The sequence below is a fragment of the Alteromonas sp. 5NS40-0096 genome, assembly GCF_057544385.1.
The window spans coordinates 1-57,671 of sequence record NZ_BAAJLQ010000004.1; the positions used below are offsets into that span (position 1 = coordinate 1).

Genomic DNA, 57,671 nt, shown 5'->3' on the forward strand with positions numbered 1-57,671 from the left:
ATTTCGCTGAAAACCTTGCCACTATTGACTTATACAGTTAGTAGTGACTCGCTTTTAACTGGGAAGCTGTTGTGATTTCCTGTCGAAGCGGATGCGCATTTTAGGGATTTTATCCCCGCCGTCAACAAGTATTTTCAAAAAAGTGTCATATTTGTTTTAAGTGCTGTTTTTCTGTTCAAAACGGACTATTTCCGTACTGATTTGTTCTATATAGTGAAGACAACTTAGAAATTATAGGTACACACGATGTCTTTAAGACCTTATAAAGGGACTATGCCTAATATAGGTGAAGCTTGCTATATCGATGAAACGTCGGTGATCGTAGGCGACGTCAACGTTGGCGATAGTTCAAGTATCTGGCCTCTAGTCGCGGCCAGAGGCGACGTTAACTACATTACTATCGGTTCGAGAACCAATGTTCAAGATGGCACAGTGCTGCACGTTACAAGAAAGTCATCAGCAAATCCTGATGGCTACCCGCTAATTATCGGTGATGATGTTACCGTTGGTCATAAATGCATGTTGCATGGATGTTCGCTGGGTAATCGAATATTAGTAGGTATGGGCGCTATCATTATGGACGGAGCGGTCGTTCAAGATGATGTATTTATAGGAGCTGGTACGCTAGTCCCTCCCAACAAAGTATTGGAAAGCGGCTACCTGTATGTTGGTAACCCAATGCAGAAAAAGCGCCCACTAAATGAAAGTGAGATGGCTTTTCTTAAAATATCAGCCGACAACTACGTTAAATTGAAAGACGACTACCTGCAAGAATGATGCTCTTAGAGGGGTTACTACCCCTCTTTTTGGCCACTTATTCTATCTCTTAGCACTTTTGCAACTTTATCGGTAGGTGGATTTTGCCCCGTCCATATAGAAAAAGCCGCTGCAGCCTGCTCAACTAACATACCCAACCCATCGAGCTGAAGTTGGCTTCCGAGAGCTTTAGCTTTCTGCATAAATACCGTAGCACTAGCCCCATAAACCATATCATATGCCACGGCCCCCGACGAAAATACGGCATCAGGCATAGCAGGGACAGTATTGTTTAAACTCGCTGATGTTGAATTGATCACAACAGAGGGTGGGTTTGGCAGCGGAGCATCAACACTATCTAGCGCGGTTACCCTTTGGTCATTAGCTTCTTCTACCAGTGCAATCGCTTTATCTTTACTTCGGTTTAATACATATATATGTGCGACACCAGCGTTAAGTAAAGGATGAATGACACCTCTCGTTGCACCACCCGCCCCCAAAATAAGAACATAGCTGTTTTGTAATAGCACCTGATGCGCAAGTAAGTCATTAACTAAACCGATACCGTCAGTGTTGTAAGCTTTTAAGTTGCCTGATGGTTGTCGATGGAGGGTATTTGCAGCCCCAGCCAATTTGGCTGCAGCATCGTGCTCGTCCGCTAACGCAAATACTCGTTCTTTGAATGGGACGGTAAAGTTACCTCCCAGTGCCCCCTCTTTAAAAAAGAAGTCGTTTACTTCTGACTCAAATGCTTCCAATGATCCGCAACGCTTATCATATTCAATAACCTCGCCGCACGATTCAGCAAACATTTGATGAATAAGTGGTGATAGACTATGGGCAATAGGATTTCCAAATACGGCGAACTTTTTCATGGCAATCTCAGCATTGGTACAACAGTTAAAAGAAAAGATGAATAAAGGCAAACAGCCTGTCACTCCCTACGATATTATCGGAGGAGAAGAAGGTGTCGTAACTTTAGCGAATCGATTCTACGATATTATGGAGTCAGATCCACAAGCAGAAGCGTTATATGCTATTCATCCAAAGCCACTGGACAATATTAGGCGGGTTTTTGCGCTGTACTTAGCTATGTGGTTAGGCGGACCTAACGATTACGAACAAGAACGCGGACACCCGAGGTTAAGAGCCCGACATTTGCCGTTTAAAGTTACGCCAGCGCTAAAGGCACAATGGATGTATTGCATGAAAAAGGCGCTATATGAACAAGTTGATAATATCGCATTGGCTGACAACTTAAGCGAAGCCTTAAATCAGCTCGCTGAACATATGATCAATACGGAAGAATAAAAAAGGCCAGCATTAGCTGGCCAAAACAGGCAGTGCGAAAATGCGGTACTTAAAAGGTGTAACCGACAGAAATGGTATATACGTAAGGATCAATTTCAATATCAGCAACTTCACCAGCCGTACCATTCAAATTAAAAGACGCCTCTGTGTCGATATCAATCCAACGAACTGATGCGTTGATAGACCATTTTTCATCAAGAATATAGTCAAGACCGACTTGCGCGGTTAAACCGAAAGAATTATCCAAAGACAAATCGGCCAGCCCTGCACCATCGTTCGCAGCGGTAAATTCCTCGTCAAAGAAAATCGTGTAATTAATGCCTGCACCTACATAGGGCTGCAGCTTACTGTCAGGACTATTAAAATAGTAGTTTGCAGTCAGTGACGGCGGTAAGTGTGTGACTTCGCCTAATTGGTTGCCCGTACCAAGAGGGTCTACCACACCAAAGTTGACGTCATGTTTAAACGGCGTTGCGGCTAATAATTCGATATTAATATTGTCAGTAAGAAAATAGGCAATATTCAAACCCAGTTGAGTATTGTCATCGACCGTAACGTTAACGCCTAAATCTGAACCACCGACAAATATGTTGCTTGAAGATTCGTCTGGAGCAACAGTAGTAAGGCCCGCACGCACCAAGATGTCACCTTTGCTATGTGCCATGACATTGGGAGCTATTAGAAGTGCACCTACAGCTAACGCGGCTAATGATTTTTTCATGTGTTATCTCGCTCTATTCAAGTGTATGGGCACACTCTAATAGAGCAAAGCCGAGGTAGAGTTGATCTAGAACAAGTCTAAACAGGGCTAATCTGGACTAAAGATAACAAGTTGATCTGTGTCAAATGAAGCGGGCCTAGATCACCAATCTGTCGGTGTGAGCCAGGTTTGCAACTTCGCTTCAGGGCTATCTGGCAAGGGCTCATAGCTGTATTCCCAACGCGCAAGAGGGGGCATAGACATCAATATTGACTCAGTCCTTCCTCCCGTCTGTAAACCAAACAAGGTCCCTCTGTCATAAACCAAATTGAATTCGACATAACGACCACGACGGTAAAGCTGAAACTGACGCTCGCTCTCCGAAAACGCTGTTGTCTTGCGCTTTTCAACGATGGGAATATAGGCATCTAGGAAGCCATTCCCCACGGCTTGCATGTAATCAAAGCTTTTCTCAAACCCCCATTGATTGAGATCGTCAAAAAATAGGCCACCTACACCGCGAGTTTCATTTCGGTGTTTCAAAAAGAAATAGTTATCGCACCACGCCTTGTGTTCTTTATAGACAGATTCACCAAATGGCAAACAAAGCTTTTTAGCCGTATCGTGCCAATGTTGCACGTCCTCTTTGAAAGGATAAAAAGGTGTGAGATCAAAACCACCACCGAACCACCATATGGGCGTTTCTCCTTCTTTTTCCGCTATAAAAAATCTCACATTAGCATGAGATGTCGGGATATACGGATTATGAGGGTGGATAACTAAGGAAACCCCCATTGCCTGAAACTTACGACCTGCTAACTCTGGCCTATGTGCCGTTGCAGAAGCCGGCATCTGGTCGCCAAACACATGAGAGAAATTCACACCACCCTGTTCAATAACTGCACCGTTTTTGAGTACGCGGGAGCGACCCCCCCCTCCCTGTTCTCTGGTCCATTGATCTTCGTTAAACTGTCCTTTTCCATCAGCTAATTCCAGTGTTTGACAGATATTATCCTGTAAGCTCAATAAGAATGCTTTTACACGAGCAATCGCCTCTTCAGCATTCTCGATGGTATCTAATTGCAGGGACTGCATAATTATCCTCGAATTGTGGCGAGTGTTTCGCCATCTTTAATGGTACTCGGTTTTGACTCTTGACCTATTTCGCCGGCGATGTACTTCACCTTTTGTCCAAAGTACTGAGCCGCTTGCGCCGCAGTTAGTGCAGGTACGAGGCCAGTTGGATTTGCACTGGTCGATACAAGTGGTTTATCTATGACATTGCAGATGTCTCGTACCGTTGGGTGCGCTGTCACTCTCACTGCAATTGTATGATGCTCACCCGTTACCCATTCACTGGCATATTCGCCTTTTGGCAATAACCAGGTTATAGGCCCGGGCCAACTTGAAAATATTTCAGCCCGTCTATCCTGCCGTATAGCATCGTCATTAACGTATGGGAGGAGTTGCGAATACGATGACGCCACCAAAATTAAACCTTTATTTTGTGGGCGCTGTTTCAGATTCAATAATTTTTCAATTGCATCAGCATTGTCTGGGTCACAACCAATCCCCATTACAGCTTCTGTTGGGTAGACGATAAGTTCCCCCTCATTAATAGCTGTAGCGACACGTGAATTCGTCGCCTCTAACTGCTCTTCAATCAACGTTATTTACTCAGCTGTATAATCGCAATCGGATTGGGGACACTGACGCTTTCCTTTCTTATCCAATAAGATGCCCCACCCACATTTAGGGCAAGACTCGGCTACTGGTGGGGAATTTACCACATATCGGCATTGCGGATAATGATTGCAGGCAAAAAATCGCTTGCCATATTTATTCGTCCGCTCAATCAACTCTCCTTCATTACACTGGGGACAAGTGATTGCCGTTTCGTGCTGTTGCTTAATTTGTTCAATGTGGTGGCAATCTGGGAAGTTGGTGCAACCGATGAACATGCCATAGCGGCCTTTTTTGATAGCCAACGGGCTAGCGCACTCGGGACATGATGTGCCAGCAATCTCTTTTAACGTTGTAGTTTGGTGTTCGTGAAGAGGTTTGATGAAGTCACAACCAGGATAACCTGAACAGCCAATGAAAGGGCCAGCCTTACCATGCCGGATCTGTAAACTTTGGCCACACTTTGGACACGGGCCATAAGCATCTTCCAGCGCATGCTCATGTGCACTGAAAAGGGAGTGATCTATCTTCGACATTTTTGCCTACTGTTTTACGCTCTCAATTCGACTTAGGGATGCGTCTAATGTAAAACACCATCCGGCTCGTCGAACAACAGATCTTCCATCTGCGCGTAAGCGTTTTCTTTACCTGGTACATTGAATAATACCATAAGGACAACCCACTTGAGGTCTTCCAAGCAAAATTCCGAAGAGTCTATTTCCATCACTCTATCAATGACCATCTCACGAGTTGACGCATCTAACACGCCAATTTGCTCAAGAAAGAGCAAAAAACCTCGACAACTTACGTCTAGCCTCATTTGTTCTTCGTGAGTATAGATTCGAGTGACACCAGAAGAAATTCCTCTGCAAAAATACGGCTTATTGTCCGTCTCTTGCAATGCCGCCAGTTTTTCCAACCATGCTAAGGCTTTGTAAATTTCGTCGTGATGAAATCCAGCGCGTACCAATTCATCAGTAAGTTCATCTTGGTCAACACGAATTTCCGTTTCACTGTGTATGAAATTTTCAAACAGATACATGAGGATGTCGAACATTGTTATTTCCCCCGCAATTTGATGTACCCACCAGGGACGGCGGATACCAGACCACGCAACTCGTATTGTAATAATCCTGCCATCACTTCAGAAGCTGGCAAGCCGTTGCGTTCGGCGATGATGTCTAACGCAGTAACATCATAATCAACACTATCTAATAATGATTCACTTGCCAAGTTTTGAGCACCACTTTTTTGATTAAATTTTTGTCCAGAATCGAAACGATTTTGCACGTCATATGGCAATGCGCCAAGAACATCATTGATGTCAGTAATCAGTGCCGCACCCTGTTGAATCAAATGATGGCAGCCTTGATGTGAAGGATTCATAACGTGGCCAGGAACAGCCATTACCTCTTTTCCTAGATCTGCGGCCATATTGGCAGTAATCAAGGTTCCACTTTTGATTTTTGCCTCAATGACTATTGTTGCACATGTTAAGCCAGCGATAATTCTGTTGCGGCGTGGAAAGTGCTGAGCTTTGGGTGGTGTACCAGGCCAAAATTCACTCACAATACAGCCGCCATAATCGACTATATCGCGATACAACACGCTGTTGCGCTTAGGGTAAATCACATCATTGCCACAACCAATGACCCCTATCGTTTTACCGATTTTGTCAAAAGCGCCGCGATGAGCAGCCGCGTCAATACCCATCGCCAAACCACTGACTACACATAGGCCTAGCTTACTTAGCTGACCGGCAAGGTCTTGCGCAAACGTTAGTCCTGACTGACTGGCATGCCGGCTACCTACCATTGCGATCATGGGTTGAGTTAATACTTCAGCCTTACCTGTAACAAAAAGGGCAAGTGGCGGAGAGGATAATTGTCTCAGAGAAGATGGATACAAGGGATCACTATAGGTAACGACATCATTGTAGTTGCCCTGTTGGTACCACCTGACGATAGAATCAACAAGTCGGTTGCTGCTGCGGTGGATCGCGTCAGCAAATTTGTGATGAACACCTTGGCCTAGGTTTGACGTTCTCAATATCTGTGTTGGTGTCGCCGCCAACTTGTCCATTAACGCTAGCCAGTCTCGTGGCGTAATCGTGCTTAGGGTAGACAGTTTAATCCATGCGAGCTGTTGTTCTGAGAGATTTGCTTTCACCAATATCGCCCCGTGGCGAGCGATATTGGTTCAATGGAGAGTTAAGGATTGGCAACTATCGCACCGCGTTTTACCAATTCGCTTGACCGTGTAATGATGCCATAGCTCGCTTTATCAAAAGTTTTGAAGACCACAAGTTCGCCAATTTTCAGAGCGGGTTGCTCAACAGTGGAACCGTCGTTGAATACACTGCGAACGACGTTACCTTCTTCTTCATACTTAGGTGAATCACCATCAATAATCGTCGGGCCTTGGGCATAAATTCCCATCACTGTACCCGGCTTAATATCGCGTTTACCTAAATCGAGAATGACAATATCGTATTTTCCAACCAATCCCCTAGAATGCAGATTGTCTACGATAAAACCTCTTTGCTCATCTGCAGCAATCAACTGCATCTCTTTTGCTGAACTAAATTTACCCGAAAACAGACGATCTCCGCGCTTGGCTTCGAAATTAGAGTCCTTTACTTTGATTAGCCATTCATCTCCCGCTCGAGACTCCACCATATCAGCATCGGCTATATGATGAATTTGTACGCCTAACTTCTCGCCATCCATATCCTCGATAGTAGACTGCTTGCGGACAATACGATACTGATCTTTAGCACGGCCAAATTTACGACTGAGCACCAAATCATCAGTGACAAATCGAATATCACCGGATTGATTTCCGAGGATATGCGGCAAACGCTCGTATGCGTCTTCGCTTAATATTTCATTTTGGTCAACATAAGGAGCAATCGCATCCCATGGCAACATATTAATCGGTGAGGGTTTTGTCGTTCTTGAGCTCGATGGGGTCAAAACAATGTGGGCTTTGTCTCGCTGGACTTCGATAACGGGTTCGCCATCAACATAGCGAATGGTGAGCACGTCACCGGGGTAAATCAAATGTGGATTGTTAATTTGAACATTGTTCCGCCACAACTCCGGCCATAGCCAAGGCTGTTCCAAAAACATGTTCGCGATATCCCACAAGGTATCGTTTTTCTTTACGGTGTAAGTGCTTGGTGCATCATCCTTGAGATCCACGCCGAAAGCAAAAGACGATGCGGCAACCAAAAAGCCTGCTGTAGCAAGGCATGTTAGTTTACTTGTTAATTTCTTGAGGCTGCTGCGCATAGCCAAATCTCCGCCCGAGGTTTCACACTAATGGTTTTATTTAATTTAATCTCTCGATGCGATTATGCCAATTGAATAATTTAAACTGCACGCATCATTGGATATACGTTAGAATAGTAACTGAAAAAAGAGAGTAAAGACCGCCGTCTATCGGATCGTATGTTAATTTATACACAGTTTAAGAGATAAAGAGTCCCAATGGCTATTTTAGAAGTTTTAAGTTTTCCAGATGAACGCCTTCGCACTGTTGCTAAGCCTGTTGAAAATGTCGATGCAGAAATCAAACAACTCGTTGCAGATATGTTTGAAACAATGAAAGATGAAAATGGCATTGGACTAGCTGCTACGCAAGTTAATCGCCATGTGCAAGTTGTGGTAATGGACGTATCTGAGGAACAAAACGAACCTAGAGTATTCATCAACCCTAAAATCACGAAAAAAGACGGCGTCACAATCAGCGAAGAAGGCTGTCTTTCAGTTCCTGGAAACTACGCCAAAGTAGAACGTGCAGAAACCATTACCGTCGAAGCACTTGATGCCGAGGGTAATGCGTATTCTCTGGACGCAGATGGCTTACTAGCAATCTGTATTCAGCATGAGCTCGACCACCTCAAGGGTAAGCTGTTTATCGATTATTTGTCACCGCTAAAACGTCAGCGCATCAAAAAGAAACTTGAAAAAGAAGCCAAGATGCGTGCTCGCGCTTAGGAAGTAATACATTGTCTACACCACTACGTATCGTTTTTGCCGGTACACCGGATTTTGCAGCAAAACACTTACAGGCACTCATCGGCTCATCTCACGAAATTGTTGCGGCCTACACTCAACCTGATAGACCTGCTGGACGAGGTAAAAAACTTACACCAAGCCCGGTCAAAGTACTCGCTGAGGAACACGGAATCCCCGTTTATCAACCTGAGTCGTTTAAAGCACAAGAAGCCCAACTGGCTCTATCGGCTCTGAATGCGGATTTAATGGTAGTTGTTGCCTACGGTCTACTCTTGCCCAAAGCAGTATTAGAAGCACCGCGCAAAGGCTGTATTAATGTCCACGGCTCGATTCTACCTGCCTGGCGTGGCGCAGCCCCCATACAACGCGCAGTATGGGCCGGTGATGCAGAAACGGGTGTTACCATCATGCAAATGGACGAAGGCTTAGACACCGGCGATATGTTACATATTGCGAAGCTGGATATTACATCGACCGATACCAGTGCAAGCCTTTACGAAAAGCTAGCAGAATTAGGGCCTAAAGCATTGTTGGAAGTCGTCAACGACTTTGATCAATACCAGCCCGAATCGCAAAATGACGAGCTAGCGACGTATGCGAAGAAGCTTTCGAAAGCCGAAGCCTTGATTAACTGGCAAGATGACGCCGAGCAGATTGAGCGTAACATACGAGCCTTTAATCCATGGCCTGTCGCTTGGTTTAGTGTGGACCAGCAGAATATTAAGGTATGGCAAGCCAGTGTAGAGACGTCAGTAGACGTCAACGCAACACCGGGTACCATTATCGAAACGAATAAAACTGGTATCGTCGTTGCCACTGGTAAAGGCGCATTGCGATTAGAATCTTTGCAAATCCCCGGGAAAAAAGCATTGCCAGCGATGGATGTGATCAATGCTCGGCAACAGTGGTTCAGCAAGGGCGCAAGTCTGGTGAGTGAAACAGTCTAATGCAATCATTGCCCCTTCCCAAAAAGAGACAACTGCGCGCTGATGCCGCTTGGGTACTTTACCAAATACTGGAATTAGGCAGGTCTTCCCGCGACGTTTTACCGATAGTACAAGAAAGGCACACCACGCAAGACAGTGCTTGGCTGCAAGAAATGGTCATGGGTGTATTGCGTCAGCTACCCCTGCTACAGACATGGCTGCGAGACTTGTTAGATAAGCCGCTCAAAGGCAATAAAAAAGTCATCGAGCATTTACTGCTTGTTGGTATCTACCAATTGCGCTTCACTCGAGTGTCTGCTCACGCCGCCATTAACGAAACGGTAGAAGGCACAATTCCACTTGGTGGAGCAGGCCTAAAAGGCTTGGTAAATGGCTTACTGCGCAATGTACAACGCCAACCATTTGATCAAACAGACGTCTCTGGAATATTGGCCAGTGGCTTACCAAAATGGTTATACAAAAGAATCTTGGCGGCATACGAGAACTCAGCCTCTACAGTCATCGACCAAACCAATGCCGTTGCCCCTATTTGGTTGCGAGTCAATCGAACTAAAGTTACCTATCAACATTTTATCGAAGCGTTGGGTAAACAGGACATCGCTTTTGAGCAGTCCACCGCACACCCAGATGCGTTAATACTCAAAACGCGGCTTGATGTGACACAAATTCCGGGGTTTGCTCTGGGTTGGTTTGCGGTCCAAGATGGTGCGGCTCAGCTTGCGGCAGCCTACTTAAACCCTCAGCCTGAAGAAACTATTCTAGATTGCTGTGCGGCCCCTGGCGGTAAAACGGGCCACCTATTGGAATTGCAACCTGACCTGTCCTCTTGCCTAGCCGTAGACGCTGATTCGAAAAGATTATCTCGAGTAAATGAAAATATGCAGCGCTTGGGACACAACCCCATTGTGAAACAGGGTGATGCAACCAAACCCGATGAATGGTGGGATGGTACCCCATTCGATCGCATATTACTCGATGCGCCATGCTCGGCCACTGGCGTGATTCGTCGCCACCCAGATATCCGCTGGCTGCGAAAAAGCGCAGACATCGATACGTTAGCGAAATTGCAAAGTGACATACTCGATGCTTTGTGGAAGACATTAAAACCAGGTGGTACCTTGTTGTACGCTACGTGTTCTATCTTGCCGCAAGAAAACACTGAGCAAATTGCTGCATTTTTAAAACGTACTAGCGACGCGCAACTCGATGCGATCAGCGCAGTAGAAACCCCAGAAAAACCAGGTAGGCAAATTTTACCGGGTGAAGCACAAATGGATGGTTTCTATTATGCTAGGCTGATAAAGTCATGATATGACTGCTAGGTTAACGTGTTGAGTAAAGTCGCAAATCTATGAAAATAATAATCTTGGGTGCTGGCCAAGTTGGTGGCACATTGGCCGAAAACCTAGTCGGTGAAAAGAATGAAATAACGGTTATCGACGCTGATGCTGACAGATTAAGAGCCTTACAAGACAGGCTCGACTTACAAGTCGTAACGGGAGTCGGTTCGCATCCAGATGTGTTGAAAAAAGCGGGGGCCGATGACGCCGACATGCTCATCGCCGTTACCAATTCAGACGAAAGCAATATGCTAGCGTGCCAAGTCGCTTATAGCTTGTTTAAGACCCCAACTAAAATTGCTAGGGTTCGCTCAGAACAGTACATCATTTACCAAGAACAGCTCTACAAACAACAAGATATTCCCGTAGATCACATCATTGCTCCGGAACAACTGGTAACCCAAGCCATAAAACGTTTAATCGATTACCCTGGAGCCCTCCAAGTCGTCGAATTTGCAGATGGCAAGGCAAGCTTGGTAGCGGTTAAAGCATATTACGGTGGGTTACTCGTCGGCCATGCCCTCTCTGCCCTAAAAGAGCACATGCCAAATGTGGAAACTCGCGTAGCGGCCATTTATCGTCGCGGGCGCCCAATTCGCCCTCTGGGTACGACTGTTATCGAAGCAGATGACGAAGTTTTCTTTATCGCCGCAACAAAACATATACGCGCGGTCATGAGCGAGCTTCAAAAACTTGAGTCGAGCTACAAACGCATCATGATTGCGGGTGGCGGTCTGATTGGGGCAGGATTAGCAAAACAGCTCGAGCACAACCACAACGTAAAGCTGCTCGAATACAGTCAAGAGCGCGCACAGTACTTATCTGCGCACCTCGATAAAACCATCGTATTTTGTGGTGATGCTTCGGATTCGGAATTGCTATCAGAAGAAAGCGTTGAGCAAGTTGACGCTTTTATTGCGGTAACGAATGACGATGAAGCCAACATCATGTCAGCGATGCTTGCAAAACGCATGGGCGCGCAAAAAGCCATGGTACTGATTCAAAGGGGCGCTTATGTGGATCTCGTTCAAGGCGGAGAAATCGACATTGCGTTTTCTCCACAGCAAGCCACCATTTCAGCTTTACTGACCCATATTCGCAGGGGTGATATCGTTAATGTGCACTCACTTCGCAGAGGTGCGGCTGAGGCAATAGAAGCGATAGCTCATGGCGACAAAAGTACTTCTAAAGTCGTCGGTCGACAAATCAGCGAAATCAAACTGCCGCCAGGCACAACCATCGGTGCAATTGTAAGGGATGAACAAGTAATTATCGCTCACAGTGACACTGTGATTGAAGCAAACGACCACGTCATCATGTTCTTGGTAAACAAAAAATTCATAACTGACGTGGAGAAACTCTTCCAGCCTAGCGCATTTTTCTTCGGTTGAATCAACTACGCCAAAAGGTCGGCGAGAACAATACAAGTAAAGAAAATACTTCCAGACGGCCGAACAACATTGCCGTTACTAAGAGCCATTTGCCGGAATCACTGACGTCGGCATAAGTAGTAGCCACACTTCCCAATCCGGGCCCCAAATTATTGAGTGTCGCGGCTGTCGCAGTAAAGGCCGTAATATTGTCCAAACCCGTCGCTATCAATCCAATCATAATGATCACGAAAACGATGGCATAGGCGGAGAAAAAGCCCCATACCGCCTCGACAACTCGGTCTGGCATCGCTCTCTCTCCAAGCTTAACTGAATACACCGCTTTAGGATGTATCAGCCTGTCTATCTCGCGCTTACCTTGAAGAAAGAGTAGAAAAACTCGGATGACTTTTAAGCCCCCGCCAGTAGAGCCGGCACAACCACCAACAAAGCTAGAAAAAATCAGTAAGATTGGTAGAAAAGAGGGCCATGCAGAAAAATCAGTTGTGGCAAAACCCGCTGTAGTACTTATCGATACTGCTTGAATAACGGCTTGGTCCAGTGCTTGCTCAGCGGTTCCGTAATACCCAGAAAGAGACAATACTAGGAAGCAGATAATGATCAATGAAGCTTGGATAAAAAAGAAAGCTTTCATTTCTGGGTCCTGCCAATAACCACGTAAAGAGCGGCTGCTTGCTGCGGAGTAATGCAGTGCAAAATTCAAGGCAGCAATAAGTAAAAATACCGCGCATACCATGTTTACCATAGGACTATTAAAATAGCCTAGGCTGGCATCATGATTAGAAAACCCACCGATGGCGATGGTAGAGAACGAATGACAAATCGCGTCAAACCAACTCATTCCGGCGAACCAATAGGCGAGTGTACAAGCGCACGTCAATGACAAATAGATGTACCACAAGTGCTTTGCAGTATCAGCAATTCGCGGCGTCATTTTTGAGTCTTTTACAGGGCCCGGGGTTTCCGCTCGATATAGCTGCATCCCCCCTACCCCTAATATAGGTAGAATAGCTACAGCTAGTACAATGATCCCCATGCCGCCAAGCCACTGCAATTGCTGACGATAAAATTGTACAGAGTGAGGCAGAAAATCAATCCCCTGAATCACAGTGGCGCCCGTAGTGGTAAGCCCAGAGAATGACTCAAAAAACGAGTCAGTCACGCTCATGCTAGGCTGCTCTAGTAGCATAAACGGGATGGCACCAAAACTCGCAAGCACAGACCAAAACAACGCGACAATCAAGAATCCCTCTTTGGCCCGTAAGTCTCTTTTGTAGTCGCGGTTGGGATACCACAATGCCGTGCCAGTGAGCACACAGAGAATAAACGCCATGAAGAAAGGTAAGCCACTACCATCCTGATAAATCAATGAAACCATTGCAGGAGGAATCATGGTCACACTAAATAGCGCGACCAAAAGGCCTAAGATTCGAATAATGGATCTGAATTGCATCTAGTTAGCACACCGAGTAGAGCAAGGGAAAAACGTGGGTATGTGGCCCAACATTGTTTTTCTTACATTATGCGGCGGACAATCAGAAATCGAAAGTAAAATCACAAGATTGTGCACGCCAATCGATTATTTTAGTGCCAGTAACGCTGAAACCATTCGCTCAATACTCTTGTGCGCATCCACAATATTGTCAGCTAGCATGTAAGCGGGTGTAGTAACGACCTTGGCATCACTATCAACAACAATATCGTCCACTGCACAATTCACATGACTCGCTCCGAGCGCATTTAGACCGGCCGCAGTATCACTATCGTTACCAATTGTAAGTTTTACCTCTTGCTCGTACACCATCGCGGCGATAGCCGGTGCAATACAAGCATACGCAGCAGGTTTTTGTTGCTCGGCAAATTGTTTGCATACTGCCAACACTTCCTGATTGATTTCTCCTTCTGGACCCGACAATGCAAAGGTGCATAGATTCTTAGCCGCACCGAACCCGCCAGGCAATATTAGGGCATCAAAATCTACCGCATCACATTGCGATAAAGGCAATACATCTCCCCGTGCGATTCGTGCAGATTCAACTAGCACGTTTCTAGATTGGTTCTCTTCTACCTCCCCAGATAAGTGATTTATCACGTGAAGCTGTTCTACATCAGGCGCAAAACACTGATAACTTGCTCCTTGTTGCGCAAGACTCAATAAAGTAAAGACGGATTCATGTATTTCCGCACCATCAAAAACCCCACACCCACTTAATATTACTGCTACTTTTTTCATAGTTTACTCTAAGCCCCTTATAAAACGTGCCTTATGCTTTTTCGTTCAAAAAACGATCAAACATGTTAAAAAATATTATCTAAATGTACTCTATTCAGGCAATTTTTTTGTGATAGATTATCCGACCTGCAAAGACAAAGGCAATTTCTTTGCTCACTGCTTTATCCACATGTAAGTGGTAATAATAATAACAGGTATGCAGTTCTACCTTTTTAAGAAAAAAACTTAATATTCAATAACTTTGTCGATTTTGATCGGCGATGCGATCATTTGTGCCTGACTCATCAATTTAAAGTAGATCACAGAGTTATCCACAGATCCAATTATTAACAAATGATCAACGCGGTAGCGTTAAGTTAGCGCCTGTGGCATGCTTTCGCCAATTGAATTTTCTAGCGATCTACATTTTTATGCCTAACGAAACTCAGCCTCCTTTTATTTTAGTCGACGGCTCTTCTTATCTTTTCCGCGCATTTCACGGTTTACCGCCTTTAACGAACTCCAAAGGCCAAGATACAGGAGCGATCTATGGCGTGATTAACATGCTTAAAAGCTTGATTAATCAATACAAACCAACCCATATGGCAGTAGTTTTTGACGCCAAAGGCAAAACGTTTCGTGATGATATTTATGCTGAATACAAAGCCAACCGTCCTCCTATGCCAGAGGAACTGCGCAGTCAAATAGCACCTTTGCACCAAATCATTCAAGCCATGGGTATGCCGATCATTGTTGAGTCTGGCGTAGAAGCAGATGATGTCATTGGTACCTTAGCCCGCCTCGCGACAGAAAAAGGCATGAAGACTGTGATCAGTACTGGCGACAAAGACATGGCTCAACTGGTCAATGATCATGTCACCCTGATCAATACGATGAACAATTCGTTGATGGACACCGCGGGCGTTGTTGAAAAGTTTGGTATACCACCAGAGCTCGTTATCGATTTTCTCGCACTAAAAGGTGACAAAGTTGACAACATTCCGGGAGTTCCAGGTGTTGGGGATAAAAGCGCACAAGGTTTATTGAACGGTATCGGTGGCATCGACGCGATTTATCAAAACTTGGATAAGATCGCTGAGTTATCCTTCCGCGGCGCCAAAACCATGGCCAAGAAAATGAGTGAGTACGAGGATCAAGCCCGTTTATCTTATACGCTAGCCACCATCAAACTTGATGTAGAGATGGAATATGACCCTCAATCTTTGATACCTAGTCAGCCAGATTACGAAGCAATGTTAGCCCTTTTCAACGAATATGAATTTAAACGTTGGGCAACAGAAGCCTCTGCCAAAATTAATGGCGGAGAAGTACCTTCCAGTAGTGGTCAACAAACAACACAAGCAAGCCAAGAAACCGAAGAAGTCGCGGTAACAGGGCCAGTGATTGATAGATCTAAATACGAGACTATATTGACCCACGAAGCCCTTGATGAATGGATCACCAAAATCAAGCAAGCCGAATTGATTGCTGTTGATACGGAAACCACAAGCTTAAATTATATGCAGGCCGAAGTAGTGGGTATTTCGTTTGCCGTTGCTCCGGGAGAAGCTGCGTATGTTCCGGTCGCCCATAATTATCCCGATGCTCCAGATCAGTTGGACAGAAATGAAGTATTGGCCAAGCTCAAGCCAATCCTCGAAGATTCGACGGTTTTGAAAGTAGGCCAACACATAAAATACGACAAAAATGTGCTAGCAAATTATCATATCGAGTTAAACGGCGTGGTTTACGATACTATGCTTGAATCCTATGTCCTCAATAGTACTGCAACTCGCCATGATATGGACTCGCTTGCCCAAGCATATTTGAATCACAACACCATCCACTTTGAAGATATAGCGGGTAAGGGTGCAAAACAACTAACGTTCGACTTGATCCCCATTGAGCAAGCCTCACCCTATGCCGCAGAGGATGCGGATATCACATTGCGCCTACACCTTGCTATCTCACAAAAGCTGAATCAAGAAGTAACGTTAAGTTCGGTTTTCAAAGAGATTGAAATGCCTCTTGTAGATGTACTGGCATCGATGGAACAAACAGGAGTATTGATTGATAGCCAACAGTTAAAACAGCAAAGCCAGCAGCTTGCGAGCCGAATCATAGAGCTTGAAAAGGAAGTTCATGAATTAGCAGGCGAGCCCTTCAATTTGGGTTCTACGAAGCAATTACAGCACATTTTGTTTGAGAAAATGGAATTGCCTATTGTGAAGAAAACGCCTAAGGGTGCCCCCTCAACTTCAGAAGAGGTGCTAACCGAACTGGCGATGGATTATGAGCTACCCCGACTTATCATGGAATTTAGGGGGCTCACAAAGCTTAAAAACACCTACACAGATAAGTTGCCACAAATGATTGATCCTCGAACGGGTCGCGTGCATACCTCTTATCATCAGGCAGTAACGGCGACGGGTCGTTTGTCGTCAACCGATCCGAACCTCCAAAACATTCCAATCCGGAATGAAGAAGGAAGAAAAGTTAGACAGGCCTTTATACCAAGGCCCGGCTACAAAATCGTAGCAGCAGATTACTCTCAAATTGAGTTGAGAATAATGGCCCACCTGTCAAAAGACGAAGGATTATTAAACGCGTTTAATGAGGGTAAAGATATACATAAAGCCACGGCGGCAGAAGTGTTTGGTGTGTCGCTGGACGAAGTGACAACAGAACAAAGGCGAAGTGCGAAGGCAATAAACTTCGGCTTGATTTATGGTATGTCGGCATTTGGTTTATCTCGCCAGCTCTCTATTCCTCGCGGAGAAGCGCAAGATTACATGAATGTTTACTTTGAACGTTACCCTGGGGTACTCCAATACATGGAAGACACCAGAGCATTGGTGAAAGACAAAGGTTACGTCGAGACAGTATTCGGTCGTAGGCTTTATTTACCTGAAATAAAATCCAGCAACGGTGCGAGACGCAAGGGTGCGGAACGAGCAGCGATAAATGCCCCGATGCAAGGAACAGCAGCAGATATCATTAAGAAAGCGATGGTCAATGTTTATCATTGGATAAACGATAAAGCGGCAGACGACGTCAGCATGGTAATGCAAGTTCATGATGAACTCGTTTTTGAAATAAAAGAACAAAACGTACAGTCTCGATGCAATGAAATTAAACAATTAATGGAAGAAGCTGTATCGCTAACCGTACCGTTATTGGTGGAAGTCGGCGTAGGGGTCAACTGGGACGAAGCCCACTAAAAAGAAAGTGGATTACAACATTCAGTAAATAAATACCAATAATTGCCAATATTTGGTAATAAAATTACATTTTTTCTTGCCCCAAATCGGTGCTCTAAGGTATGATTTCATATGTAGGGTACAGAGGTGAGAAATCTGTTTTCAAACCTTTGCTTTAACCCCGGCACTTTGCCGGGGTTTTTTTATGCCCGGAAAAAATCAGAAGCTTAAATTAAACAATCACTTACAACGAAATTCAAAATTATTTTCAAAACACATTGAACTAAAGGCAATGACGAAGACTCTTATATTCGGTTTTTATGTGTTTTCTCTCAATCCTTTAGCCCCACCAATTTGGTGGGGTTTTCTTTTCTGCGCCCATAACGTTAAGTGCAACGTCCTAAAAAGTATTCCAGCGGGTTCCAGCCTCGTAGTAGTTCAGCCACATTCGAGCGCCCTTTTTTGACTTCAAATAATCTCTTGTAAAAAAGTTGTTGTTTGAGAGTACTTATTTGAACTTTTCCTCACAAGCATACTCTTATCTACGGTTTTTATGTGTTTTCTCTCAGTCCTTTAGCCCTGCCAATTTGGTGGGGTTTTTCTTTTTCTAGGCAAAAATGGCAAATGGAGATTATCAAAAAGCAGTACTTAGGGATCTCACTTCATGGTAATCAATTCTCGTTGAAACGCTTTTCGCGAACCTTAAATAAGCGCAAACAAAAAGTTGTTGCTTGAGAGTACTTATTTGAACTTTTCCTCACATGCATACTCTTATCTACGGTTTTTATGTGTTTTCTCTCAGTCCTTTAGCCCTGCCAATTTGGTGGGGTTTTCTTTTTCTAGGCAAAAATGGCAAATGGAGATTATCAAAAAGCAGTACTTAGGAATCTCACTTCATGATAATCAATTCTCCTTGAAACGCTTTTCGCGAACCTTAAATAAGCCCAAACAAAAAGTTGTTGTTTGAGAAAATTTATTTGAACTTTTCCTCACAGGCGTACTCTTATCTACGGTTTTTATGTGTTTTCTCTCAATCCTTTAACCCCGCCAATTTGGTGGGGTTTTCTTTTTCTGCACCCAAAACGTTAGGTGGAACTTCCGAAAAAGTATTCCATCGGGTTCCAGCTTCCTAGTGAAGCCAGTCCCACTCGAGTGCCCTTCTTAGACTTCAAATAATCTCTTGTAAAAAAGTTGTTGATTGAGAAAACTTATTTGAACTTTTCCTCACAGGCATACTCTTATCTACGGTTTTTATGTGTTTTCTCTCAGTCCTTTAGCCCTACCAATTTGGTGGGGCTTTTCTTTTTCTGCACCCAAAACGTTAGGTGGAACTTTCAAAAAATATATTCCATCGGGTTCCAGCTTCCTAGTGAAGCCAATCCCACTCGAGTGCCCTTCTTAGACTTCAAATAATCTCTTGTAAAAAAGTTGTTGTTTGAGAAAACTTATTTGAACTTTTCCTCACAGGCATACTCTTATCTACGGTTTTTATGTGTTTTCTCTCAGTCCTTTAGCCCTACTAATTTGGTGGGGCTTTTCTTTTTTTTCAGGAAATAAACGCTACACACGCTTCAGTACTCACTGGTAGACGGAGTAAGTAGTTTGATTGAATAGAAGGGAATAAAAGTAGTGACGCGACAGGCCTCTGACAGCACTGACTTGCTCAACAGGCCTTACGTCGGTTGGCTTTGAATTTTCGTTCTTTTCAGCCCTACCTTTGTGATAGGGCTAGTCTATCTGATATTAGCTTTCGGATTTACGCTCTACTTCCAACCAGTCGTTTAAAACAGATTCTAGTTCAGGCAGTCCCTGGCGATTCAATGAAGAAAAGGTGTGTACCGTTACGTCCCCCATAAATGCGAGTGCCGCCTCTCGAGCCATAAGCAACTGTGACTTACGTTTACCCGCTTTTAATTTGTCAGACTTAGTAAGTAGAGCCAATACTGGCAACTCTCGCTCAACAGCCCAATGAATCAAGTCTTGGTCGAGGTCTTTAAATGGGTGACGAATATCCATCAATACCACTAGGCCTTTGAGAGATTTTCGTACCTGTAAATACTCCCCCAACGAACGCTGCCATTTTTGCTTCATTGCTAACGGAACTTGTGCGTAGCCATAACCGGGTAAATCAACTAATCGTTTCGAAGGTTCCAATTCAAAAACGTTTATAAGTTGTGTTCTACCTGGCGTTTTACTCGTACGAGCTAAGTTTTTCTGACGAGTTAACGTATTTAATGCACTGGACTTTCCAGCGTTAGACCTACCAGCAAACGCAACTTCGATACCTGCGTCTCCATCTAGGTGACGAATATCAGGCGCACTTGTGAGAAAGGTGGCTTTGGAATAATAACTCATGATTGTGCCTCATCGCGCTTAATGAAAATAATTCCCATTTTCAAATAGATACTCCTATCAGAGCCTACTTTTAAGGTTATTGACGACTTTTTTGATCTAAGTCGCCCGAATCTGAACATTTCAGAGGTAAAACCGTAAGAATTATAGTGGAATAGGTTTTTCTGGCGCAGTAAATGTGTAAAATACGCATGATAACACGTATATCACGCTAGACGTTGGTTACTTTGTAGAGATTAATTATGAAAAAACTTTGTTTGTTGGTTTGTTTGTCTTTAGGCATGTCTGTAAACGCTGTCGCTGAGGGTAACCCAGAAGCAGGTAAAGCTAAATCAGCTGTTTGCGCTGCGTGTCATGGTGCAGATGGTAACAGTATGATCGACATGAACCCTAAGTTAGCTGGTCAGCATGAAAAGTACCTCGCAAAACAACTGACTGAATTTCGCTTGGCTTCTCAAACCGGTGGTGAAGAAGGCAGAAACAACGCAGTAATGAATGGCATGGCTGCGGGATTATCTGACCAAGACATTCAGGATTTAGCCGCTTATTTCGCAAGTCAAGAAGCGACACCAGGCGCAACGCCAGAAAATATGATTGAAGCAGGTGAAGCCATGTATCGTGGCGGTGACCAAGACAGAGGCATTCCAGCCTGTTCAGCCTGTCACGGTCCACGTGGTAACGGCATGGCAGCAGCTGGTTTTCCAGATATCAGCGGTCAGCATGCAACATACACGATTGCCCAGTTGAAAGCTTTCAGAAGCGTAGAACGCGCTAACGATATGAACGGCATGATGCGTGACATTGCAATGAAATTGACCGATGAAGATATTGAAATCATCGCAAATTACGTATCAGGATTGCACTAAAATTGTAAGTCACTGAGACTATTGTTAAAATTTTGTTGCAAAAAGAGTTGTTTTTTTACACTGGTAGTGTATTCTACTGCTTAGTTTGAAGTCAGCGGCAACGCAGACGTAAAACATCTAATAATAATAACAATAGAACTAGGATATCTCGGATAAAGCGTCTAGGAAGACCTAAAACAACGATAGTGCTCTGTAAATAAGAATAAAAAGTAGAGCCCCGCAGGAAGCACCAAAGCACATCGAAGTGCAATAACGGGAGAGGTGTCATCTGACACTCAAACATAAGGTGATGATCGAAAGGTCATCACCTTTTTTCTTATGTATTGTTAATTTCTCTTTTATTAGTTTATGCACTCTCATACTTGCCCACTATGCACTAGCCAAGAAACCCAATACTACACTGAAGACAAAAAGCGTCAGTTTTTTCAATGTTCGCAATGCCAATTGGTGTTTGTAGACCCAGGTCAATTACCGAGTCAAATCCGGGAAAAACAGGAATACGACTTACATGAAAACGGGTTCGAAGATCATGGGTATACGCGCTTCTTGTCTCGTGTCAGCGAGCCACTCATCCAACAACTTAGCGTCAACGAAATTGGGCTGGATTTTGGATGTGGTCCTGCCCCCGTATTAGCACAGATGCTATCGAACAATGATTTGCCTACCGCGTGTTATGATCCCTTTTACTTTCCTGACAGGAAACACATTACGGGTCATGATCGCTATGATTTTATCGTTTGTACGGAGGCCATTGAACACTTCCATCAGCCGCATAAAGAACTTGAATTACTTTATAGACTCCTCAAGCCAGGCGGGTTATTAGCGATAATGACCAAAAGAGTGTTAAGCAAAGACAAATTTCAAAACTGGCACTACAAAAACGATATGACCCATGTCAGTTTTTTCTCTGTCGAAACCTTTAAATTTGTAGCTCTCTCTTTTGGGTATGACTTAACTATCGTGTCTGATGACGTTGTATTCTTGAAAAAACGCCCTACATTGTTGAAGTAAATGGTGTCAGAAGTGACATCATTAATTGTTCATTTCAGTTATACTTTACGTAATACTCATAAGTTGAAATTGTTTTATGTCTCGTAAAAAGTCACGCAAAGTTGGTTTGATTGGAGTAAGAAAAGATCCCAATCGGAAGCCAGACCGCACGAATAAAGAAGAAAGAATTAAAAAGCCAAAAGGTAAACCTGCTGGTAGTCGAAACAATGTTGATCAAACACAAAAATCAACAAGACCAAATCAAGGCCGCAAAGATCCAAGATTAGGTAGCAAGAAACCAGTTCAGCTGGTTAAACCAACCGAACCAGTTACGAAAACTAAGCAAAGAAAGTTTGCGACGCCCGCTCAAGAACTCGCCTTTATAGAAGCGGACGAAAAGTTAACGCGATTACTCGACTTACTTGATGAGGGGAAATCAGTCTCTTCAGAAGAACAAGCCTATGTTGCGGAAAAAATGGCGCGACATAAAATCCTATGCGATTTAATGGGAATAAGCGAAGACGAAGATGAGGAAGATATTGATCCTTTAGATTCGCTAGAGTCTATCAGCTGGGACGAGTTTAAAGATTAACGAGTAATTTAATCGTGTTAAATTATATTTTATTGGGGGCGGCATTTGTCATTATTGCTTCCCTTGGCTATTACGCCGGCACCTTGTTATACAAGTTAAAACAACAGAACACTGCTCGCGAAAAGGTTCGTCTCGGACGTGTCGATACTATTTCTGATAGCGTTATTGTTATAAGCAAAGCAATGCTTCAACAACAGTGTGAGTTATCAGAAGGCGTTATTCGGATTGTCCGACTGTTGGAGGCACTTCCTATTTCACCGCAACCTGATTTTCGCTCCCAGTACGCAAACATTTACGCCCTGTTTGTCGAAGTGAGTGGTTTTGCTATCTTAGAAGAACGCAAAAAACTGCCCAAAAAAGAAAGAATGGCGCAAGATTTGAAACGTGGCCAACTAGAAGCCGAATTCGAATCAAAAGTATTAGCAGAGCTACCCGCAGTTATCTCGTTCAGTGAATCACTGCGCGCTTAATAGATTGCACAACATCCCGTTGTAAACTTTTCGCATTGGGATGTTGTGATACCCCTTCCCCTTCTCATTCATCACTTGTAAGCACAAAATTACCCCTACTTAAAATTGCTCACAAAATGTATACTATGCAACCTTTGTAGAGTCAGTCTTAGATAAGCAACAAGTGTATGCAGAAATACGATATTAAAACCTTTCAGGGTTTGATTCTTGCCTTGCAGGATTACTGGGCAAGACAAGGCTGTGTCATCATTCAGCCATTAGATATGGAAGTGGGAGCAGGTACCTTCCACCCAATGACATTTTTACGCTCACTTGGTCCTGAGCCAATGAGTAGCGCCTATGTACAACCCTGCCGCCGTCCAACAGATGGGCGCTATGGCGAAAACCCAAACCGCTTACAGCATTACTATCAATTCCAAGTGATGCTAAAGCCGTCGCCAGACAATATCCAAGAGCTCTATTTAGGCTCTTTGAAAGAGCTTGGTTTTGATCCACTCGTTCACGATATCCGTTTCGTGGAAGACAATTGGGAATCGCCTACTCTTGGAGCCTGGGGCTTGGGATGGGAAGTCTGGTTGAATGGTATGGAAGTCACACAGTTCACTTATTTTCAGCAGGTAGGTGGTTTGGAGTGTAAACCCGTAACTGGCGAAATCACTTATGGTCTTGAACGCTTAGCAATGTACGTTCAAGGTGTTGATAGCATTTACGATCTAGTTTGGACAGATGGACCTTTAGGTAAAGTCACTTACGGCGATGTCTTCCTTCAGAATGAAATTGAGCAATCAGCCTACAACTTTGAACATGCTAAAGTAGACGATTTGTTCCGTACTTTTGATGAATGTGAAGCGATGAGCCAAGCACTTATCGAGAAGTCTTTGCCGTTGCCAGCATATGAACAAGTAATGAAAGCGTCTCATGCATTCAACCTGCTGGACGCTCGCCACGCGATATCAGTCACAGAACGTCAGCGTTACATCCTGCGAGTGAGAACACTGGCCAAAGCCTGTGCTGAAAGTTATTACCAAGCACGTGAAGCGTTAGGCTTCCCATTGTGCCAACAGGAGAAGTAAAGCGTGCGCACTGAAAATTTATTATTTGAATTAGGTACAGAAGAACTGCCTCCCAAATCATTGAAAAAGCTGGGAGCCAGTCTAGCTGAAAACCTTACTGCAGCATTGACCAATGCCGACCTTGCCTTTTCTGAGATACGTTGGTTCGCAGCGCCGAGAAGACTAGCCGTTTATGTCGAGTCTCTCGCAGAATGCCAAGCCGATAAAATCGTTGAAAAGCGAGGCCCCGCTGTATCTGCTGCTTTTGATAGTGAAGGCAACCCAACCCGTGCAGCTTCTGGATGGGCTGCGAGCAATGGGATTACAGTAGAAGACGCAGAACGACTCGTTACAGACAAAGGCGAATGGTTGTTATACAAAGCGGAAGTTAAGGGCAAGGCAATTTCAGAACTACTGAACGATATTGTCAATCAAGCCGTTGCTAAGCTTCCTATCCCTAAGCCAATGCGTTGGGGTAACAACGATACTCAGTTTATTCGCCCGGTTCATACACTGTGTTTGATGTATGGAGAAGAAGTCGTCCCAGCTACAGTATTGGGACTAGAAAGCGCAAATAAAATCCAAGGTCATCGCTTCCATGGAGAACCACGCTTTACCTTGAGCCATGCCGACAATTACGTTCAAGAAGCCAGAGCGCAATATGTCATGGCAGATTTCAATGAGCGAGCATCTTATATTCGCGGACAACTCGAATCCAAAGCGAATCAGCTTGGTTTGAAAGCTGATTTCGATCAGTCACTTCTTGAGGAAATCGCGTCTCTCGTAGAATGGCCAGTCGTGCTTGAAGCGAAGTTCGAAAAAGCCTTTTTGGCGGTGCCTAAAGAAGCGTTGATATACACGATGAAAGACGACCAAAAGTATGTCCCGCTAATCGACGACAACGGTAATTTGTCTAGTCAGTTTTTGTTTGTCTCTAACATCGAGAGTGCGGATCCGAGTCAGATTATCAGCGGTAACGAAAAGGTAATTCGCCCTCGCCTTGCCGATGCGGAATTCTTTTTCAACACTGACAAAAAGACGCGTTTGGATGAGCGATTAGATTCTCTCAGTTCTATTCTTTTCCAGAAGCAGCTCGGAACGCTTAAAGAGAAGTCTGACAGAATCGCGGCCTTAGCCGCAGACATTGCCCAAAAGATTGGTGCCAATGCTACCGATGCACAAAGAGCAGGTTTGCTGTCAAAAACAGATTTGATGTCCAACATGGTAATGGAGTTCCCAGACGTTCAAGGGGTAATGGGTAAATATTACGCCTTGAATGACGGTGAATCCGAAATCGTAGCTAATGCCCTGTACGAGCAGTATATGCCACGATTTGCAGGCGATCAGTTACCCATTGCAGACGAGAGTAGCGCAGTAGCTCTGGCAGATAAGCTCGACACATTAGTGGGCATCTTTGGTATTGGACAAGTACCTAAAGGTGATAAGGACCCATTTGCTTTACGTCGCGCAGCTATCGGTGTGTTAAGGATCATTGTCGAGAAAAACTTCTCGCTCGATCTTGAAGAGTTAGTGAAAAAAGCCATTGACGTATACGCCGGTAAACTCACTGCGGAAAATGTACAGCAACAGGTAGTGGATTTTGTATTGGGTCGATTCAATGCACTTCTTCAAGACCAAGGCGTCAGTGCCGACGTTATCCAATCTGTTGCGGTTCGCCGCCCTACTTCACCGGCCGACTTCGACGCCCGAGTCAGTGCAGTTAGTGAATTTAAAACATTGGAAGCGGCAGAAGCATTAGCAGCTGCGAACAAACGTGTTGCCAATATTCTTGCTAAAAATTCTTCGGATGTTCAAGGTAGCGTCGTTGATGAAAGTAAATTCAGCCTGCCTCAAGAATCGGCCTTGTATAAGGCTCTGAGAGCCTCTGAAAGCGAAGTTACTAAGAATGCCAACGAACGTCATTACAAAGAAGTATTATCGTCTCTAGCAACCCTTAGAAACGTTATTGATGACTTCTTTGATAATGTAATGGTTATGGATGAAGACGTAGAAGTTAGAAAGAATAGACTTGCCTTATTAAGTCTTTTGAGGCAACTTTTCTTATTAACGGCTGATATCTCTTTGTTAGCGAAATAGTTATCGCAATTACAACTAGGTTAGTAGAAAAGCCCATCTCGAATGGGCTTTTTATTGCAAGGTAAAAAATAGTGGCACTTAAAAAATTCGGATTGGCAGTTTGCTGTTTAATGTTAACTGCTTGTAGTTCACAAGGTTTCAGGTCGGTTTTACCTTTACCCGAAACTGCACCAGCGATAGAGTTTGAAAATCTGTATTTGAGAGGAATTTTCAATTGGTGGGAGGCCCGTGAGACCCATAAGTTTAAAGCAGGTAGTCAGGGGTGGTATGTTGAGCTAGAGCTTATAGCGGATGGCCAACCTTATGACTTCAAGTTGTCAGACTTTAATTGGACCCCTGCCCAAAGCTGTGGTGCAAAGTATCAAGGACAAAAAGCGCTTCAAGCCGAAGCGACTTATATTGTTTGCGGGGCTGACAGTAGTAACCTGCAATTTACACCCGACAAAACAGCGATTTATCGTTTTACCGTAAACAACGCGTCAGGGAACGAGTTGATGTTGGTAATATCCAAGCGTTAATAAAAAAGCCACCTAATCAGGTGGCTTTTTTTGTCTCTCGATATCGATTTCGCTATACGTCTAAGTTTTCAACGTTCAAGGCATTCGATTCAATAAACTCTCTTCTTGGCTCGACCTGATCACCCATCAGTGTCGTAAACAGTTGGTCACACGCAATTGCATCTTCTATCGTCACTTGAAGCATACGACGGCTAGTCGGGTCCATCGTTGTCTCCCAGAGTTGGTCAGGGTTCATTTCGCCCAATCCCTTATAACGTTGGACGTATTGACCGCGTTTTGCTTCCGTCATTAACCAGTCAAGCGCAGCTTTAAAAGAATCCACATGTTCCTTACGTTCACCACGTTGTATATAAGCCCCCGCTTCCATCATATTATTGATAGCGCCATTGAGCTCACTGATTTTCTTATATTCATTTGAATCAACGAAGTCGTGGTCTAATTTATACTCATAGTCGATACCATGCACTCGAGTAATCAACTTGATTAAGAAGTCGCTTGTTTCTTCGTTTTTGGCAACTTCAAAACGATAGGTAGCGCCATCGCTCTCTTGCTCAGTCAGTTCGTCTACAAGCTTCTGCGCAATACTGGCCAGTACGCTCTCATCTTTTAGAGAATCCAAAGTGAGAATGTCTGAGTAAATAAGCTTATTAAGCAACATTTCAGGCATCAAGCGATGCATACGCTTAATCATCGTCTCAGTAGATTGGTACTGAAGTACAAGGTTTTCTAGCGCTACACCACTAATGCCTGGTGCATCAACACTTGTGTGAAGTGACGCGTTAGTTACGGCAATGTTGGTTAGGTAGTTATTCAAAGCGTCATCATCTTTCAAATATTGCTCTTGCTTACCCTTTTTAATTTTGTAAAGCGGTGGTTGGGCAATATAAACGTAACCACGTTCAATGAGTTCTGGCATTTGACGGTAGAAGAACGTCAGTAGAAGGGTACGAATGTGTGAACCATCGACATCGGCATCGGTCATGATAATAATGCTGTGATAACGCAATTTCTCAGGGTCATATTCATCACGACCAATACCACAACCCAATGCAGTAATTAATGTCGCGACTTCTTGCGACGACAGCATTTTATCGAAGCGCGCTTTTTCAACGTTCAATATCTTACCTTTCAGTGGCAAGATAGCTTGGTTTTTCCGATTACGACCTTGTTTTGCAGAACCGCCGGCGGAGTCACCCTCCACTATATACAATTCACTGAATGCAGGATCTTTTTCTTGGCAATCCGCCAACTTACCGGGTAAGCCCGCTAGGTCCAACGCTCCTTTACGACGCGTCATTTCTCTCGCTTTTCGTGCTGCCTCTCTAGCTCGAGCAGCATCAATAATTTTACCCGCGATAATTTTACTCTCTGAAGGATTTTCAAGAAGGAAATCAGAGAACTTTTCATTCATAGCAGACTCAACCGCAGGGCGAACTTCTGAAGATACCAGCTTGTCTTTTGTTTGTGATGAGAACTTAGGATCAGGGACTTTAACTGAAATGACTGCCGTAATCCCTTCCCTAGCATCGTCACCACTCGCGTTAGTTTTAGCCTTTTTATTTAAGCCTTCTTTTTCCATATAGGAATTAAGAGTACGTGTTAACGCACCACGAAAACCAGCAAGGTGAGTACCACCATCTCGCTGTGGGATATTATTTGTAAAGCAGAAAATATTCTCTTGGAAACCATCATTCCACTGCATTGCAACTTCTACTGAGATGCCATCTTCACGTTCAGATGTAAAGTGGAAAACGGATTGATGAACAGGTGTCTTGTTCTGATTCAGATATTCGACAAACGCTTGAATACCGCCTTCATACATAAAGAGATCTTCTTTACCATCACGTTCATCTTTTAGCCTGATTGAAATTCCAGAGTTCAAAAATGACAATTCACGGAGGCGCTTAGCCAAAATATCATAATGAAATAGTGTATCTGAAAAGGTATCGCCACTTGGCCAAAATCGAACGCTAGTACCCGTTTTATCAGTCTCACCAATTACAGCTAATGGCTGCTGTGGTACGCCATGTTGGTATTCTTGTTCATGAGTTTTACCGTCACGACGGATACGCAGTTTAAGCTTGCTTGAAAGTGCATTAACCACTGACACACCAACACCGTGGAGACCGCCAGAAACTTTATATGAGTTATCATCGAATTTACCGCCAGCGTGAAGAACTGTCATGATAACTTCGGCTGCAGAAACGCCCTCTTCCGGGTGCATTTCTGTAGGAATACCTCGGCCATCATCTGAAACTGATACTGAGCCATCTGTATGGATTTGAACGGTGATTTCCGAGCAGTGACCAGCCAATGCTTCATCAATTGAGTTATCAACCACTTCGAAAACCATGTGGTGAAGACCCGTTCCATCGTCTGTATCACCAATGTACATTCCTGGGCGTTTTCGTACCGCATCAAGGCCTTTAAGTACCTTGATACTCGATGAGTCATAATTGTTCTGCTCTGACATAACTTGCTTTTACTCCTCGGTCACGTGGCCATGTTCCACGTGAAACATTTTTATATTTTTATATTTTTTTATAAAATCTAGCTGCTCAGATTCTATTGCGGTTACAAAAACCTGAGTTCTCATGGATAACAAACCATCTATAAAACGTTCACGTTTTTCGATATCTAGTTCAGCGCCGACATCATCCAATAAAAAAATACTCTGTCTGTCCTTTGTCTCGTACAAGAGTTTGGTTTGGGCCAATTGCAAGGCCGCAACGGCCATTCTCAATTGACCTCGAGACAGTACCTCTTGTGCGTTAACACCATCAACTTTAAATTTTAAATCTGCCTTGTGGGGGCCCACCGAAGTAAAACCAACCTTGTGATCATAGGCAGATTTTTTATTGATAGACTCCAAAAGCTCAGTGTCTTTTTCCCAACCCCTATAATACGAAATTTCTAGGGAAAACTCAGGTAGAAATTCGCTACAAATAGCATTAAAACACGATTTTAACGCATTTATATAGTCGTCCCTAAGGCTATTTACTTTTTCTCCGTATAGCGCCATCTGAGCGCTCCAATATGGGATATTTTCTGCAGACGGATTGTCAGCAATTCTTAATGCTGCATTGCGTTGTTTCAGCAATCGTGAGTACATCTGAAATATACTATTGAAAGAATGTTCCACGTGAAACACACCCCAATCTACGAATCGCCGACGCTCTGCTGGAGAACCCAAAATAAGGTCTGTGCTTTGGGGGGTAAATAATTGTATTGGTAACAAACTGACCAAGTCTGTTAACCTGCTAGAACGTTCACCATTAATACTGCATACAAACTCATCTTGACGGTTTCTGTTCAAACCCAACTTAAGCTGCTTTCCCTGTGAATCACTGCACAGTGCAAATACGCTAAAATTGTCAGCTTCGTGGTTTATCACTACCTTATGCTTGTTAGTCCTGAAAGAACGACCAAAACCTAAATAAAAAATCGCTTCCATTAACGACGATTTACCGCTGCCATTTTTGCCGGTAATGACTGTCAGTTCTGATGAAGGTGCTAGATCAACCGACTTTAGGTTTCTAAATTCAGCTATCTGGATCTTATCCAGTCTCATGAGACTAAAAACCTTTCGATAAACAGGCTGGAGGAAAACAAGAATGTGGATGGTGCGAAGTGACACTTACCCACTACATACTTATTGTCGTAGTGGGTAAGAAGATCAAGGCTACAAGCGCATTGGCATAACGACATATAGTGCTGCGTCGTCTTTCGCGTCCTGGATCAAGGCACTGGAGTTAGAGTCAGACAAACTTACTTGAACATCATTAATACCTAACGCGTTCAATACGTCTATCAAATACGCGACATTGAACCCAATCTCTAAGTCGTCACCTTGATAGTTAACATCTACGATTTCTTCGGCTTCTTCTTGTTCTGGGTTATTTGCAGTTATCTTCAATTCGCCTGATGACAAGTTAAGACGAACACCGCGGAATTTTTCATTAGACAATATAGCAGCTCGTGAAAACGCTTCTTTTAGTACCGCTTTACTCGCAACAATTTCTTTATCACTGTCTTTGGGGAGAACTCGGCGATAATCAGGGAAACGACCGTCGACTAGCTTACTTGTAAAAATAAAGTCAGTAGAAAACATTCGTAAGTGGTTAGCACCAATTTGAATTTTTAACTGCTTGTCATCTTCGTTACCAATAAGACGTGAAATCTCCAGCACACCTTTGCGAGGAATAATCACTTGGCGTGTAGGTAGTGTTGCAGCAGTATATGGCATCCGACACAAAGCTAACCGGTGACCGTCAGTGGCAACGGTCCGAACCAAGTTCTCTTCGGTCTCAAGTGACATGCCATTGAGATAGTAACGGACGTCCTGTTGCGCCATGGAAAAAGATGTACTATCAATCAAGCGCTTTAATTCAGAACTAGACAATTCGAACTCAACTTCGCCTTCCCAGTCTTCAAGATTGGGATAATCTGACGCACTCAATGTCGATAACGTATATCGACCCCTACCAGCGCGAATAACGGCTTTGTTATTATCTAATGAAAACTGAATATCAGTACCGTCAGAAATCCCACGACAGATATCAAACAGTTTCTTTGCTGGGACGGTAATTTCGCCCTCTTCAAACTCACCTTCTAATTTTGTACTTGAGATAAGTTCTACCTCAAGATCCGTACCGGTTAACCAAAGTGCGTCTTCACTCACTTTGATCAGTACGTTGGAAAGGATGGGTAAGGTGTGCCTGCGCTCTACAGCTCCAGAAACTAACTGCAAAGGCTGTAAAAATTTCTCACGACTGATAGAAAATTTCATCGTTCCTCGTTCTCTTTTTCCGATGGAATCGTCAACGAATGATACTATGACGATAAAGTCCTGATGAGGTTCTTATAGTCCTCTTTTATATCATGACTTTCTTCTCTTAGCTGCTCTATTTTTCGACAAGCGTGCAAAACGGTTGTGTGGTCTCTGCCACCGAACGCATTGCCAAGTTCTGGAAGGCTGTGATTCGTCAGTTCTTTGGCTAGTGCCATCGCAACTTGTCGAGGTCTTGCAACACTTCGACTACGACGTTTAGACAGGATATCTGATACTTTTATTTTGTAATAATCGGCAACTGTTTTTTGAATGTTGTCGACTGTTACCAGTTTCTCTTGTAGCGCTAACAAATCTCTTAGCGCTTCACGCACGAAATCAATCGTTATTGGCCTACCCGTAAAATTCGCATTCGCAATAACGCGGTTCAACGCCCCTTCTAATTCGCGGACATTTGAACGCAATCGTTTGGCAATAAAAAACGCTACTTCATTTGGCAGGTGGATTTTATTCTCTGCCGCTTTGCGCATAAGAATGGCTACTCGCGTTTCTAATTCAGGTGGTTCTATTGCTATAGTTAAGCCCCAACCGAAGCGAGATTTTAAACGATCTTCAACGCCGTCAATTTCTTTGGGGTAACGATCCGATGTAAGGATAATTTGCTGGTTGCCTTCAAGCAGTGCGTTAAAAGTATGGAAAAACTCTTCTTGCGACCGCTCTTTATTAGCAAAAAATTGAATATCATCAATTAGCAAAGCGTCGACAGAACGATAGAAACGCTTGAAATCTTCAATCGCGTTATTCTGTAGTGCTTTTACCATGTCCTGAACGAAACGTTCTGAATGCATATAAACAATCTTCGCGTTCTCTTTGTTGGCAATGATGCCGTTACCAACCGCATGTAATAAGTGGGTTTTACCTAGACCTGTCCCGCCGTAAATAAACAGTGGATTGTATGAACCACCAGGATTATTTGCGACCTGCGTTGCTGCAGCGCGCGCAAGTTGGTTCGATTTACCCTCAACAAAGTTATCAAACTGGTACGTAGGGTTGATATTACTTTTGTGTTTAGCCCCTTCAGGAATAGGCGTAATGGCGTTCGCGACCGTTACTGGTTTAGGTGTGACTTGCGGCGGTACCTGACCCATTTGTAACCCAGGAGGTCTAACAGATTCATTTAACGGAGAATTTTGCTCAGAGGAAGCCGGCGCCTGAGATTTTGTCGCCAATGTTTGTTTGGACGCTACTTCTAGTCGTAACTGCGGCGCATTAGCCCCTGCAAACTCAACGAATAGTTGCGTAATTTTATCTCGATATTTGTCTCTCACCCAATCCAAAATAAAACGATTGGGCGCATACAATGTAACTGAAGATTCGTCTTGTTCTGAGGAAAGCGGCCTTATCCACATACTAAACTGCTGTGTAGGCAGTTCTTGCCTTAATCTTTCTAGGCAAAGATTCCATATAGACATAAGAAAAAGTCGCTCCGATACTCGCTAAGTTTACCTTTAATAATGAAAAACGAGCACACAATACTAGGATATTGTGATGATGAATAAGAGCCGTCTTTGTCGGTAGAATGTAGCGATGTTTATATTTATTTTACTGAGCTGTGGATTATCCGATCTTATCCAATAAAACGCAATCCCGATCTAGACTGATCGCTAAGATCTTTTGACGCAGCCCACGTTTTTATTGGTTATAAAAGGTAATAAAGAAAACTTATGATCAACTTAAGACCACAACCCATACACGATCAATCGCTTGAGATCACGCTTTTTTTGCGTAAATTTTCGCTAATTTTTTATGTTCCTGTGGATATTTTATCTTGACATTACGATTTATTCACAGGGTACGATAGACGTTATCGTCATTTAGACCAATAAATTGTACTTTTATCGCCCATTTTCGTTGACATCAAGGCTATTGATCTCTAGAATTCAGCGTCCTTTTAGATGGGCGTCGATTTTGAGTGAACGTATTACTGTGATACTTGACCAGTTGCTAACTCATCTAAAGCCTGTGTTTAACCTCTTATAAGTGAGACTTTGGTCATGAAAAGAACATTTCAACCGAGCAACTTAAAGCGTAAGCGTTCACACGGTTTCCGTGCTCGTATGGCGACTAAAAATGGTCGTAAAGTACTAGCTGCACGCCGTGCAAAAGGTCGCGCTCGCCTTTCTGCTTAATGGAAGTATCCCCCAAAGTGGGTGAAAAAGCATTTTCTAGGGAGTTGCGACTGCTAACTCCCTCCCACTTTACTTTTGTCTTTAACGACGCCATTCCTGCTGTATCTCCCGCATTTACGCTTCTTGCAAGAAAAAACTCTGAAGATAAACCACGTCTTGGAATCACCCTTGCTAAAAAACGAATTCGCAAAGCACATGATAGAAATCGCCTAAAGCGTCTAATTCGGGAAAGTTTTCGACACAAACAATCAGCGCTGCCAAATATCGACATCGTTGTTGTCGGTAAATCTGGTGCTGATAAACTGTCCAATCAAGAAATATTCACTATTTTGGATAAGCAATGGAAAAAGTTAGCAAAGCGCTGCGAAAAGTAATTATATTAGTACCTTTGGTGCTAATAAAAATTTACCAGTTAACGCTATCCCCCATGCTAGGGCCAAAATGTCGATTTCATCCATCTTGTTCTTATTACGCGATGGACGCATTAAAAACACATGGTTTGCTAATTGGCGGTTGGTTATCGATTAAACGCATATTAAAATGCCACCCACTAAATCCGGGTGGGTATGATCCAGTACCGGAAAAACACGAAAATAAACATCTAAAGTAAAGAGACCTCTATGGAATCGCAACGCAGTTTTCTGATTATAGGCCTGGCCATCGTGAGTTACTTACTCTGGCAACAATGGCATTTGGACTATGGTGTACAGCCTGTCGCTGAACCAATTGAGCAGCAAACCTTTGACCCAACAGCCGAGGGTGTGCCCTCAGCTGCAGACGTACCAGTCACATCTTCATCCACAAGCGGTGAAGTGCCAGTCGCAACTGACTCAGTACCATTGGCAACAAACACCGCCCCACAACATTCACGCACCGTGGAAGTCAAAACCGATACACTTGATGTTGTCATTGATTTGGTTGGTGGCGATGTCATAAAAGCAAATTTAAGCCAATTTCCGCTGGAACAAGGCTCAGAAGAAACCTTTAGCTTATTACGTCCTAACGATGGTCTCTACATCGCACAAAGCGGTTTAGTCGGCAAAAATGGGCCTGACGCCAGTGCCGCTGGTCGCCCTCGTTATTCGGCAACAGCGTCGTCGTTTGAACTTGAAGGCGATACACTTCGCGTACCACTGAGTTGGCAAAATGCTGATGGCCTCAAGGTCACAAAAACGTTCGCTTTTACCCGCGGCCGTCACGACATAGAAGTCACCTACGCCATTGAGAACCAGACTTCGTCAGCGGCACAATTTGCTCAGTATGCCCAACTAAAACAAACCATGAATCAACCGGAAGGTAGCATGTTTATGCCGACCTACCGAGGTGCAGCGTATTCAACCGAAGATGAGCGTTACGAAAAGTATCCTTTTGATGAGATCGAAGACGAAGATCTAAAAGAGACAACGGTAGGCGGTTGGGTAGGCATGCTAGAACACTATTTCGTTTCTGCATGGATTCCACCTCAACAAGAAACCAATCAATTGTATTCCAAAGCGACCAACCAAAATGCGTATATTGGATACACGGGTCCAAGCTTTGCTGTGAATGCTGGTGATACCGCTACTGTCGGTAGCGTTTTATATTTAGGACCAAAAGATCAGGAAGCTCTGAAGCAGTTAGCGCGAGGCTTGGATTTAACGGTTGATTACGGTTTCCTTTGGTTCATATCACAATTCTTATTCTCTTTACTGACACTGATCCAAGGCTTTGTTACCAACTGGGGTGTAGCGATTATTCTTATCACGATTATCGTGAAAGGACTCATGTATCCATTGACTAAGAAGCAGTACGAATCAATGGCTAAGCTTCGAAACCTTGCGCCAAAAATGCAGCAGCTAAAAGAACGTTTTGGCGACGATAGACAAAAAATGTCTCAAGCGATGATGGAGCTCTACAAGAAAGAAAAAGTAAACCCTATGGGCGGTTGTCTACCGTTACTACTGCAAATGCCAATTTTCTTAGCATTGTATTGGGTACTTCTCGAAAGTGTTGAACTGCGTCATGCTGACTTTGCGCTGTGGATCACGGATTTATCAGTGAAAGACCCATACTATGTGTTGCCTATACTCACAGGAGCGAGTATGTGGTTACTGCAAAAGTTACAACCAAATACCATCACAGATCCAATGCAGCAAAAAATCATGCAATGGATGCCGGTAATGATGAGTGCATTCTTCTTCATCTTCCCTGCCGGTCTGGTACTTTACTGGTTAGTCAGTAACGTAATTACGCTGATACAAGCTAAAATGATATATGCCTCGATGGAAAAGCGCGGCATAAAAACATCATAAACTCATGTTTCACCAATCAGCCCGCTATATGCGGGCTGATTCATCATTACGAGGACACGACTGTGCCATCATTTGATATTGTTTCCGAACTCGATATGGAAGAAGTTCGCAATGCCACTCAAAACGCAGAACGAGAATTAAGCACACGTTTTGATTTTAGAGGCGTTGAAGCCAGCTTTGAATTCAAAGATAAAGCTGTACTTATGTCTGCTGAAGCTGAATTTCAGTTGCAGCAAATGGAATCCATGTTCCGCAATGCTTGTGCGAAACGAAACCTTGATACCTCAGCGTTGGATGTTCAAAAGCCAACCCATCACGGAAAAATATTCCGTCAATCTATTGGTTTTAAAGAAGGTATTGAACAAGCCGTTGCGAAGAAAATCGTGAAAATGGTCAAAGACGCAAAAATCAAAGTACAAACCTCAATTCAAGGCGACCAGCTTAGAGTAACGGGTAAAAAGCGCGACGACCTACAAGAAGTAATCTCACTAGTGAAAACGGCTGAACTTGGACAACCGTTTCAATTTAACAACTTCAGAGACTAAATATATTCATTTATGCAAGAAACAGCATCTCTGGCCACTGATACCATCGTCGCCCAAGCCACTGCCCCGGGTCGTGGCGGTGTGGGTATAGTTAGAATCAGTGGACCACTCGCTACAAACGTGGCTAAACACGTCCTAAAAACTGAACTAAAGCCCAGAATCGCTACTTACACTGGTTTTTATGATGCAGAAAACACCCTTGTAGACCAAGGCCTGGCGATTCAATTTGTTGCTCCTCACTCCTTTACCGGGGAGGATGTGCTCGAATTGCAGGGTCATGGTGGTCAGGTCGTCATGGATATGCTGATTGATGCTGTGCTTGCAATTGATGGAGTTCGCTTGGCAAACCCAGGGGAGTTTAGCGAGCAAGCCTTTCTCAACGACAAACTCGATTTAGCACAAGCAGAAGCCATTGCCGACTTGATTGATGCGAGTTCAAAACAAGCGGCGAAGAGTGCATTGCGCTCGTTACAAGGGGAATTCTCCCACAAAATTCAGGCATTATCTGACGAAATTATCCACTTGCGAATGTATGTTGAAGCGGCAATTGATTTCCCAGATGAAGAAATTGATTTCTTGTCTGATGGTAAAGTCGCAAAAGACCTAGCACAAATCATCAGCACTTTGTGCCAAGTACAAAAACAGGCACAACAAGGCTCTCTGCTAAGAGAAGGTATGCAAGTGGTTATTGCGGGCAAACCTAACGCAGGAAAATCAAGTTTGCTCAATGCGCTTGCCGGTAAAGATAGCGCTATCGTTACCGATATCGCGGGGACAACTCGTGATGTGCTAAAAGAACATATCAACATTGATGGTATGCCATTGCACATCATTGATACCGCGGGTTTACGTGAATCCCCAGATAAAGTAGAGCAAATTGGTATTGAACGCGCTTGGCAAGCAATCAATGAAGCCGATCGTGTTTTATTCGTTGTAGACAGTACAGAAACGTCAACTATTGACCCATATGACATTTGGCCGGACTTTATGGAAAAGTTGCCAAAAGGCATGCCTGTTACTGTGATTAAAAACAAAGTTGACCAAACAGGTGAAGCCGCCATTCTTAACACAGTGACATCGCTTCACGGCGACTTTACCGTAATCAGTTTGTCAGCCGACACGTTAGATGGTATCGATATACTCAAGCAACATTTAGCAGACGTAATGGGCTTAGAGGCAACCACAGAGGGTCAATTCATAGCGAGACGTCGTCATTTAGATGCGTTAAAACAAGCGGAAAATCACTTGGATATTGGCAACCAGCAACTTCACGATAGCCTAGCAGGCGAATTACTTGCTGAAGAGCTACGTCTTGCCCACCACGCATTGTCTGAAATCACTGGTGAATTTACTTCCGACGACCTGTTAGGCCGTATTTTTTCTTCATTTTGCATTGGTAAATAAACATGGCTAACCACTATTCTATTTTCGTTGGTTCAGTATTAGGCGCTTCGGAATACGTTGCTGATGCGTTGGCAGATACCATAAAGAACAATGGCGATAGCGTTGATATTCAACTGACGCCAAACCTTGAACAAGCCAATATGGAAAGTACTTGGATTATCTGTACTTCAACACATGGTGCCGGTGATTTGCCAGACAACATAGAGCCGTTTCACAAACAATTACAGCAGGCAGATCTATCTGGAATCAACGCATTTGTCGTTGGGCTTGGTGACAGTAGTTACGATACCTTTTGCTTTGGCGCTATGACAATTGAAAACACGATTAAGCAGCAAGGGGCTAGGTTACTTGCAACACCTCTACATATAGACGTACTACAGCACCCTATCCCAGAAGATGTAGCCGTTGAATGGTTAACCGACCAGATCAGCTAAACATGTACTCAAAAGCTGAATACGAGGCGCTCACTAAACCCCTATCAAATGACGCAAGAGTCTTGTACTGCTTGGGCCTTAGGCCATTTGCAGATCCTGCGACCGCTAGCACGCCTCCCATCAACTACAAATCAATGATTGCATTGCTCAACGGTGGCAAAGACACCTATAGCCGAGGTAGAGAAATAAACGAGCTTTTGAGAGAGCTAGAGCAGCAGGATTTAATTTCACTCTCGTCAGAGACAGACTTCGACCAGTCTCTCAATGGTGTAGCAGTGTTTCTACCACTAATGTTAGACACTCATAACCAATTTGAAACGTTACACCAGTCACACAATGCAATGACAATGCGCTGGCAACCAGATGAATCTTTATTTATAGAGTTATCGCAGCTTCTTGGCATTATCGACGGCGAGTATTCAAAAGAAGAGCTGGGCGAGTTTATTGCCTATTGGCTCGGTCGTCCAATTACTCAATATACCCAGTTTCAATGGACTCAAAAATTTGCCCAACACATAAAGCGCCAACGTACCGCAATCGGCATGACACCCCAAAAACAAGTCGGGACTCAGGTCGTTAGCCCTACCGCTTCTATTGAAGTCGATGAAAATGCGCGTAAACTCGTTGAAAAATACGCTAGTAAACAACGAAAAAAATAGACTGATTACAGGTTCAATTATGGATTCAATCAAAAAACGTATTGAGGATCTTGCCAGAGCGATGGGCAAGAAAGTACAGGCTGATGATGAATACATAGATTATCAGACTATGAAGAAGCAATATGAACAGCAAGCCAATAGCGATGTAAGGCAACTCCAACAGGCAACCAAAAAGGAGCGTATCACGTCCATTCATGGCCGCTCAGATCTAAATCCCAAATGGACCTTTGATAACCTTATCGTCGACAGTGAAGATGTAATGGAAGCGGTCAGCATTGCAGACTCGTTTATACACGCTCACAACGACGTAGCTTGGCGTCAGAGTGGATCTCACATGATGTTGTTTTACGGTGATTACGGAAGAGGGAAATCGCACATAGCCGGAGCGATCGCGCACCAGTTGATAGAGCAGTTCGAGGTAACTGTGCTCTACAGGCAACTCTCTAGCCTGCTGGAAATGCGATTCCATTCTTATGACTACAATGCACAAGATAATATTAGCCAGCGGTTTAGAGAAGCCTATGAAGAGCTTTTGGATGTCGATCTGCTCATCCTAGACGAAGTGTGTGTGAATGAAACTGTACTGAAGAAAAACACACAGAGTTGGTTAGGCAATTTGCTGCGTCAACGCTTAGTAGATAAGAAAAACTGTATCATGATCACTAATCACAACTTGGCTGAATTAGAACACGCACTGGGCCGCTATTGTTTCGAGTCCATCAAAGAATATGACACCTACCGCGTCAAGTTTTCAGGTCCAAGTCGCCGTGAAGGATTGCAAACTACCGAAGCTGAAGCGACAGATATAAAACCGCGATACCAGCCAAACCAAGTAAGATAATTTTTCCCACCTTTTAAACCTTTTTTTACTACACTGCGACATAGCATTCATAACCCCAAGGAGAATGTTATGTCACTTAACAAATTTACTGCTGTTGCAGCACTCACTTTACTTGCCACAAGTTTTGCAAACGCCGAGAGCATAGAACGCCAATTTGAAGCCGATCCCGGCGACAGACTCTATCTAAAGACGGATTCAGGAAGTATCGACATTGATACTCACAACCGTGACGAAATCAAAGTTGACGTTGAAATCAATGGCCGAGATGCAGACGAATTTGAAGTAACCTTTGATGAAAGTAGCCGAGGTTTGGAGATCCGAGGTGAAAGAGACAATGCAAGTGGCTGGAACAATCTAAAGGTAAAGTTCTATATCACGGTGCCAAAAGAATACGATATTGAAGTAATGACGGCGGGTGGTAGCATCAGAATCGACGATCTAATAGGCACTATCGATGCTAATACGTCAGGCGGATCAATTTCTATTGGCGATGTAGAAGGCGACGTCAATTTACATACGTCAGGTGGTTCAATAAAAACCGAATCTATTGCTGGCGAAATCGATGCTCATACATCAGGCGGTAGTATTAGTGTAATTTTCGCTCAACAACCCCAACAAGACGCTAGTTTAACTACATCAGGCGGTTCGATTACCGCTAAATTACCATCCGATATTAGTGTTGATCTTGATGCATCAACCAGTGGAGGACGAGTCAGAAGCGAATTTGATGTGGATGGACGTGTAAAAAAACAATCTATTCGCGGCGAGATCAATGGCGGTGGTCCCAAATTAAAACTGCATACTTCAGGTGGTAGTGTACGCGTTGAAAAAAATTAATCCACAAGCGATCAAATTTGAAGCCCGCGTAATACGGGCTTTTCCGCGTAGACCTAAAAAATTAATCACCAATTTATCCCCAGCCGGATCACAAATTGATCAAGCATGTGGATATGATCTGCAGATCACTTGTGTATAACCTTTGATCAGGATCGGGATACATTTCGTCTTAATTCGTCATGTGGATAAATACCCAATATATTCACAGGATAGATCCCCTGTTACCGATCCCTTATTCCACTACTTATTATCGCTATAACCTTATGTTTTATATATTAAAAATACTGTTATACACAAAAGATCGTTAGCTTAATAAATATAAAAATAAAAGATCTTTAAAGATCCTTAATTTAATTAAGCGCGATCGAGTTCTACATCTAGAGTATAATTGCGGAAAATTTAACCATTCCCATTAGCCAATAACTCAGATAAAATACGCGCCCTTTTTTCTTTGGGCCTGTTGTATTTTCCTTTGTAGTGATGAGGTAGCCATGTTTTATCAACAAGAATTTGACGTCATTGTCGTAGGCGGTGGTCACGCTGGAACCGAGGCAGCTCTTGCCTCTGCTCGCATGGGTGTTTCAACTCTATTGTTGACGCACAATATGGAGACCATTGGACAAATGTCTTGTAACCCAGCTATCGGTGGTATTGGCAAAGGACATTTAGTAAAGGAAATTGATGCACTTGGTGGTGCGATGGCGCTTGCGATCGACAAAGGTGGGATCCAATTTAGGACCCTAAACTCGAGTAAAGGTCCTGCAGTTAGAGCGACAAGAGCGCAAGCAGACAGAACTTTGTATCGCAATGCAATCAGGCAAATCGTTGAAACTCAAGAAAATCTAACCGTCTTCCAGCAAAGCTGTGATGATCTTATTGTTGAAAATGATCGCGTAACTGGTGTTGTTACACAGATGGGGTTGAAATTTAAGGCAAAGTCTGTCGTGCTTACCGTAGGGACTTTCTTAGGCGGTACGATTCATATTGGCTTAGAAAACTACAAAGGCGGCCGTGCTGGAGATCCCCCTTCTATTGCACTTGCTGAAAGATTACGTGCATTGCCATTTAGGGTTGACCGATTAAAAACGGGCACACCCGCGCGATTAGATGCTAGAACTTTAGATTTTTCTGTGATGCAACCGCAACCGGGAGATGATCCTGTACCTGTGTTTTCTTTCATGGGATCGCGAGACATGCATCCGCAGCAGATCCCTTGCTACATCACTCACACCAATGAACGTACACATGACATCATCCGAGGTGGTTTAGATCGTTCACCGATGTATACCGGTGTAATTGAAGGGGTTGGTCCACGCTATTGCCCTTCCATCGAAGATAAGATTATGCGCTTCGCTGACAAATCTTCTCACCAGATCTTTGTCGAGCCAGAGGGGCTGCATAGTATGGAGGTGTATCCTAACGGCATCTCTACTAGTTTGCCTTTCGATGTTCAAATGGCATTGGTACGCTCTATTAGAGGTTTTGAAAACGCCCATATCGTTAGACCGGGTTATGCGATTGAGTACGATTTCTTTGACCCTCGAGACTTGAAACAAACATTGGAAACCAAGTTCATTGACGGTTTGTTCTTTGCCGGTCAGATCAATGGCACAACAGGTTATGAAGAGGCTGGAGCACAAGGCTTGATCGCGGGGGCCAACGCTGCGCTGCAAGTTCAAGATAAAGATCCACTCATTTTGCGTCGCGATCAGGCTTACATGGGTGTATTGATTGACGATCTAGCAACAATGGGGACAAAAGAACCTTACCGCATGTTTACGAGTAGAGCTGAGTATCGTTTGTTACTGCGCGAAGACAATGCCGATAGCCGTTTGACCGCAATTGGTCGAGAAGTTGGCTTGGTTGATGATGCGCGTTGGGCGGCATTCAATGACAAAATGAGTGCGGTAGAATCTGAGTTGCAGCGCTTGCGAGGCCAATGGATTCACCCTGATCATGTGGCTGTTGATGAACTCAATCCCAAACTGAAAAATCCAGTCAGTAGAGAGCACTCACTTGAAGAGCTCATTAGACGACCTGAAATGACCTATGACTCTCTAATGTCAATTCCTGCGTTGGGTCCTGGCCTAGAGGATCCGATTGCTGCAGAACAGGTTGAAATTCAGATCAAGTATGCTGGATACATTGCTCGCCAAATGGATGAAATTGCCAAAGCACAGCGCCATGAAAATACCTTGCTGCCAGTTGACTTCGATTACAGTAAAATATCGGGGCTTTCAAATGAAGTGGTAGCAAAACTCACCGATGCACGCCCTGAAACCATAGGAAAAGCGTCGCGTATTTCAGGTATCACACCGGCGGCAATCTCTCTGCTCTTGGTTTATTTGAAAAAGCATGGCTTGTTGAGAAAACACGAACTGAAAACGGCATGACCACAGAACAACAAAAATTAACTGATATTCTTTGTGCTGGTGTTGCAGACATGGCGATTGAGCTGTCTGAACGCCAGATCACGCAACTTGTGTCCTATGTTCTCCTAATGAACAAATGGAACAAAGCTTACAATCTCACCTCTGTTCGCGATCCTGAGCAAATGATGGTGAAACACATATTGGACTCTTTAGCTGTTTCCCCATTCATTGATGGTCAAAAACTTATCGATGTAGGGACTGGGCCTGGCTTACCCGGTATTCCTCTGGCCATTATGCATCCCGACAAAGATTTTACGTTGCTAGATAGTCTGGGAAAGCGTGTGCGATTCATGAAACAAGTTGTTTATGAGTTAGCACTTACTAACGTCAATCCGATCCAATCACGCGTAGAAGCCCATATGCCGCAGGATCCGTACGATATCGTACTCAGCAGAGCTTTTGCTTCGTTAAAAGATATGTTGCACTGGTGTCAGCATCTGGTAGATTTTGATGGAGTGTTCTTTGCACTCAAAGGTCAACGTCCAGATGAAGAAGTCTCTGACTTAGATGACGCGTTCAACATCACGTCAATAACGACTCTGCACGTACCGCACCTCGAAGGTGAAAGACACTTGGTCAAAATACAAAAGTGTGAAGGGAAAGCGTAGTGGCAAAGGTTATCGCGATAGCGAATCAAAAAGGCGGTGTAGGCAAAACTACAACGGCGGTCAATGTTGCTGCGTCTATGGCGGCAACTAAGCGCAAAGTGTTGCTTATTGACCTCGATCCTCAAGGTAATGCCACCATGGGAAGCGGTGTCGATAAATACGATGTGGCGGCCACGAGTTACGAGCTGTTAATCGAAGATAAGCCAGTTGATGATGTGATTGTTAAAGATACATCGGGCAAATACGACATTATTGCCGCGAATGGTGATGTGACGGCCGCAGAAATTAAACTGATGGAAATGTTTGCCCGTGAGGTGAGATTGCGTACGGCACTTGAACCTGTCATGAATATCTATGATTACATATTCATAGATTGTCCCCCGTCACTAAATCAACTTACTGTCAATGCACTTGCTGCTGCCGACTCCGTGTTGGTGCCGATGCAGTGTGAATATTACGCATTGGAGGGCTTAACAGCCCTAATGGATACCATCCAAAAACTCGCATCCGTGGTTAACCCCAATCTTAAGATAGAAGGTGTGTTAAGAACCATGTATGATCCGCGTAATCGACTTGCAAATGATGTGTCTGAACAGCTTAAACGTCATTTTGGTGAGCAAGTCTACAGAACAGTAATACCACGCAACGTTCGTCTAGCCGAGGCACCTAGCTTCGGTGCTCCTGCAATGTACTACGATAAATCTTCTACTGGCGCCAAGGCTTATTTAGCGCTTGCTGGCGAGATTTTACGTCGCAAAGATCGAACGCCCTCGCCTGCAATGGCGAGTTAATTGACCTGATTTCAGGGCTTTGAGGAAGATATGTCTGCTAAAAAAAGAGGACTCGGACGCGGGTTAGATGCGTTACTTGCAACTAGCCAAAAGACCACCCAAAACCAACAAGTTGAATCTCCTGAATCAACCGTTGTTGCGAATGAGCTTAAAAAGTTACCTATTGAGTTTTTACAACCCGGTAAATATCAACCTCGCAAAGATATGTCTCCCGAGGCACTTGAGGAATTGGCGTCGTCCATCCGTTCTCAAGGTGTTATCCAACCTATTGTCGTTCGTCCAATTGGCCAAGATAGTTACGAAATCATCGCTGGTGAGCGCCGTTGGCGAGCGGCGCAAATGGCGCAACTTGACGTGGTACCTTGCCTCGTTAAGGATGTCCCCGACGAAGCTGCAGTTGCCATAGCACTGATTGAAAACATTCAGCGTGAAGATCTAAATGCAATGGAAGAAGCTCAAGCGTTAGACCGTTTGATGATTGAGTTCGAGCTGACCCACGCCGAAGTCGCTGAGGCTGTTGGAAAGTCTCGTACCACAGTGACCAATTTATTGCGTTTGAACAATCTCAATGAAGACGTTAAAAAGCTAGTTGAGTATGGTGATATCGAAATGGGTCATGCTAGGGCATTGCTCGCACTAGAGGGTGACGCGCAATCTGAAGCGGCGCAAACCGTTTCTGGTAAAGGGCTAACTGTTCGCGACACCGAAAAATTAGTACGCAAACTTCTTGAACCTGCCAAGCCAAAAGCGGAAAAAGCCGTTGACCCTGATGTGGAGAGATTGATGACTAACTTGTCCGAATCTCTGGGGGCGGCCGTGTCAATTGATCACAACGCTAAAGGCAAAGGTAAATTGGTTATCAACTTTAACGATCTCGACCAACTCGACGGTATTTTGTCCCGTATACAATAATTTAACAAAAAAGCGACTTTTTGATGGTTTATTGTACTATCTGGTGTTAATTTGAGCTTTGGTGATTTGCTGTCAAAAATAGTTGACCGTTATTGGATTGGTAAATTTTCATAATAAGCTTCATAAACCGTTATTGTGTTGAAAAATATTACTGAATCAGTATACTTCTGACGCTTTTTTAGGTAATTACGGCTTGCAATTGCACTCTACTAATCACATCGCCTATCAAGGACGCAAATTAGCCCTTGATATTATCATCGTTCAGGCGGTTGTCGGATTGTTAGCCGCCATCGTTATCGGCCTTTTTCTCGGCTACCAACATGGTATTACTGCGCTGATTGGTGCGGTGTGTAATTTAGTGCCGAGTATCGTCTTCGCGATTTTCGCTTTTCGCTATGTCGGTGCGACAAAAAGCCGGTTGATAATGCAAAGTTTTCGCAAAGGTGCCGCACTGAAATTACTGATCACTATGCTCATGTTTGCGCTGGTGTTCAAAAAACTAGAGGTTGAGCCTCTTCCTCTGGTTTTAGGCTACATTGCTACCCTACTGGCGCAATGGCCAACAATGTTTTTTAAAGGTCGCAAGCAATAAAAATTAATAACGATTGCGACCAATAGCTGATAAACAAGCGTCCTGTTTTAGGGGCAAAATAGTATCAGCGAACAGATTTTTTAACTTTGTATAATTGGGACGAAAAATGGCATCATCTGGTGGCGAACAAACCATTAGCGGTTACATTCAGCACCACTTGACCAACGCCTCTGTCGGTGAAGGCTTTATGGCACTTCACGTCGATACCCTTGCGTGGTCAGTGGGTTTAGGTATTCTTTTCCTATATCTTTTCCGTAAAGCAGCAGCGAAAGCAACTACTGGCGTGCCTGGTAAGTGGCAAGCTGCGGTTGAGCTTGTGGTCGAGTTTGTCGATAGTACTGTAAAAAGTACTTATCACGGCAAAAGCGCACTCATAGCTCCTCTTGCGCTAACAATCTTCGTTTGGGTTCTTCTTATGAACCTGATGGATTTGATTCCTGTTGACTTCCTACCTTGGATTGCTCAACAAATCGGCGCTGCAATGGGTCATGACCCGCATCACGTTTACATGAAGGTTGTACCTACAACTGACGTAAACATGACATTTGCACTGTCTTTGGGTGTATTCATTTTGATGATTTACTACTCAATAAAAATCAAAGGTGTAGGCGGTTTCTTAAAAGAGCTTTACGCGCACCCTTTCAACACTCCTTGGTTATATTGGTTTAACTTTATCTTGGAGTTCGTATCACTAATCGCTAAGCCTCTTTCATTGTCTCTGCGTTTGTTCGGTAACTTGTACGCGGGTGAACTTATTTTCATCCTGATCGCCGGCACAATGGGTTTATGGCAGCTTCCGCTTCACTTCGCTTGGGCGGCATTCCACTTACTAGTTATTCCTTTGCAAGCCTTCATATTCATGATGTTGACCATCGTGTATCTGAGCATGGCTAGCGAAGATCATTAATTTGTAATTTTAATTTTTAACTTAAAAACTAAAGGTGAAAAACTATGGAAATCTTAGGTAACTTGTACATCGCTGTTGGCGTACTGATCGGTCTTTGTGCCCTTGGTCCAGCTATCGGTTTCGGTATTTTGGGTGGTAAATTCCTAGAGTCTTCTGCTCGTCAACCAGAACTAGCACCACAGCTACAAGTACGTATGTTCATCGTAGCAGGTCTAATCGATGCTATCGCGATGATCGGTGTTGCTATCGCTCTATTCCTATTGTTCGTTGAAAGCGCAAAGTTTGCTGTTTAAGCACCGAATTAGTTATCAACGAATAGAGGAGGATCGGTTGTGAATATCAACCTAACTCTTATCGGCGAACTGATTGCATTCATCGTTTTTGTTGGCTTCTGCATGAAATATGTTTGGCCTCCACTAATTGGTGCAATCGAAGAACGTCAGAAAACCATTGCCGATGGCTTGGAAGCATCTGAACGTGCCGAGAAAGACCTAGAATTAGCTCAAGCGAAAGCCACTGAGCAATTGAAAGACGCGAAAGCGCAAGCAGCTGAAATTATCGAGCAGGCTAAAAAGCGCGCCAACCAATTGGTTGACGAAGAAACGCAAAAAGGCCACGCCGAGCGTGAGAAGATCATTGCTCAAGGTTATGCCGAGATTGAAGCTGAACGTAATCGTGCCAAAGAAGAATTGCGCAAGCAGGTTTCTGCACTAGCGGTAGCTGGCGCTGAACAAATTCTTCAACGTGAAATCGATGCTAACGCTCAAAACGACATTGTTGAAAAACTTGTCGCTGAGCTTTAAGAGGGAGATGAGCCATGTCTGAATTGACAACCGTTGCTCGCCCCTACGCAAAAGCAGCTTTCGATTTTGCTGTCGAGCGTGACGCCGTAGCACAATGGCAAGAAATGTTATTTTTTGCTGCAGAAGTCACCCGTAATGAGACCGTAGCCAGTTTGCTTAACGGCGCACTAGCTGCAGATAAATTAGCGGATTTGTTTATCAACGTATGTGGTGAACAACTCGACGAACATGGTCAAAACTTTGTGAAAGTTTTGGCTGAGAATAAGCGTTTACCAGCGATGTCTGATATCGCTCAGTTGTACACAGAAATGAAACTTGAGTACGACAAAGAAGTTGATGTTGAAGTGACATCGGCGTCTGAGCTTTCAGATGCTCAGCGAGATAATCTTGCTGCATCACTGGAAAAACGTTTGGCACGTAAAGTGAAGCTTATTTGTAACGTGGACCCTGCACTGGTCGCTGGTATGGTTATTAAAGCCGGCGATACCGTTATTGATGGTTCCGTGAAATCTAAATTGAACCGTCTCGCAGACGCGTTGCAAGCATAACGGGGATAAGAGCATGCAACTTAATTCCACTGAAATTGCAGAACTGATCAAAAAACGAATTGAACAGTTCGATGTAACCAGTGAAGCACGCAATGAAGGCACCATCGTCGGTGTAACCGACGGTATTATCCGCATTCACGGCCTAGCCGATGTAATGCAAGGTGAGATGATTGAGCTTCCTGGCAATCGTTATGCAATCGCATTGAACCTTGAAAGAGATTCAGTAGGTGCGGTTGTTATGGGTCCATACGCAGACCTTAAAGAAGGCGTAAAAGTTAACTCAACAGGTCGTATCCTAGAAGTACCAGTGGGTAACAACCTACTTGGTCGTGTTGTAAACACACTAGGTGAGCCTATTGACGGTAAAGGTGCTATCGAAGCTGCTGGTTTTGAACCAGTAGAAAAAATCGCACCGGGCGTTATCGAACGTCAATCAGTAGATCAGCCAGTACAAACTGGTTATAAATCTGTTGACTCGATGATCCCAATCGGCCGTGGCCAGCGTGAGCTTGTCATCGGTGACCGTCAAACTGGTAAAACAGCAATGGCTGTTGATGCCATCATCAACCAAAAAGGTACAGGCATTAAGTGTGTATACGTTGCGGTAGGCCAAAAGGCTTCTACAATCGCTAACGTAGTACGTAAGCTTGAAGAGCACGGTGCATTGGATCACACAATTGTTGTGGCAGCATCTGCGTCTGAGTCAGCGGCACTACAATTCCTAGCGCCATATTCTGGTTGTACAATGGGTGAATACTTCCGTGACCGCGGTGAAGACGCACTAATCGTATATGATGATTTGTCTAAGCAAGCTGTTGCTTACCGTCAAATTTCATTGCTACTTAAGCGTCCACCAGGCCGTGAAGCATACCCAGGTGACGTATTCTATCTTCACTCACGCCTTCTAGAGCGTGCGGCTCGTGTAAATGAGCAGTACGTAGAACGCTATACTAACGGTGAAGTAAAAGGCCAAACTGGTTCATTGACAGCATTGCCTATCATTGAAACTCAGGCTGGTGACGTATCAGCATTCGTACCTACTAACGTTATCTCGATTACCGATGGTCAGATCTTCCTAGAAACTGACTTGTTCAACGCGGGTATTCGCCCTGCGGTTAACGCTGGTATCTCGGTTTCTCGTGTAGGTGGTGCAGCGCAAACTAAGATCATCAAGAAACTAGGTGGTGGTATCCGTCTAGCACTTGCTCAGTATCGTGAATTGGCAGCGTTCTCTCAGTTCGCTTCTGACCTTGACGATGCAACTCGTGAGCAGCTTGAACACGGTGAGCGTGTAACAGAACTAATGAAACAAAATCAGTATACGCCGCTATCTGTTGCTAATACTGGTGTGTCATTGTTCGCAGTTGAAAAAGGTTTCTTGAAAGACGTAGAGCTTAACAAGATTCTTGATTTTGAAGCTGCATTGCACTCATACATGAACAGCGAACAAGCTGAGCTGATGAAGACTATCAACGAAACTGGTAACTACAACGGCGACATTGAGTCACAGTTGAACGACGCTTTAACACAATTTAAAGCGACACAAACTTGGTAATCAATGGTGCTGGTATTCATACCAGCACATTCGTTGAGTAATCGGAGAGATAGTCATGGCCAGCGGTAAAGAAATAAAAGGTAAGATTGGGAGTATTAAAAATACTCAAAAAATTACCAATGCGATGGAAATGGTTGCTGCCTCTAAAATGAAAAGAGCGCAGGAACGTATGGCCTCAGGCCGTCCATACGCAGACAATATGCTTAAAGTGATTGGTCACATTGCTAACGGTAGCCTAGAGTATCGCCATCCTTATTTGGAAGAGCGTGAAATTAAACGCGTTGGTTACATTGTGATTTCTACTGATCGAGGCTTATGTGGTGGTTTAAACACCAACGAATTTAAGCTCGTCGCCCAGCAAGCCAAAGAATGGCAAGACAAGGGTGTTGAAGTGGATTTCGCAGCGCTAGGCTCTAAAGCTTGTGCATTCTTCGGCCGTTTTGGTGGCAACGTACTTGCTGCTGAATCAGGTTTGGGTGATGCACCTAAAGTAGAAGACATTGTCGGTTTGGTTCGCGTGATGCTTAATGCATACGATGAAGGCAAATTGGACCGCATTTACTTGGTTTACAATAACTTTGTAAACACGATGTCACAAACGCCTGTGAGCAATCAATTATTGCCTTTGCCAAAATCAGAAGACGATGCATACAAGCACCGTTGGGACTACATTTACGAGCCAGATCCAAAACCAATTTTGGAAGCACTGATGGTTCGCTACATTGAGTCTCAAGTGTATCAAGGTGTCGTTGAAAACGCAGCGTCTGAGCAAGCCGCGCGTATGGTAGCGATGAAAGCCGCTACTGATAACGCAGGTAACCTAATTGACGATTTGCAATTGGTGTATAACAAAGCCCGTCAGGCCGCAATCACACAAGAAATCAGTGAGATTGTTGGTGGTGCCGCAGCGGTTTAAGCAAAGGTTTAAAAGAGATAACGAGGACAAATTATGAGTCAAGGTAAGGTCGTCCAAATCATTGGCGCCGTTGTGGACATCGAGTTTCCACAAGATGCGGTACCAAGTGTATATGACGCACTTAAAGTTACCGAAGGTGACTTGTCCGGGCTAACCCTGGAAGTGCAACAACAATTAGGTGGCGGTATCGTTCGTGGTATCGCTCTAGGTACTACTGACGGTCTACGTCGTGGTATTACAGTAGAAAATACAGGCGCAGCTATCAGCGTTCCAGTAGGTACAGCTACACTAGGCCGTATCATGGACGTGTTAGGTAACCCTATCGACGAAGCTGGCCCTATCGGTGAAGAAGAGCGTATGTCTATTCACCGCGAAGCGCCTAGCTACGAAGATCAATCAAATGCGGTTGAACTACTAGAAACTGGTATCAAAGTAATCGACTTGGTTTGCCCATTCGCTAAGGGTGGTAAAGTTGGTCTATTCGGTGGTGCTGGTGTAGGTAAAACCGTAAACATGATGGAACTTATCCGTAACATCGCAATCGAGCACAGCGGTTTCTCAGTATTCGCTGGTGTTGGTGAGCGTACTCGTGAGGGTAACGATTTCTACCATGAAATGAACGAATCAAACGTACTAGATAAAGTATCACTAGTATACGGTCAGATGAACGAGCCACCGGGTAACCGTCTACGTGTTGCTTTGACGGGCTTGACGATGGCAGAGAAGTTCCGTGACGAAGGTCGTGACGTACTTTTCTTCGTTGATAACATCTACCGTTATACACTAGCGGGTACAGAAGTATCTGCACTACTAGGTCGTATGCCTTCTGCGGTAGGTTATCAGCCTACGCTAGCGGAAGAAATGGGTGTGCTTCAGGAGCGTATCGCTTCAACGAAGACTGGTTCAATTACTTCAATCCAAGCGGTATATGTACCTGCGGATGACTTGACTGACCCATCTCCGGCGACAACCTTTGCTCACTTGGATGCAACAGTAGTACTTTCACGTGATATCGCGTCTTTGGGTATCTACCCTGCGGTAGATCCACTAGATTCAACTTCACGTCAGCTTGATCCTCTTGTCATCGGTCAAGAGCATTACGATACTGCACGTGGTGTTCAATCTGTACTTCAGCGTTATAAAGAACTTAAAGATATCATTGCAATCTTGGGTATGGACGAGCTTTCTGATGAAGATAAGCAAGTTGTTACACGTGCTCGTAAGATTCAACGTTTCTTGTCACAGCCGTTCTTCGTAGCTGAAGTTTTCACAGGTTCACCTGGTAAATACGTATCTTTAAAAGACACAATCAATGGCTTTAAAGGTATCTTAAGCGGTGAGTACGACGATCTTCCAGAACAAGCCTTCTACATGGTTGGTTCTATCGAAGAAGCATTGGAAAAAGCCAAAAAAGCATAAGGCTAACGCCTGGCACTGCGAATAAGCAGTGCCAATGCTGACGTATCCAATCAGGAGGTCCCATGGCAGCAATGACAGTTCACTTGGATGTAGTAAGCGCAGAGAAGCAAATCTTCTCTGGTCGTGTTGAAACATTACAGGTGACCGGTGAGGAAGGTGAGTTAGGTATTCATCCTGGCCACGCCCCACTACTAACGCCAATCAAGCCCGGTATGGTACGTTTGGTCAAACAGCACGGTGAAGAAGAGTTTATTTATATTGCTGGTGGTGTACTAGAAGTACAACCTGGCAATGTAACGGTTCTTGCAGACACTGCGGTTCGTGCTGAAGACTTGGATGAACAAGCTGCTGAAGAAGCCAAACGTCGTGCCGAAGAGCACATCGCTAACGCTGGTGCAGATTTCAACTACGCTGAAGCTGCTGCTCAATTAGCAGAAGCGGTAGCGCAATTGAAGTTGATTCAAAAAATGCGTAAGTAAGCGATAATCAAAACGCTAAAAACCCAGCAATTGCTGGGTTTTTTTATGTCTAAAATGCGGTGAATGGCGAGCAATATGCATTATCTTGTATTAGGCTTACTTAATTGTTTCAAATAGACATTTGTCAATTTTTCGTTTTAAAAAGGGCAAGTTGTCAATATGAAAAAGGAGTCTATTCATGCAAGGGCAATGCGTATGTGGGGCTATCACCATTCACTATGGTCACAACGTTACTGACATCAGTGCGTGTCACTGCGTAACTTGTGTCAAATGGGGCGGTGGACCACTTTTCACTTTTAGAGCCAACCAATCAGTAGAACTTGAACCTAAGGCTGATATTTCGATTTATGCATCTTCTGAGTGGGCGGAACGCGGCTTTTGCAAACATTGCGGTACCCATCTTTTCTACCGTTTGAAACAAAATGAGGAGTACTACATCCCTATCGCACTTTTTGATTCAGCAGAGCCGGTAGCGCTATCCACCCAAATATTTATTGATCAGAAACCTGAATACTACCATTTGCCCCAAAGTCCTTGCATGATGACCGGCGACGACGTTTTTGCTGCTTACGCAAGCTTATCCGAGGACCGATAATGCCAAGTCATCACGCTTTACACTATACCGAGTTTCCCAGTCGCGATTTGGCCGTAACCCAAGCATTTTTTACCGCTGTATTTGGCTGGACATTTACCTCATATGGTGAAGATTATTCCGCCTTTGTTACTGGCGATAGAGAAGGTGGAATTTATAAAAGTGACTGTTCGTTTGAATCAAAATCAGGTTCACCTTTATTGGTTTTTTACAGTACTGACCTCGTCGCTTCTCAGCGAGAGATTGAAGCGGCAGGTGCACAAATCAGCGAACCTATTTTTAGATTCCCTGGAGGGGCAAGATTTCATTTTATCGCTCCTGACAGCGGCGAATTTGCTGTCTGGTCAGACGCTTTGCAAGACGAAAATGAAACGGTTTGAAACAAATATATCGGTACTTATGTTGAGATTTACATTATAGTCCCAAGCGATTTTATACCAGCGATAATTCGCAAGGACTTGGCTGTAGTAAGCGGTAGGACGCCATGAAATGAAGTCGTAATATATGAATACAAACGCACAGTACAGTACAAAAGTAGAGTTACCTTACTGGGTTTTTCCTAGCCTCTACACGCTTGTGTGCTTATTGCTCAATTATTTTGCCGGTTCACTAGACTTTCCCGCTACCAATATACTCAGAGAACAACGAGACTTTAATGCTGCGTTGGGCATGCCTGTGGTAACGGGATATCTTTGGTTAACGGTGCGTTTGCTCCACCAGCATGCCGCTAAAAGCTTGGTCAACTATTTATTGAGTCAACATCGTTTGGCCGACTTTTCTATACATCGACAGCGCCTTGAAACCCGTTTACAAAAACATGTATTACTGGCCGCAACTTTGTCTGTTTCGGTAACGCTTATCTACCTGACAACTGAAAATTTATTGGCATTGGATTTAGAGTTACACGTGCTGCTACTGAATTTGATGGCCGTACCCTTTTGGTTCTTTATCTGGCTTTTCGTGTTTCAAATTACGTTTATTACGCTTTATGTGATTCGCCATTTTGTTGGCAAAACACAGTTTGATTTATATGAATTAAGAAAGCTCAAACCTATATCAGATCTGGTATTAACCAATACTGTGTTTGCGATTGCTGTGTTGGCCATAACGCCCGTATTCTGGTATCGGGTACCCGTGCCTGTGATTGATATTATTATCTTGGCATTTTTGATGGGCGCTTTGATTTCTTACGTCTTTTGGCCAGTATTGAAAATGCGCTTTATGATGAAGCGCCAAAAGCAGGTGGTTATTGAAAACCTTAATAATCAAATGCAATTATTGTTCGATAATTCGGCGGTGGAACCGCAACTAGAGGACGACGTTAGACTGCGCAAACTCGAGCTATTACAGAATCAGAAAGAAGAAGTATTCAGCTTGAGTGAATGGCCGCTGGATTTGCCGCAAGTTATTAAAGTGATTACTGTCTCTACCCTGTTACCCTTGTCTTGGTTGTTACTGGCGGCAATGGAAAATATGTTTGCATAACGCGTGTTGAATTTATAACCTCAGCCACTAGGGTATTTCAAAAAGGATATTGAGCATGAAAATTTACGGTGATAGCCGTTCTGGCAATTGTTACAAGATACAGCTTCTTTTGTCATTGTTGGGGAAATCATGCGACTGGGAAGACATTGATATTCTCGCTGGCGAGACTCAAACAGACAGTTTTAGAATAAAAAATCCCAATGCAAAGATACCTTTGATGGAATTGGATGATGGCAGAATCATCTCGGAGTCCAACGCCATTTTGTACTATATCGCTTCGGGTTCGCCTTTAATTCCTACAAGTACGTATGACCACGCTAAGATGCTTCAATGGCAATTTTTTGAGCAGTATAGTCACGAGCCCTATATTGCGGTGTGCCGATTTATTCAGCTTTATCTTGGCTTACCTGATGACAGAAAAGCCGAGTATGAGCAAAAGCAAATCGCGGGCTATAAAGCCTTAGATGTGATGGAAACACAGTTGTCATCGACTCCCTATTTGATAGGCGAAAAGCTGACACTGGCTGATATTAGTCTGTACGCTTACACTCACGTTGCGCATGAAGGTGGTTTTAGCCTTGATAACTACCCTGCTATCAGAAACTGGATTGATTTAGTGGAAGATCAAAAACGTTATGTGTCTATGATCTCTCAGTCTTAACACGCCTGTGATGAAGAGGCCCTTGCCAATGGGAAATCAACTTGGCTTGGGCATCTGTCAGTGCAGCTGCACTGATTCCCCACCCCGTTTCTAAACAGTACTTGACGGCTTCTAAGGTCGATAAGCTATAGGACAGTGAAGTGTGTCTTATTTCGTACTCACTGCTTGGCGCACATTGGAAATGAATGGCTGGCAAGCTTTGTAATGTGGGTATGGATTTATACATACCGTGAGCTTGCTTCCAGCTTGCATCGATAAATAGCAAAACTTCAGGCGCAGTTGAAAGATTTTTCCAGCTGGTCTTTTCTTCTATTGGCTGGCTATCCTCAGATGGATAGATTAACGCACACCGTTTATCGGTAATAATACGATTCAATGTTGCTACATCTGATTGGAGTTCACCACTAGCTTGGATAATCTGAGTATCGGGTATGCATAACTTCACCAATCGCGCTGTATTTTTTGCATGGGCGGTTTCTTTGGCATGTTGTAATATAATCAGTTGAACCGGTGAGTGAATCTGTTTGATAGCGTCACATACACAGGTAGTTGCAGGATAGTGGCATTTGTCGCAATAGTGGCGCATAGATCATCAATACATTTAATAAAGCAGGTGCAACATTAACAAAGACGCACAGATTTGGCACACAATTCAACTCATTCCCGAAGGCGCTGTCGCAAGCTATAGTCAACTCGCTGACTTAGCGGGACTGCCTGGTCGTGCTAGAATGGTAGGACGAGCGTTGCGCAATGCGCCAGAAGAAATGGCATTGCCGTGGCACCGTGTATTACGCGCTTCTGGTGAACTTGCCTTTCCCAAAGGTTCTGAACACGCCGAAGAGCAAAAAAGCCGTCTCTGGCAAGAAGGCGTACCCGTGATAAATCACAGGGTAAAAATGGCCGAATTTCAATGGGTACCAGATTTAACTGAACTCCTGTTTAGATTGCAGTATTAACCTATACTTTCGTTGGCTTGTATATAGCGGCTCATTAGGTTATTTTTTCTACTTGAAATAAGAAGTTTACTGACTCATGCAAGAACCATTAAAAGTTATCACGATAGAAGAACTTGAGCCTGGGATGTTCGTTCACGAAATCCTTGAGCAAGATGGAAAACTCCTAGTCAAAAATAAAGGCCGCGTAACGAAGAACGCGGTAGTCACTACGTTAAAAAAACGCGGTGTAAAAAAGCTTGTCATTGATACGTCCAAGCAATTCATTCCGGAAGAGGCAGAACAACCAGCAGAAGCTAAACCTCAAGAGGTTGTAGAGGATAAGCCTAAAGTTTCTTTTGACGACGAGATCGCACGCGCTGAACGCATTCATAAGAAAGGTAAAAACATCCAAAATAAATTGTTGGATGCAGTGAAAAGCGGTTTGCCTTTTGACGATAAGATACCGCGCGAATTTTCTAAGAACATGATCGAGTCCATCGACAGAAACCCCGATGCGCTATTGTGCCTCACTAAGATTCGTGAAAAAGACGACTACCTACTCGAACACTCTCTCAACGTTGCTATCTTGCTAGCAAACTTTGGCCGTTTCATTGGTATGTCAGAAAAAGAAATTGAAGATCTGGCTCATGCTGGTTTCTTGCATGATATCGGCAAAATTAGAATTCCTGATGAAATCCTCCATAAGCCTGGCAGGCTGACAGATATGGAAATGAACATTATGCGTGACCACGTTTATTATGGGGTACGCGTATTAGAAGAAATGGAAATTGAAAGCCACCTAGTGAGAACCGTAAGTGAGCATCACGAACGACTCGATGGTTACGGTTATCCGAATGGTTCGCGTGGTGAGGAGATTAGCAAAGCAGGGCGAATGTTAGCGATTGCCGATGTGTATGACGCACTGACTGCTGACCGCTGTTATAAAGCTGGGATGTCTAGCCAAAAGGCGCTACAGATTCTACTTAATGATGCGCCGAGTAAATTAGATAAAGAGTTGGTTCAGCTGTTTATCAAGTGTATGGGTATCTACCCCGTTGGCAGCTTGGTGAAGCTCAACAATGAACGCATTGCCATGGTCGTTACGCAAAATGAGGATAAACCGCTAAGTCCTGTTGTGAAGATATTTTATAGTCTTCGAGGAAATCACTACATTGAACCCAAAGATCTCGATTTATCTGCGGATACGACGGTTCGCATTGAAAAAGCCGTATTGGCGAGTGACTACAAAATTAATTTCAACGGCTTTTTCACTGAATCCATCGCCGTATAGTCGCTAATTACATACACATTTCCACTTAATCTTGATGATAGCCCACAGTACACGTCTGTATGTGGGCTTTTTCATACATCTTTTTACAACTTATTTAGCTTGTGTTCAGTTAAGTCTCTGTATACTGATTGTGATTTCTCAATTTTTCTGTTTTTTTGGAATAAAGCTTGCGACAACATTTGTCTATCTAATTGTTATTCCAACGTCGTCTTAAGAGGAAGTTATGAAAAAAGGTTTATTAGTAAGTGCAGTTGCGC

60 protein-coding genes (1 of these 60 running past the window's edge) are annotated in these 57,671 nt (G+C 43.9%); 44 read left to right on the forward strand and 16 right to left on the reverse strand.

The features are described from left to right. The first annotated feature begins 246 nt into the window (after positions 1-246). Entirely contained in the window at positions 247-777 is a 531-nt protein-coding gene (locus AC27G9_RS12525) for a gamma carbonic anhydrase family protein (protein WP_487074698.1), read from the forward strand. 17 nt (positions 778-794) lie between these two features. Here the strand turns inward: AC27G9_RS12525 and aroE are convergent, their stop codons facing one another. Next, entirely contained in the window at positions 795-1,631 is an 837-nt protein-coding gene (aroE, locus tag AC27G9_RS12530; RefSeq protein WP_487074700.1) for a shikimate dehydrogenase, read from the reverse strand. 37 nt (positions 1,632-1,668) lie between these two features. On the opposite strand from aroE, the gene AC27G9_RS12535 reads away from it, so the two are divergent. Further along, positions 1,669-2,067 carry a group II truncated hemoglobin gene (locus tag AC27G9_RS12535; RefSeq protein ID WP_487075234.1) on the forward strand — a complete coding sequence of 133 codons (399 nt, stop codon included), beginning with the start codon at positions 1,669-1,671 and terminating at the stop codon, positions 2,065-2,067. Positions 2,068-2,116: 49 nt separating this feature from the next. On the opposite strand, the gene AC27G9_RS12540 is transcribed toward AC27G9_RS12535, so the two are convergent. From AC27G9_RS12540 to AC27G9_RS12570, 7 genes are all read right to left on the reverse strand, one after another. Continuing rightward, positions 2,117-2,788, reverse strand: coding sequence for an OmpW family outer membrane protein (locus AC27G9_RS12540; protein WP_487074702.1), 672 nt, complete (start codon positions 2,786-2,788; stop codon positions 2,117-2,119). 141 nt (positions 2,789-2,929) lie between these two features. Next, entirely contained in the window at positions 2,930-3,862 is a 933-nt protein-coding gene (hemF, locus tag AC27G9_RS12545) for an oxygen-dependent coproporphyrinogen oxidase (protein WP_487074704.1), read from the reverse strand. 2 nt (positions 3,863-3,864) lie between these two features. Beyond that, entirely contained in the window at positions 3,865-4,434 is a 570-nt protein-coding gene (gene tsaC, locus AC27G9_RS12550) for an L-threonylcarbamoyladenylate synthase type 1 TsaC (protein WP_487074706.1), read from the reverse strand. Positions 4,435-4,440: 6 nt separating this feature from the next. Then, entirely contained in the window at positions 4,441-4,986 is a 546-nt protein-coding gene (locus AC27G9_RS12555; RefSeq protein ID WP_487074708.1) for a DNA topoisomerase family protein, read from the reverse strand. 44 nt (positions 4,987-5,030) lie between these two features. Next, entirely contained in the window at positions 5,031-5,507 is a 477-nt protein-coding gene (locus AC27G9_RS12560; protein WP_487074710.1) for a DUF494 family protein, read from the reverse strand. A 2-nt stretch (positions 5,508-5,509) separates the two neighbouring features. Continuing rightward, positions 5,510-6,619, reverse strand: coding sequence for a DNA-processing protein DprA (dprA, locus tag AC27G9_RS12565; RefSeq protein ID WP_487074712.1), 1,110 nt, complete (start codon positions 6,617-6,619; stop codon positions 5,510-5,512). Positions 6,620-6,660: 41 nt separating this feature from the next. Next, positions 6,661-7,743 carry a LysM peptidoglycan-binding domain-containing protein gene (locus tag AC27G9_RS12570; protein WP_487074714.1) on the reverse strand — a complete coding sequence of 361 codons (1,083 nt, stop codon included), beginning with the start codon at positions 7,741-7,743 and terminating at the stop codon, positions 6,661-6,663. A gap of 198 nt (positions 7,744-7,941) precedes the next feature. Here AC27G9_RS12570 and def point away from each other — a divergent pair, with 198 nt between their 5' ends. Genes def through trkA form a run of 4 tightly spaced genes read left to right on the forward strand, consistent with a single transcriptional unit; the run spans position 7,942 to position 12,150 of the window. Next, positions 7,942-8,451, forward strand: a complete 510-nt coding sequence (gene def, locus AC27G9_RS12575) for a peptide deformylase (protein ID WP_487074716.1) — start codon at positions 7,942-7,944, stop codon at positions 8,449-8,451. An 11-nt stretch (positions 8,452-8,462) separates the two neighbouring features. Further along, positions 8,463-9,419, forward strand: a complete 957-nt coding sequence (gene fmt, locus AC27G9_RS12580) for a methionyl-tRNA formyltransferase (RefSeq protein ID WP_487074718.1) — start codon at positions 8,463-8,465, stop codon at positions 9,417-9,419. Next, positions 9,419-10,729 (forward strand): 16S rRNA (cytosine(967)-C(5))-methyltransferase RsmB, encoded by a 1,311-nt coding sequence (rsmB, locus tag AC27G9_RS12585; RefSeq protein WP_487074720.1) that lies wholly within the window; start codon positions 9,419-9,421, stop codon positions 10,727-10,729. Before fmt ends, rsmB begins: the two co-directional genes overlap by 1 nt. 41 nt (positions 10,730-10,770) lie before the next feature. Continuing rightward, on the forward strand, positions 10,771-12,150 hold the full coding sequence (trkA, locus tag AC27G9_RS12590; RefSeq protein WP_487074722.1) for a Trk system potassium transporter TrkA: 1,380 nt from the start codon (positions 10,771-10,773) through the stop codon (positions 12,148-12,150). A gap of 1 nt (position 12,151) precedes the next feature. Here the strand turns inward: trkA and AC27G9_RS12595 are convergent, their stop codons facing one another. Continuing rightward, on the reverse strand, positions 12,152-13,603 hold the full coding sequence (locus tag AC27G9_RS12595) for a TrkH family potassium uptake protein (RefSeq protein ID WP_487074724.1): 1,452 nt from the start codon (positions 13,601-13,603) through the stop codon (positions 12,152-12,154). Between the two features lie 126 nt (positions 13,604-13,729). Then, positions 13,730-14,383: an isoprenoid biosynthesis glyoxalase ElbB gene (gene elbB / locus AC27G9_RS12600; RefSeq protein ID WP_487074726.1), complete on the reverse strand. Its 654-nt coding sequence runs from the start codon at positions 14,381-14,383 to the stop codon at positions 13,730-13,732. Between the two features lie 410 nt (positions 14,384-14,793). On the opposite strand from elbB, the gene polA reads away from it, so the two are divergent. Continuing rightward, positions 14,794-17,583 (forward strand): DNA polymerase I, encoded by a 2,790-nt coding sequence (gene polA, locus AC27G9_RS12605; RefSeq protein ID WP_487074728.1) that lies wholly within the window; start codon positions 14,794-14,796, stop codon positions 17,581-17,583. A gap of 1,722 nt (positions 17,584-19,305) precedes the next feature. Here the strand turns inward: polA and yihA are convergent. Further along, positions 19,306-19,917 carry a ribosome biogenesis GTP-binding protein YihA/YsxC gene (gene yihA, locus AC27G9_RS12610; protein ID WP_487074730.1) on the reverse strand — a complete coding sequence of 204 codons (612 nt, stop codon included), beginning with the start codon at positions 19,915-19,917 and terminating at the stop codon, positions 19,306-19,308. Between the two features lie 239 nt (positions 19,918-20,156). Between yihA and AC27G9_RS12615 the strand changes: the two genes are divergently transcribed. The 7 genes from AC27G9_RS12615 to AC27G9_RS12645 all read left to right on the forward strand — a co-directional run bounded on the left by AC27G9_RS12615 (position 20,157) and on the right by AC27G9_RS12645 (position 26,499). After that, on the forward strand, positions 20,157-20,780 hold the full coding sequence (locus AC27G9_RS12615; protein WP_487074732.1) for a c-type cytochrome: 624 nt from the start codon (positions 20,157-20,159) through the stop codon (positions 20,778-20,780). A 348-nt stretch (positions 20,781-21,128) separates the two neighbouring features. Next, a complete protein-coding gene (locus tag AC27G9_RS12620) occupies positions 21,129-21,791 on the forward strand; it encodes a class I SAM-dependent methyltransferase (RefSeq protein ID WP_487074734.1) in 663 nt (220 codons plus the stop codon). A 76-nt stretch (positions 21,792-21,867) separates the two neighbouring features. After that, complete coding sequence (yihI, locus tag AC27G9_RS12625; RefSeq protein WP_487074736.1) at positions 21,868-22,362, forward strand: Der GTPase-activating protein YihI; 495 nt, start codon at positions 21,868-21,870, stop codon at positions 22,360-22,362. 14 nt (positions 22,363-22,376) lie between these two features. After that, complete coding sequence (locus AC27G9_RS12630) at positions 22,377-22,832, forward strand: DUF2489 domain-containing protein (protein ID WP_487074738.1); 456 nt, start codon at positions 22,377-22,379, stop codon at positions 22,830-22,832. 167 nt (positions 22,833-22,999) lie between these two features. Further along, entirely contained in the window at positions 23,000-23,905 is a 906-nt protein-coding gene (gene glyQ / locus AC27G9_RS12635) for a glycine--tRNA ligase subunit alpha (RefSeq protein ID WP_487074740.1), read from the forward strand. Between the two features lie 3 nt (positions 23,906-23,908). Then, on the forward strand, positions 23,909-25,981 hold the full coding sequence (gene glyS, locus AC27G9_RS12640; protein ID WP_487074742.1) for a glycine--tRNA ligase subunit beta: 2,073 nt from the start codon (positions 23,909-23,911) through the stop codon (positions 25,979-25,981). A 71-nt stretch (positions 25,982-26,052) separates the two neighbouring features. Beyond that, positions 26,053-26,499: a hypothetical protein gene (locus tag AC27G9_RS12645; protein WP_487074744.1), complete on the forward strand. Its 447-nt coding sequence runs from the start codon at positions 26,053-26,055 to the stop codon at positions 26,497-26,499. Between the two features lie 52 nt (positions 26,500-26,551). On the opposite strand, the gene gyrB is transcribed toward AC27G9_RS12645, so the two are convergent. The 4 genes from gyrB to dnaA all read right to left on the reverse strand — a co-directional run bounded on the left by gyrB (position 26,552) and on the right by dnaA (position 32,760). Then, positions 26,552-28,972 carry a DNA topoisomerase (ATP-hydrolyzing) subunit B gene (gene gyrB / locus AC27G9_RS12650; protein WP_487074746.1) on the reverse strand — a complete coding sequence of 807 codons (2,421 nt, stop codon included), beginning with the start codon at positions 28,970-28,972 and terminating at the stop codon, positions 26,552-26,554. A gap of 9 nt (positions 28,973-28,981) precedes the next feature. After that, the gene (recF, locus tag AC27G9_RS12655; protein WP_487074748.1) at positions 28,982-30,070 is read right to left on the reverse strand and encodes a DNA replication/repair protein RecF; all 1,089 of its coding nucleotides are present in this window, start codon (positions 30,068-30,070) and stop codon (positions 28,982-28,984) included. Positions 30,071-30,181: 111 nt separating this feature from the next. Continuing rightward, positions 30,182-31,288, reverse strand: a complete 1,107-nt coding sequence (dnaN, locus tag AC27G9_RS12660; protein WP_487074750.1) for a DNA polymerase III subunit beta — start codon at positions 31,286-31,288, stop codon at positions 30,182-30,184. A 44-nt stretch (positions 31,289-31,332) separates the two neighbouring features. Further along, positions 31,333-32,760, reverse strand: coding sequence for a chromosomal replication initiator protein DnaA (gene dnaA / locus AC27G9_RS12665; RefSeq protein ID WP_487074752.1), 1,428 nt, complete (start codon positions 32,758-32,760; stop codon positions 31,333-31,335). 582 nt (positions 32,761-33,342) lie between these two features. Here dnaA and rpmH point away from each other — a divergent pair. The 27 genes from rpmH to AC27G9_RS12800 all read left to right on the forward strand — a co-directional run bounded on the left by rpmH (position 33,343) and on the right by AC27G9_RS12800 (position 55,188). Then, the gene (rpmH, locus tag AC27G9_RS12670) at positions 33,343-33,477 is read left to right on the forward strand and encodes a 50S ribosomal protein L34 (RefSeq protein WP_014290886.1); all 135 of its coding nucleotides are present in this window, start codon (positions 33,343-33,345) and stop codon (positions 33,475-33,477) included. Between the two features lie 17 nt (positions 33,478-33,494). Continuing rightward, on the forward strand, positions 33,495-33,851 hold the full coding sequence (rnpA, locus tag AC27G9_RS12675; RefSeq protein WP_487074757.1) for a ribonuclease P protein component: 357 nt from the start codon (positions 33,495-33,497) through the stop codon (positions 33,849-33,851). After that, positions 33,818-34,087 (forward strand): membrane protein insertion efficiency factor YidD, encoded by a 270-nt coding sequence (gene yidD / locus AC27G9_RS12680; RefSeq protein ID WP_487074759.1) that lies wholly within the window; start codon positions 33,818-33,820, stop codon positions 34,085-34,087. The genes rnpA and yidD overlap by 34 nt, the downstream gene beginning before the upstream one ends. A 10-nt stretch (positions 34,088-34,097) precedes the next feature. Further along, a complete protein-coding gene (gene yidC, locus AC27G9_RS12685) occupies positions 34,098-35,768 on the forward strand; it encodes a membrane protein insertase YidC (RefSeq protein ID WP_487074761.1) in 1,671 nt (556 codons plus the stop codon). Positions 35,769-35,830: 62 nt separating this feature from the next. Then, entirely contained in the window at positions 35,831-36,313 is a 483-nt protein-coding gene (locus AC27G9_RS12690) for a YajQ family cyclic di-GMP-binding protein (RefSeq protein WP_487074763.1), read from the forward strand. 12 nt (positions 36,314-36,325) lie between these two features. After that, positions 36,326-37,717, forward strand: a complete 1,392-nt coding sequence (mnmE, locus tag AC27G9_RS12695; RefSeq protein WP_487074765.1) for a tRNA uridine-5-carboxymethylaminomethyl(34) synthesis GTPase MnmE — start codon at positions 36,326-36,328, stop codon at positions 37,715-37,717. Between the two features lie 2 nt (positions 37,718-37,719). Further along, a complete protein-coding gene (mioC, locus tag AC27G9_RS12700; RefSeq protein ID WP_487074767.1) occupies positions 37,720-38,151 on the forward strand; it encodes an FMN-binding protein MioC in 432 nt (143 codons plus the stop codon). Further along, entirely contained in the window at positions 38,127-38,810 is a 684-nt protein-coding gene (locus AC27G9_RS12705) for a DnaT-like ssDNA-binding domain-containing protein (RefSeq protein ID WP_487074769.1), read from the forward strand. Before mioC ends, AC27G9_RS12705 begins: the two co-directional genes overlap by 25 nt. 19 nt (positions 38,811-38,829) lie before the next feature. Further along, on the forward strand, positions 38,830-39,651 hold the full coding sequence (locus AC27G9_RS12710; RefSeq protein WP_487074771.1) for a DnaA ATPase domain-containing protein: 822 nt from the start codon (positions 38,830-38,832) through the stop codon (positions 39,649-39,651). Positions 39,652-39,720: 69 nt separating this feature from the next. Then, on the forward strand, positions 39,721-40,488 hold the full coding sequence (locus tag AC27G9_RS12715; RefSeq protein ID WP_487074773.1) for a DUF4097 family beta strand repeat-containing protein: 768 nt from the start codon (positions 39,721-39,723) through the stop codon (positions 40,486-40,488). A gap of 491 nt (positions 40,489-40,979) precedes the next feature. Further along, positions 40,980-42,881, forward strand: coding sequence for a tRNA uridine-5-carboxymethylaminomethyl(34) synthesis enzyme MnmG (gene mnmG, locus AC27G9_RS12720; RefSeq protein WP_487074775.1), 1,902 nt, complete (start codon positions 40,980-40,982; stop codon positions 42,879-42,881). Continuing rightward, positions 42,878-43,528 carry a 16S rRNA (guanine(527)-N(7))-methyltransferase RsmG gene (gene rsmG / locus AC27G9_RS12725; RefSeq protein WP_487074777.1) on the forward strand — a complete coding sequence of 217 codons (651 nt, stop codon included), beginning with the start codon at positions 42,878-42,880 and terminating at the stop codon, positions 43,526-43,528. Before mnmG ends, rsmG begins: the two co-directional genes overlap by 4 nt. Beyond that, positions 43,528-44,319: a ParA family protein gene (locus AC27G9_RS12730; protein ID WP_487074779.1), complete on the forward strand. Its 792-nt coding sequence runs from the start codon at positions 43,528-43,530 to the stop codon at positions 44,317-44,319. The genes rsmG and AC27G9_RS12730 overlap by 1 nt, the downstream gene beginning before the upstream one ends. Before the next feature lie 30 nt (positions 44,320-44,349). Beyond that, on the forward strand, positions 44,350-45,231 hold the full coding sequence (locus tag AC27G9_RS12735) for a ParB/RepB/Spo0J family partition protein (RefSeq protein WP_487074781.1): 882 nt from the start codon (positions 44,350-44,352) through the stop codon (positions 45,229-45,231). Between the two features lie 193 nt (positions 45,232-45,424). Beyond that, on the forward strand, positions 45,425-45,823 hold the full coding sequence (locus AC27G9_RS12740) for an ATP synthase subunit I (RefSeq protein ID WP_487074783.1): 399 nt from the start codon (positions 45,425-45,427) through the stop codon (positions 45,821-45,823). 106 nt (positions 45,824-45,929) lie between these two features. Next, positions 45,930-46,730 carry a F0F1 ATP synthase subunit A gene (gene atpB, locus AC27G9_RS12745; RefSeq protein ID WP_487074785.1) on the forward strand — a complete coding sequence of 267 codons (801 nt, stop codon included), beginning with the start codon at positions 45,930-45,932 and terminating at the stop codon, positions 46,728-46,730. Positions 46,731-46,774: 44 nt separating this feature from the next. Then, positions 46,775-47,023 carry a F0F1 ATP synthase subunit C gene (atpE, locus tag AC27G9_RS12750; protein WP_487074787.1) on the forward strand — a complete coding sequence of 83 codons (249 nt, stop codon included), beginning with the start codon at positions 46,775-46,777 and terminating at the stop codon, positions 47,021-47,023. Between the two features lie 39 nt (positions 47,024-47,062). Then, positions 47,063-47,533 carry a F0F1 ATP synthase subunit B gene (atpF, locus tag AC27G9_RS12755; RefSeq protein WP_487074789.1) on the forward strand — a complete coding sequence of 157 codons (471 nt, stop codon included), beginning with the start codon at positions 47,063-47,065 and terminating at the stop codon, positions 47,531-47,533. 14 nt (positions 47,534-47,547) lie between these two features. Further along, positions 47,548-48,081 carry a F0F1 ATP synthase subunit delta gene (atpH, locus tag AC27G9_RS12760; protein ID WP_487074791.1) on the forward strand — a complete coding sequence of 178 codons (534 nt, stop codon included), beginning with the start codon at positions 47,548-47,550 and terminating at the stop codon, positions 48,079-48,081. Positions 48,082-48,094: 13 nt separating this feature from the next. Next, positions 48,095-49,636: a F0F1 ATP synthase subunit alpha gene (atpA, locus tag AC27G9_RS12765; protein ID WP_487074793.1), complete on the forward strand. Its 1,542-nt coding sequence runs from the start codon at positions 48,095-48,097 to the stop codon at positions 49,634-49,636. A 55-nt stretch (positions 49,637-49,691) separates the two neighbouring features. Further along, entirely contained in the window at positions 49,692-50,552 is an 861-nt protein-coding gene (atpG, locus tag AC27G9_RS12770; protein WP_487074795.1) for a F0F1 ATP synthase subunit gamma, read from the forward strand. Positions 50,553-50,585: 33 nt separating this feature from the next. Then, positions 50,586-51,971: a F0F1 ATP synthase subunit beta gene (gene atpD, locus AC27G9_RS12775; RefSeq protein WP_487074797.1), complete on the forward strand. Its 1,386-nt coding sequence runs from the start codon at positions 50,586-50,588 to the stop codon at positions 51,969-51,971. 62 nt (positions 51,972-52,033) lie between these two features. Beyond that, entirely contained in the window at positions 52,034-52,450 is a 417-nt protein-coding gene (locus AC27G9_RS12780) for a F0F1 ATP synthase subunit epsilon (protein ID WP_487074799.1), read from the forward strand. 178 nt (positions 52,451-52,628) lie between these two features. Then, positions 52,629-53,045: a GFA family protein gene (locus AC27G9_RS12785; RefSeq protein WP_487074801.1), complete on the forward strand. Its 417-nt coding sequence runs from the start codon at positions 52,629-52,631 to the stop codon at positions 53,043-53,045. Beyond that, positions 53,045-53,422, forward strand: a complete 378-nt coding sequence (locus AC27G9_RS12790; RefSeq protein ID WP_487074803.1) for a VOC family protein — start codon at positions 53,045-53,047, stop codon at positions 53,420-53,422. The genes AC27G9_RS12785 and AC27G9_RS12790 overlap by 1 nt, the downstream gene beginning before the upstream one ends. 124 nt (positions 53,423-53,546) lie before the next feature. Beyond that, positions 53,547-54,527, forward strand: a complete 981-nt coding sequence (locus AC27G9_RS12795) for a hypothetical protein (RefSeq protein WP_487074805.1) — start codon at positions 53,547-53,549, stop codon at positions 54,525-54,527. A 55-nt stretch (positions 54,528-54,582) separates the two neighbouring features. After that, positions 54,583-55,188, forward strand: coding sequence for a glutathione S-transferase family protein (locus tag AC27G9_RS12800; protein ID WP_487074807.1), 606 nt, complete (start codon positions 54,583-54,585; stop codon positions 55,186-55,188). Here the strand turns inward: AC27G9_RS12800 and AC27G9_RS12805 are convergent. Continuing rightward, positions 55,169-55,774 (reverse strand): tRNA-uridine aminocarboxypropyltransferase, encoded by a 606-nt coding sequence (locus tag AC27G9_RS12805; protein ID WP_487074809.1) that lies wholly within the window; start codon positions 55,772-55,774, stop codon positions 55,169-55,171. The two genes, AC27G9_RS12800 and AC27G9_RS12805, sit on opposite strands and share 20 nt — an antisense overlap. A gap of 52 nt (positions 55,775-55,826) precedes the next feature. Here AC27G9_RS12805 and AC27G9_RS12810 point away from each other — a divergent pair, with 52 nt between their 5' ends. From AC27G9_RS12810 to AC27G9_RS12820, 3 genes are all read left to right on the forward strand, one after another. Then, a complete protein-coding gene (locus tag AC27G9_RS12810) occupies positions 55,827-56,144 on the forward strand; it encodes an MGMT family protein (RefSeq protein WP_487075235.1) in 318 nt (105 codons plus the stop codon). A gap of 76 nt (positions 56,145-56,220) precedes the next feature. Further along, complete coding sequence (locus AC27G9_RS12815) at positions 56,221-57,414, forward strand: cyclic di-GMP phosphodiesterase (RefSeq protein WP_487074811.1); 1,194 nt, start codon at positions 56,221-56,223, stop codon at positions 57,412-57,414. Between the two features lie 223 nt (positions 57,415-57,637). Further along, positions 57,638-57,671 carry the 5' end (the start) of a YiaD family glycine zipper/OmpA-like lipoprotein gene (locus AC27G9_RS12820; RefSeq protein WP_487074813.1) on the forward strand. 596 nt of this gene lie beyond the right edge of the window, so the window shows 34 of its 630 coding nt (coding positions 1-34); its start codon is at positions 57,638-57,640; its stop codon lies beyond the right edge, outside the window.

Excerpts from the sequence above, each read along its gene's own strand:
- atpE (WP_487074787.1), top strand. The coding sequence starts at position 46,775 with ATGGAAATCTTAGGTAACTTGTACATCGCTGTTGGCGTACTGATCGGT.
- dnaA (WP_487074752.1), bottom strand. The coding sequence starts at position 32,760 with ATGTCTATATGGAATCTTTGCCTAGAAAGATTAAGGCAAGAACTGCCT.
- elbB (WP_487074726.1), bottom strand. The coding sequence starts at position 14,383 with ATGAAAAAAGTAGCAGTAATATTAAGTGGGTGTGGGGTTTTTGATGGT.
- trkA (WP_487074722.1), top strand. The coding sequence starts at position 10,771 with ATGAAAATAATAATCTTGGGTGCTGGCCAAGTTGGTGGCACATTGGCC.
- AC27G9_RS12715 (WP_487074773.1), top strand. The coding sequence starts at position 39,721 with ATGTCACTTAACAAATTTACTGCTGTTGCAGCACTCACTTTACTTGCC.
- AC27G9_RS12785 (WP_487074801.1), top strand. The coding sequence starts at position 52,629 with ATGCAAGGGCAATGCGTATGTGGGGCTATCACCATTCACTATGGTCAC.
- AC27G9_RS12525 (WP_487074698.1), top strand. The coding sequence starts at position 247 with ATGTCTTTAAGACCTTATAAAGGGACTATGCCTAATATAGGTGAAGCT.
- mnmG (WP_487074775.1), top strand. The coding sequence starts at position 40,980 with ATGTTTTATCAACAAGAATTTGACGTCATTGTCGTAGGCGGTGGTCAC.
- AC27G9_RS12540 (WP_487074702.1), bottom strand. The coding sequence starts at position 2,788 with ATGAAAAAATCATTAGCCGCGTTAGCTGTAGGTGCACTTCTAATAGCT.
- rsmB (WP_487074720.1), top strand. The coding sequence starts at position 9,419 with ATGCAATCATTGCCCCTTCCCAAAAAGAGACAACTGCGCGCTGATGCC.
- AC27G9_RS12595 (WP_487074724.1), bottom strand. The coding sequence starts at position 13,603 with ATGCAATTCAGATCCATTATTCGAATCTTAGGCCTTTTGGTCGCGCTA.
- AC27G9_RS12615 (WP_487074732.1), top strand. The coding sequence starts at position 20,157 with ATGAAAAAACTTTGTTTGTTGGTTTGTTTGTCTTTAGGCATGTCTGTA.
- rpmH (WP_014290886.1), top strand. The coding sequence starts at position 33,343 with ATGAAAAGAACATTTCAACCGAGCAACTTAAAGCGTAAGCGTTCACAC.
- aroE (WP_487074700.1), bottom strand. The coding sequence starts at position 1,631 with ATGAAAAAGTTCGCCGTATTTGGAAATCCTATTGCCCATAGTCTATCA.
- AC27G9_RS12555 (WP_487074708.1), bottom strand. The coding sequence starts at position 4,986 with ATGTCGAAGATAGATCACTCCCTTTTCAGTGCACATGAGCATGCGCTG.
- AC27G9_RS12780 (WP_487074799.1), top strand. The coding sequence starts at position 52,034 with ATGGCAGCAATGACAGTTCACTTGGATGTAGTAAGCGCAGAGAAGCAA.
- rsmG (WP_487074777.1), top strand. The coding sequence starts at position 42,878 with ATGACCACAGAACAACAAAAATTAACTGATATTCTTTGTGCTGGTGTT.
- AC27G9_RS12800 (WP_487074807.1), top strand. The coding sequence starts at position 54,583 with ATGAAAATTTACGGTGATAGCCGTTCTGGCAATTGTTACAAGATACAG.
- gyrB (WP_487074746.1), bottom strand. The coding sequence starts at position 28,972 with ATGTCAGAGCAGAACAATTATGACTCATCGAGTATCAAGGTACTTAAA.
- AC27G9_RS12805 (WP_487074809.1), bottom strand. The coding sequence starts at position 55,774 with ATGCGCCACTATTGCGACAAATGCCACTATCCTGCAACTACCTGTGTA.
- AC27G9_RS12705 (WP_487074769.1), top strand. The coding sequence starts at position 38,127 with ATGGTTAACCGACCAGATCAGCTAAACATGTACTCAAAAGCTGAATAC.
- AC27G9_RS12535 (WP_487075234.1), top strand. The coding sequence starts at position 1,669 with ATGAATAAAGGCAAACAGCCTGTCACTCCCTACGATATTATCGGAGGA.
- recF (WP_487074748.1), bottom strand. The coding sequence starts at position 30,070 with ATGAGACTGGATAAGATCCAGATAGCTGAATTTAGAAACCTAAAGTCG.
- yihA (WP_487074730.1), bottom strand. The coding sequence starts at position 19,917 with ATGAGTTATTATTCCAAAGCCACCTTTCTCACAAGTGCGCCTGATATT.
- atpD (WP_487074797.1), top strand. The coding sequence starts at position 50,586 with ATGAGTCAAGGTAAGGTCGTCCAAATCATTGGCGCCGTTGTGGACATC.
- def (WP_487074716.1), top strand. The coding sequence starts at position 7,942 with ATGGCTATTTTAGAAGTTTTAAGTTTTCCAGATGAACGCCTTCGCACT.
- atpB (WP_487074785.1), top strand. The coding sequence starts at position 45,930 with ATGGCATCATCTGGTGGCGAACAAACCATTAGCGGTTACATTCAGCAC.
- AC27G9_RS12735 (WP_487074781.1), top strand. The coding sequence starts at position 44,350 with ATGTCTGCTAAAAAAAGAGGACTCGGACGCGGGTTAGATGCGTTACTT.
- yihI (WP_487074736.1), top strand. The coding sequence starts at position 21,868 with ATGTCTCGTAAAAAGTCACGCAAAGTTGGTTTGATTGGAGTAAGAAAA.
- dnaN (WP_487074750.1), bottom strand. The coding sequence starts at position 31,288 with ATGAAATTTTCTATCAGTCGTGAGAAATTTTTACAGCCTTTGCAGTTA.
- AC27G9_RS12710 (WP_487074771.1), top strand. The coding sequence starts at position 38,830 with ATGGATTCAATCAAAAAACGTATTGAGGATCTTGCCAGAGCGATGGGC.
- atpH (WP_487074791.1), top strand. The coding sequence starts at position 47,548 with ATGTCTGAATTGACAACCGTTGCTCGCCCCTACGCAAAAGCAGCTTTC.
- AC27G9_RS12795 (WP_487074805.1), top strand. The coding sequence starts at position 53,547 with ATGAATACAAACGCACAGTACAGTACAAAAGTAGAGTTACCTTACTGG.
- glyQ (WP_487074740.1), top strand. The coding sequence starts at position 23,000 with ATGCAGAAATACGATATTAAAACCTTTCAGGGTTTGATTCTTGCCTTG.
- AC27G9_RS12560 (WP_487074710.1), bottom strand. The coding sequence starts at position 5,507 with ATGTTCGACATCCTCATGTATCTGTTTGAAAATTTCATACACAGTGAA.
- AC27G9_RS12570 (WP_487074714.1), bottom strand. The coding sequence starts at position 7,743 with ATGCGCAGCAGCCTCAAGAAATTAACAAGTAAACTAACATGCCTTGCT.
- hemF (WP_487074704.1), bottom strand. The coding sequence starts at position 3,862 with ATGCAGTCCCTGCAATTAGATACCATCGAGAATGCTGAAGAGGCGATT.
- AC27G9_RS12790 (WP_487074803.1), top strand. The coding sequence starts at position 53,045 with ATGCCAAGTCATCACGCTTTACACTATACCGAGTTTCCCAGTCGCGAT.
- atpG (WP_487074795.1), top strand. The coding sequence starts at position 49,692 with ATGGCCAGCGGTAAAGAAATAAAAGGTAAGATTGGGAGTATTAAAAAT.
- mnmE (WP_487074765.1), top strand. The coding sequence starts at position 36,326 with ATGCAAGAAACAGCATCTCTGGCCACTGATACCATCGTCGCCCAAGCC.
- AC27G9_RS12815 (WP_487074811.1), top strand. The coding sequence starts at position 56,221 with ATGCAAGAACCATTAAAAGTTATCACGATAGAAGAACTTGAGCCTGGG.
- yidD (WP_487074759.1), top strand. The coding sequence starts at position 33,818 with ATGGAAAAAGTTAGCAAAGCGCTGCGAAAAGTAATTATATTAGTACCT.
- yidC (WP_487074761.1), top strand. The coding sequence starts at position 34,098 with ATGGAATCGCAACGCAGTTTTCTGATTATAGGCCTGGCCATCGTGAGT.
- atpA (WP_487074793.1), top strand. The coding sequence starts at position 48,095 with ATGCAACTTAATTCCACTGAAATTGCAGAACTGATCAAAAAACGAATT.
- mioC (WP_487074767.1), top strand. The coding sequence starts at position 37,720 with ATGGCTAACCACTATTCTATTTTCGTTGGTTCAGTATTAGGCGCTTCG.
- AC27G9_RS12620 (WP_487074734.1), top strand. The coding sequence starts at position 21,129 with ATGCACTCTCATACTTGCCCACTATGCACTAGCCAAGAAACCCAATAC.
- polA (WP_487074728.1), top strand. The coding sequence starts at position 14,794 with ATGCCTAACGAAACTCAGCCTCCTTTTATTTTAGTCGACGGCTCTTCT.